The sequence below is a fragment of the Sulfitobacter sp. genome (genome assembly GCF_041552635.1).
Classification (GTDB): domain Bacteria; phylum Pseudomonadota; class Alphaproteobacteria; order Rhodobacterales; family Rhodobacteraceae; genus Sulfitobacter.
On sequence record NZ_JBFEKM010000008.1, the window covers coordinates 1 to 42,959 of the forward strand.

The 42,959-nt window shown below is 57.2% G+C and carries 37 protein-coding genes and 1 tRNA gene; 16 read left to right on the top strand and 22 right to left on the bottom strand.

All coding sequences use genetic code 11. The features are described from left to right. The 4 genes from ABYT07_RS01680 to ABYT07_RS01695 form a co-directional block, all read right to left on the bottom strand. Positions 1-455: hypothetical protein (locus tag ABYT07_RS01680; RefSeq protein WP_372988950.1), on the bottom strand; the 455-nt coding region annotated here is incomplete at its 3' end. Between the two features lie 39 nt (positions 456-494). After that, positions 495-713: a glycosyltransferase family 25 protein gene (locus ABYT07_RS01685; RefSeq protein WP_372988952.1), complete on the bottom strand. Its 219-nt coding sequence runs from the start codon at positions 711-713 to the stop codon at positions 495-497. Then, positions 714-2,921 (bottom strand): FkbM family methyltransferase, encoded by a 2,208-nt coding sequence (locus ABYT07_RS01690; protein WP_372988954.1) that lies wholly within the window; start codon positions 2,919-2,921, stop codon positions 714-716. A gap of 335 nt (positions 2,922-3,256) precedes the next feature. Continuing rightward, positions 3,257-6,496 (bottom strand): Hint domain-containing protein, encoded by a 3,240-nt coding sequence (locus tag ABYT07_RS01695; RefSeq protein WP_372988956.1) that lies wholly within the window; start codon positions 6,494-6,496, stop codon positions 3,257-3,259. Between the two features lie 367 nt (positions 6,497-6,863). Here ABYT07_RS01695 and ABYT07_RS01700 point away from each other — a divergent pair, with 367 nt between their 5' ends. The 4 genes from ABYT07_RS01700 to ABYT07_RS01715 all read left to right on the top strand — a co-directional run bounded on the left by ABYT07_RS01700 (position 6,864) and on the right by ABYT07_RS01715 (position 11,142). Continuing rightward, positions 6,864-7,613, top strand: a complete 750-nt coding sequence (locus ABYT07_RS01700) for an FkbM family methyltransferase (protein WP_372988958.1) — start codon at positions 6,864-6,866, stop codon at positions 7,611-7,613. Between the two features lie 172 nt (positions 7,614-7,785). After that, complete coding sequence (locus ABYT07_RS01705) at positions 7,786-8,439, top strand: protein-L-isoaspartate O-methyltransferase (protein ID WP_372988960.1); 654 nt, start codon at positions 7,786-7,788, stop codon at positions 8,437-8,439. Between the two features lie 62 nt (positions 8,440-8,501). Then, positions 8,502-9,941, top strand: coding sequence for a TolC family outer membrane protein (locus ABYT07_RS01710; RefSeq protein WP_372988962.1), 1,440 nt, complete (start codon positions 8,502-8,504; stop codon positions 9,939-9,941). A gap of 73 nt (positions 9,942-10,014) precedes the next feature. After that, entirely contained in the window at positions 10,015-11,142 is a 1,128-nt protein-coding gene (locus ABYT07_RS01715) for a hypothetical protein (RefSeq protein WP_372988992.1), read from the top strand. A 137-nt stretch (positions 11,143-11,279) separates the two neighbouring features. On the opposite strand, the gene ABYT07_RS01720 is transcribed toward ABYT07_RS01715, so the two are convergent. Next, on the bottom strand, positions 11,280-11,600 hold the full coding sequence (locus ABYT07_RS01720; protein ID WP_008228933.1) for a DUF6280 family protein: 321 nt from the start codon (positions 11,598-11,600) through the stop codon (positions 11,280-11,282). Between the two features lie 217 nt (positions 11,601-11,817). Here ABYT07_RS01720 and efp point away from each other — a divergent pair, with 217 nt between their 5' ends. Beyond that, on the top strand, positions 11,818-12,381 hold the full coding sequence (gene efp / locus ABYT07_RS01725; RefSeq protein ID WP_372988964.1) for an elongation factor P: 564 nt from the start codon (positions 11,818-11,820) through the stop codon (positions 12,379-12,381). Positions 12,382-12,468: 87 nt separating this feature from the next. On the opposite strand, the gene ABYT07_RS01730 is transcribed toward efp, so the two are convergent. The 6 genes from ABYT07_RS01730 to ABYT07_RS01755 all read right to left on the bottom strand — a co-directional run bounded on the left by ABYT07_RS01730 (position 12,469) and on the right by ABYT07_RS01755 (position 19,007). Further along, positions 12,469-13,440, bottom strand: coding sequence for an ABC transporter ATP-binding protein (locus tag ABYT07_RS01730; RefSeq protein ID WP_372988965.1), 972 nt, complete (start codon positions 13,438-13,440; stop codon positions 12,469-12,471). Then, positions 13,437-14,411 carry an ABC transporter ATP-binding protein gene (locus ABYT07_RS01735; protein ID WP_372988966.1) on the bottom strand — a complete coding sequence of 325 codons (975 nt, stop codon included), beginning with the start codon at positions 14,409-14,411 and terminating at the stop codon, positions 13,437-13,439. The genes ABYT07_RS01730 and ABYT07_RS01735 overlap by 4 nt, the downstream gene beginning before the upstream one ends. Continuing rightward, positions 14,408-15,286, bottom strand: a complete 879-nt coding sequence (locus ABYT07_RS01740; protein ID WP_372988967.1) for an ABC transporter permease — start codon at positions 15,284-15,286, stop codon at positions 14,408-14,410. Before ABYT07_RS01740 ends, ABYT07_RS01735 begins: the two co-directional genes overlap by 4 nt. 70 nt (positions 15,287-15,356) lie before the next feature. After that, positions 15,357-16,334 carry an ABC transporter permease gene (locus ABYT07_RS01745; protein WP_372988968.1) on the bottom strand — a complete coding sequence of 326 codons (978 nt, stop codon included), beginning with the start codon at positions 16,332-16,334 and terminating at the stop codon, positions 15,357-15,359. 72 nt (positions 16,335-16,406) lie between these two features. Beyond that, positions 16,407-17,963, bottom strand: coding sequence for an ABC transporter substrate-binding protein (locus ABYT07_RS01750; RefSeq protein ID WP_372988969.1), 1,557 nt, complete (start codon positions 17,961-17,963; stop codon positions 16,407-16,409). Positions 17,964-18,062: 99 nt separating this feature from the next. Further along, positions 18,063-19,007: a LysR family transcriptional regulator gene (locus ABYT07_RS01755; protein ID WP_372988970.1), complete on the bottom strand. Its 945-nt coding sequence runs from the start codon at positions 19,005-19,007 to the stop codon at positions 18,063-18,065. Between the two features lie 98 nt (positions 19,008-19,105). Here ABYT07_RS01755 and ABYT07_RS01760 point away from each other — a divergent pair, with 98 nt between their 5' ends. Beyond that, on the top strand, positions 19,106-20,731 hold the full coding sequence (locus tag ABYT07_RS01760) for an amidohydrolase (protein WP_372988971.1): 1,626 nt from the start codon (positions 19,106-19,108) through the stop codon (positions 20,729-20,731). Continuing rightward, on the top strand, positions 20,728-21,603 hold the full coding sequence (locus ABYT07_RS01765) for a GTP-binding protein (protein ID WP_372988972.1): 876 nt from the start codon (positions 20,728-20,730) through the stop codon (positions 21,601-21,603). Before ABYT07_RS01760 ends, ABYT07_RS01765 begins: the two co-directional genes overlap by 4 nt. A gap of 61 nt (positions 21,604-21,664) precedes the next feature. Here ABYT07_RS01765 and ABYT07_RS01770 read toward each other — a convergent pair whose 3' ends face one another. After that, entirely contained in the window at positions 21,665-22,408 is a 744-nt protein-coding gene (locus ABYT07_RS01770; RefSeq protein ID WP_372988973.1) for a folate-binding protein YgfZ, read from the bottom strand. 66 nt (positions 22,409-22,474) lie between these two features. Here ABYT07_RS01770 and ABYT07_RS01775 point away from each other — a divergent pair, with 66 nt between their 5' ends. Beyond that, positions 22,475-23,149 carry a TIGR04283 family arsenosugar biosynthesis glycosyltransferase gene (locus tag ABYT07_RS01775; protein ID WP_372988974.1) on the top strand — a complete coding sequence of 225 codons (675 nt, stop codon included), beginning with the start codon at positions 22,475-22,477 and terminating at the stop codon, positions 23,147-23,149. 21 nt (positions 23,150-23,170) lie between these two features. Here the strand turns inward: ABYT07_RS01775 and ABYT07_RS01780 are convergent, their stop codons facing one another. Beyond that, on the bottom strand, positions 23,171-25,033 hold the full coding sequence (locus tag ABYT07_RS01780; protein WP_372988975.1) for an ABC transporter ATP-binding protein: 1,863 nt from the start codon (positions 25,031-25,033) through the stop codon (positions 23,171-23,173). Positions 25,034-25,207: 174 nt separating this feature from the next. Between ABYT07_RS01780 and ABYT07_RS01785 the strand changes: the two genes are divergently transcribed. Beyond that, positions 25,208-26,431: an alanine--glyoxylate aminotransferase family protein gene (locus tag ABYT07_RS01785; RefSeq protein ID WP_372988976.1), complete on the top strand. Its 1,224-nt coding sequence runs from the start codon at positions 25,208-25,210 to the stop codon at positions 26,429-26,431. Positions 26,432-26,433: 2 nt separating this feature from the next. On the opposite strand, the gene ABYT07_RS01790 is transcribed toward ABYT07_RS01785, so the two are convergent. After that, the gene (locus ABYT07_RS01790) at positions 26,434-26,616 is read right to left on the bottom strand and encodes a hypothetical protein (protein ID WP_372988977.1); all 183 of its coding nucleotides are present in this window, start codon (positions 26,614-26,616) and stop codon (positions 26,434-26,436) included. 67 nt (positions 26,617-26,683) lie between these two features. Continuing rightward, positions 26,684-27,787: a pyridoxal phosphate-dependent aminotransferase gene (locus ABYT07_RS01795; RefSeq protein ID WP_372988978.1), complete on the bottom strand. Its 1,104-nt coding sequence runs from the start codon at positions 27,785-27,787 to the stop codon at positions 26,684-26,686. A gap of 159 nt (positions 27,788-27,946) precedes the next feature. Here ABYT07_RS01795 and ABYT07_RS01800 point away from each other — a divergent pair, with 159 nt between their 5' ends. Next, positions 27,947-28,738, top strand: a complete 792-nt coding sequence (locus ABYT07_RS01800; RefSeq protein WP_372988979.1) for a crotonase/enoyl-CoA hydratase family protein — start codon at positions 27,947-27,949, stop codon at positions 28,736-28,738. 205 nt (positions 28,739-28,943) lie between these two features. Here the strand turns inward: ABYT07_RS01800 and ABYT07_RS01805 are convergent, their stop codons facing one another. Then, the gene (locus ABYT07_RS01805; RefSeq protein WP_372988980.1) at positions 28,944-32,027 is read right to left on the bottom strand and encodes a valine--tRNA ligase; all 3,084 of its coding nucleotides are present in this window, start codon (positions 32,025-32,027) and stop codon (positions 28,944-28,946) included. Between the two features lie 182 nt (positions 32,028-32,209). On the opposite strand from ABYT07_RS01805, the gene ABYT07_RS01810 reads away from it, so the two are divergent. Further along, positions 32,210-34,507 (top strand): xanthine dehydrogenase family protein molybdopterin-binding subunit, encoded by a 2,298-nt coding sequence (locus tag ABYT07_RS01810; RefSeq protein ID WP_372988981.1) that lies wholly within the window; start codon positions 32,210-32,212, stop codon positions 34,505-34,507. 79 nt (positions 34,508-34,586) lie between these two features. On the opposite strand, the gene ABYT07_RS01815 is transcribed toward ABYT07_RS01810, so the two are convergent. After that, a complete protein-coding gene (locus ABYT07_RS01815) occupies positions 34,587-35,072 on the bottom strand; it encodes a PaaI family thioesterase (RefSeq protein WP_372988982.1) in 486 nt (161 codons plus the stop codon). A 72-nt stretch (positions 35,073-35,144) separates the two neighbouring features. Next, a complete protein-coding gene (gene metF, locus ABYT07_RS01820; RefSeq protein ID WP_372988983.1) occupies positions 35,145-36,011 on the bottom strand; it encodes a methylenetetrahydrofolate reductase [NAD(P)H] in 867 nt (288 codons plus the stop codon). A gap of 96 nt (positions 36,012-36,107) precedes the next feature. Here metF and ABYT07_RS01825 point away from each other — a divergent pair, with 96 nt between their 5' ends. Next, positions 36,108-37,013, top strand: a complete 906-nt coding sequence (locus ABYT07_RS01825) for a LysR family transcriptional regulator (protein WP_372988984.1) — start codon at positions 36,108-36,110, stop codon at positions 37,011-37,013. A 38-nt stretch (positions 37,014-37,051) separates the two neighbouring features. Here the strand turns inward: ABYT07_RS01825 and ABYT07_RS01830 are convergent, their stop codons facing one another. Continuing rightward, positions 37,052-38,092, bottom strand: coding sequence for an NADP-dependent oxidoreductase (locus ABYT07_RS01830; RefSeq protein ID WP_372988985.1), 1,041 nt, complete (start codon positions 38,090-38,092; stop codon positions 37,052-37,054). 165 nt (positions 38,093-38,257) lie between these two features. Between ABYT07_RS01830 and ABYT07_RS01835 the strand changes: the two genes are divergently transcribed. Beyond that, positions 38,258-39,043, top strand: a complete 786-nt coding sequence (locus tag ABYT07_RS01835) for an inositol monophosphatase family protein (RefSeq protein ID WP_372988987.1) — start codon at positions 38,258-38,260, stop codon at positions 39,041-39,043. 131 nt (positions 39,044-39,174) lie between these two features. Here ABYT07_RS01835 and ABYT07_RS01840 read toward each other — a convergent pair whose 3' ends face one another. From ABYT07_RS01840 to ABYT07_RS01850, 3 genes are all read right to left on the bottom strand, one after another. Beyond that, a complete protein-coding gene (locus tag ABYT07_RS01840) occupies positions 39,175-39,849 on the bottom strand; it encodes a type 1 glutamine amidotransferase domain-containing protein (protein ID WP_372988988.1) in 675 nt (224 codons plus the stop codon). Between the two features lie 195 nt (positions 39,850-40,044). Further along, a complete protein-coding gene (locus ABYT07_RS01845) occupies positions 40,045-40,422 on the bottom strand; it encodes a GFA family protein (protein WP_372988989.1) in 378 nt (125 codons plus the stop codon). Continuing rightward, on the bottom strand, positions 40,419-41,162 hold the full coding sequence (locus ABYT07_RS01850; RefSeq protein WP_372988990.1) for a rhomboid family intramembrane serine protease: 744 nt from the start codon (positions 41,160-41,162) through the stop codon (positions 40,419-40,421). Before ABYT07_RS01850 ends, ABYT07_RS01845 begins: the two co-directional genes overlap by 4 nt. A gap of 78 nt (positions 41,163-41,240) precedes the next feature. Between ABYT07_RS01850 and ABYT07_RS01855 the strand changes: the two genes are divergently transcribed. The 3 genes from ABYT07_RS01855 (at position 41,241) to ABYT07_RS01865 (ending at position 42,959) form a co-directional block, all read left to right on the top strand. Then, positions 41,241-41,879: a hypothetical protein gene (locus ABYT07_RS01855; RefSeq protein ID WP_372988991.1), complete on the top strand. Its 639-nt coding sequence runs from the start codon at positions 41,241-41,243 to the stop codon at positions 41,877-41,879. Positions 41,880-42,096: 217 nt separating this feature from the next. Then, positions 42,097-42,552 (top strand): Lrp/AsnC ligand binding domain-containing protein, encoded by a 456-nt coding sequence (locus tag ABYT07_RS01860; RefSeq protein WP_372988993.1) that lies wholly within the window; start codon positions 42,097-42,099, stop codon positions 42,550-42,552. 321 nt (positions 42,553-42,873) lie between these two features. Then, positions 42,874-42,959: transfer RNA gene (locus ABYT07_RS01865), tRNA-Leu, on the top strand.

Consider the following 42,959-nt stretch of genomic DNA (forward strand, 5'->3'; position numbering starts at 1 on the left):
TGCGCCGAAGCTCTTTCAGCAGGCGGTATTTGACCGGGCCGCGGTCCGCAGAAACATTGATCCGTATATCCGAAGTACGTTCGCTTTGCGCAATCTTTTGAGACTGATTGCGTGTATCGTCTTGAATAAACATGCCTTGAACCGCAATGGGGGGCCAGCTGTAAAAGGGTCCAATTATCCCGGGGCGTAAAGATAAAATCGTCCAGATGATCGCAATACTGGCTGGCACGCGCCTCCAGTTTGGCGGCCCCTTCTTTGCTCAAAAGATAGGCAGCAGCGCTCGTGACACATTGATGTATCGCTCTTAACTTTATCCCGTTCGTTTCGATTTCCGGCCCAAACCGGAGAACCTGATTTGCCCCATCCAACTTGATAACATCGAAATCCAGCGCAGCGTCTGACAAACGTTCGAGCGTTTTGCCAAACTCTGCGCTGAGAATGGCATCGTCTTCCATAATGACCCCGAAAGAGGCCGACCCGTCCCGAATTGCCCGTCACCCAATGCGATGACTTTCAAAACTCGCAATCTCTGATACCGAAAGGCTCCATCTTTCCAGCCAGCTTGCGGGTGCATATTCAGCGGGGGGCGTCATGTCGAACGCGTCAACCGCAGAGATACGGGTTACAGTCATCCCTTGGGCGGCAAACTGGTCTTCCATAAAGTGGCGGCGTTCGGAGACTCTGTCGAGATTGATGTAATACATAGGCGGCATTTACGATCTCTTAAGGCCGATGCTTTTTAGAACCTGCCGCATCTTGTATTTTGTCCGGGTTTTGGCGCGCTCGCTCATGTATTCCTCGCCAAGCTCTTCTGCCGTGTGACTGCGGATCATCGGGTCGGATGACCAAGCGGAATAGGGCACCAATTTGCCAATTTCCGGATCAGGCCGAACGGTCAAAGCGGCGTCCTTGTTCAAGGCAGAGGCGAGAAACGAAAATGTCGAATTGGAAATGGCGACAAATTTGCTAAGACGTATCGCGGTGAAATCATAAAAGAATGGATGTTCGACCTGCGCAAGCCCGAGTTGGGATTCCGAAATCAGATTAAACCTATCAAAATCATTTCCCGCAGCGTCCGGATCATCAGAGGCAATGTAGACCTGTAGATTTGGTTCCTGGGCCTGTAGATTCCGCAGCCAGTCCACGTACCAACTGTTGGGGGTTTGAAAGAAAACGCCGGTGCCAAAATCACCACGGCGCAAATGCACAACAGCGACCGGTCCTGGCAGGGCCTCAAATGCGGCCTTCATGGATTTTTCAGCCTCGAGGGAGATACCTTTATGCGCGAATTCAGCTTCGATTTCAGCGCGATAGGGCGCGTAGTATTTCATGTTATATTGAAAATACCCTTGTAGATCAGTGTCTGCCCACGGCTCTGTCGCGTTGACGATGTCGCAATCATCCAGCCCGTATTTCGTTTGTGAAACGCTACGCCCTACCTTTGGAAGTGTTTCGACACCGGGGTGGACGTGGTACATATCGTCCCCTTCCCATGGCAGGTTAGCGAATTCAAACCCATGTTCGGCGGCATATGTCCGCAAGAAAATATATTGAAAAGCCTTGTTGGCAAAGCGGCCCATGGTTCCCAAAGACGAATTCGTGATCATCGGCTTTTTGACGTAAACCGCGTCACCCCAGTCTTTGGCATAAGGGGTTACTGTTTTGATCCTAAGAAATCCGTGTGGTTCCAGAAACGCATCTAAATCGCTGATATGGGGGCAGCCATCATAGAGTTCGTCATAATTAATTTCTGTCTGGATCGCTTCGATGTTTTTTAAGACTTCGGTGGCCCCCCGCAGGGCCATCAGCTCTGCGCCTTGGATGTCCATCGTCAACATATTAATGGACGCAAAATCCAGACCGGTTTCGGCCATAGCCGCATCAAGCGTCAGCGTACGCACCTCGATCTGCTTTTCGACGACAATCTTGGGATACATCTCGGAATGTTTTGCCAAAGGCAAAAGCGAACTGCTTTGGTCCATCGACGTAATATTGAATGTGGCGGTGCCCGGACTGTCCGATGCGGCACCTTCAATCAGGTGAATATCTGCATCCGCTGCTGTTTTTTCGCGCAACGCGCCAGCCAGCTCGGGGTTTGCCTCTACAAAAACAACGGGACTTATCTTGTTGGCGCGATAGGTCGGCAGTTCCTGGCCTTTGTGGGCACCCACATGCAGCACCCCTTTGGGGTGAAGTCCATAGCGCTTCATCTTGTCCAGATAGATTTCGATGTTTTCCTGTTCCCCGACAAACCGTGAACGCAGCCGCTCGTGAACTGCCAGCAGGTTGGTAAAACGGTAATCCTCCATTGCGGGAGTAACGCTGTTGATCTCAGTGAACTTGCGTTTTCCGACCTTGAAAACGGCATAGCCTGATCTGCGAAGATAGGACCACACATTGCCCAGCGTGAAACCGGCATCCTGAAACGTCCCGCCATATTCGAACTGGATATAGTCGATCTGGCCCGCTTTCAGCAGCCGGTTCGCCCCACGAAGCACGTCGTATTCCGCGCCTTCCACATCAATTTTCAGGAAGTTAATCTGGCGTTTTGGGTCCGTCCAATATCCGTCCAGCGCCACAGCGGGAACAACATTTGCGTCAAAACCCGAGGGCAGCAATTCTTCCTCGACGCTGGTGCGTCGGTAGACAGAGCTGAGCCGGTCGTCATCTTGATAGGTGTTGAACACGATCTGCCCATTCGTGTGGGACGCGGCGGAATGGTTGATCGTCGCGCGGTCACCAAGTTGTGCGACGACTTCGGCATAAGATTTTTTCGAGGCTTCAAAAATATGCAGGTCAATATCAGTCGCGTGGCTAAGTACGGCCTTGGACAACAAGCTGTGGTGGGCACCGACATCAAACACAACATCGCCAGACGATATGCATTTTTCAATTATCCGCCGTTCCTCCGGCTGGATCACATCATCCGAATTCTTCCGAAGAATATCTACGAAACCCTATTCACCCATCCCATGTTTTCTTATGTTTATCGTTGTATCATCCGTACAACTTGTCCTCAGTCTGATCCTTAGACAACTTAGCTGAAACTTAGCGCATATTAACTCTTTTAGGCTGTAGCGCGTGACCATTCGTGCTGACAGTTGCCAAAAGTCACGCGCTTTGCATCGTGGCGAAGGGGTAGACCCGACGTTTGTGTGGTGTTTAGGTGGCGGCCCGTATGCATTGGCTTATTCGGCAAAACCTGTGCGGGCTCACAGTTCGCAAAACGGATCAGCGGCTGTGCGGTAAGATCTGTTCAGGACACTCTGAATTCGCGAATGGTGTCGGGCAGGTTTGACCGCCGCAGATAAATCCGCGCGGGGTTGCCGTAAATGCGCGAGACCGACTTTTTGTCGGCCGTTCGGCCCAACTGCGGGAATAGGCTGACCAACTCTTTATACTCGGGCAAAGCCAGCGCTTTTACCGCCTGTGGGCCTGGGAAAAAACTTTCGCTTGGCAGCCCGTTCGAAAAAACCACCTGATGTTGTTCAAACATCAGGTGAAAATAGGTCACTGTGCGGCAGCCTTTCTTGATGCGGACGGCACCGCCGTGCAGTTCAGAAAGATGTTTGGCGCGCACCATTTTTTCGTCCCGGTCCAGCGACAGCAGAATCCCATGCTGGGGCGAGACGACCAAGGGGCTGTGGTTGCCGAAAGCACCTACCTTTATTTCGATCGGTTTGAGATGCGGCATGCGGGTCAATTCGTCGGCGGTCACTCGGCGCATGCCCACCCAGACCAGCGGTTGCTGGCCATTGTCGCGGGTGACAACCATATCGCCGGGGCGCAGCGTTTCAATGGGAACCTCGCCCTTGGGCCTTAGGATCAAGGTGCCCGCCGCAAAACAGACGACGCCGGTATTGTCTGCGGTAAAGCTGTTTGGGCTGGCCCCTTGAAACGTCAGGCTGTCGGTCGAACCAAAGCGGCTGTTGTCCGTATAATCAATCCCGCCGCCATTTTCGGTCGCGTTTGATTGGTTGAGGATACCATCATCGGAATAGTCGGCCCGCAGTTCGCTTACGCTGTCATAGTAGGAGGAAAGGTCGATAAAGTCGTTGTTGGCTATATTGTCATCGCCAAGCGCGCCGGTATTGCCAAAATTAAAATCGGTGATCGTGTCGTGGCCGTCGCCTGTGGCGTAGCCGAAAATATCGTCACCTCCACCGCCGGTCAGCAGGTCATCGCCAGCGCCACCTTCGATTGTGTCGGCACCGCTGCCGCCGATGATACGATCATTCCCCCCGCCACCGGAAAGGGATACACCGCCCGTATCGTTGCCCGCGTCAATCGTATCATCAAAGGTCGACCCCTCGATCCTTTCGATCTCGCTAAAGGACGCGGTGCTGGTGCCATCGGTGAATGTGCCTGCTTCGGCACCTGTGAATGTCACCGATATACCGGTGTTCATGCCTGCAAAGGTAATCTGGTCGCCGATGACTTCGCCGGTTTCGCCGCCCTCGATGGTGTCGCTGCCGAAGGCCCCCCAGACGTTATCAACCGAGAACACATCGTCGCCGCCGTCGCCGAACAAGGCATCGCTGCCTTGATCGGCGTGGATCAGATCATTGCCGTCGCCCCCGAGCGCGATGTCATTACCGGCACCATTCCACAGCGTGTCATCCCCGCCGCCGCCATCAAGTGAGTTGTTGCCCCCTTCACCGTATAATAAATCGTTGCCATCCCCGCCGTACAAGGTGTCGTTGTCATTGCCGCCGTGAAGTTCATCGTTCCCAAGACCGCCATAAAGCGTGTCGTTGCCATCCCCGCCAAAAAGAGTGTCATCCCCGGCGCCGCCATCAACCAGATCGGCCCCGCCATTGGTAGAGATCACGTTATTCGCGCTGTCGCCAGTAACCGTATCGGCCCCATCACCAGTTTCGATGTTTTCAAAGTTCCGGGCATACTGCGTGCCAGAAAGGCCGTCATTGACTTGCCAGTCACCGTTGCCATCGGTGGCTGTCATGTCGATGTTGAAACTGCGCCCGTCCCCAGGATTGAGGACCAGCCAATCGGTGCCTGCACCGCCATCCATATATTCGGTGGCACCGTCAAAATCGGACACAATGACGTAATCCTGACCGGCACCGGCATCTATGCTGTCACTGCCAGTGCCCCCGTCGATGGTATCGTCGCCATCGCCGCCCAAGATCGTGTCGTCCCCTGCGCCCCCGGAAAGAGAGTCGTTCCCGGCGACGTCATTTCCGACATTGGTCGCGTTTGGAGAGTCGAAATAAACATCGGACACGGTGATCAGGTCGTTTGCGGTAACCGGCAGATGAACAATCTCGATCCGGGCGACAGGCCCGGCAATCGACACCGTCGCTGTCCCGGCTTCGCTGCTGGGAGCGAGGTTGGAGCCGTTGCCCGTGACGACGCCACCGCTTTCCGAAAGGGCGCTGCCAAGGGTGTAACTAACCGCGACAGGGTTGTTAGCCGAATCGTACGCCAGAACCTTCACCTGGTTGCCATTGTCGATATCGGACAGGTTGAAAGACACATTCCCGATCTCTTCAGAGAAGGTCAGTGTGCGGGTCATCGCGCTTAAATCTGACGTGCCGGTCATATGGATCGACGAGTTCGGCGACGCATCGTACAGATTGGCGGTGCTGTTGGCATCCGTCGAATAGGTGGTTGCTGACCCCGACTGTGTCGGCGCGGTCAGCGTCATTGTTACGCCGCCTGCCTCGACACCAAGGGGCTGGCCAGCGACATTGTCGCCGTTATCAACCTTGTCATCGGGGATACCGCTGGGGTCCTGAAGGTCGGCCCAGTGAAAGATGTTTGAGGGGTCGACGTCGGTGCCGCCATCCCCAATGATCAGATCATCGCCATCGGCCCCGACGATTGTGTCGTTGCCACCGCCCCCTTCGATCGTGTCATTGCCTGCGCCATCATAAATGACGTCATCACCTGCACCGGCATTGATCACGTCATTGCCGGATCCGGCCTGATCGTCCATGCCGTCAACTGTCGAATTATCTATCGTGTCGTTGCCGTCTGTCCCGTCTACCTGTTCGCCATACTCCAGCGGGACGCGGTTTTCGTGCATAACGGCTGCATTGTTGACCGTCGATGTCAGTTGAATCGACTGGATCGGCTGGGCCTGAAGCGTGTCGGCGTTTGCCTGATCGCCTTCTAGTGGTGGCACGACATAGGTGTTGCCCACCGTGTCCTGAACCACCCCGACATCAACCAGTGCGGTCGATCCGTCGGCATAGGTTATGACTGCGTTATACCATGCAAAACCATCAACAGTCTGCGCGGCACCGCCGTTAATGGCAAATCTGTCGTTGGCGTCCTGGAAATCATAGGCGTCCGGCCTCGAACCCGAGGATGCGCTGACCCGTGAAAACGTTTGTACCCGATCAAAAAGCGGTTCGCCCTGTGTGCCATAAGAGCCAAGGATATCGTCGGCACGCTCGCTCTGGGAATCGGTTTCGTTGACGTCGATGCTGGCCAATTGGCCAAGATAGAAGACTTCGAATGTCGTGGCCATGGGGCAGGTTTCCGGTCAAGCTATTGCACTCGGCTCCCTCGAACCGCAGGCGCGGAGATCCGAGCTTGCAGCGACCTTAATGATGATCGGTTAAGGCTTGCTGAAGGTGGACATCCATTGAACCAAAGGGTGGGACACGCAGGGCTGACAGGGGTGCGAATGTTCAACGTTGCCATCTGAACCCCGATAAATGATCGCCGCGCTTTGTCTGGAACCGATGAAATACCTGCGCATAATTGCTGCATTTTTACCGTGGTAGAATAGTGAAAGGATACCGTGCGGCATTCAAACATTGCGCAAACAGCCGGTGACGTGTCTATTAAACCAAAACAAGACCACCAAAGATAAAGTGGAAAAGAGCAGAGACATGACAAGCACGCAAACAGAGATTGTGGCGACCTATCACGGTATCGAGGTGCCAAATGCCCCGCACCTGGGACAAACGATGATTACCAATATGAACGAAGGCAGCTACGAGCGCCGCGAAGTTCAATCCGCGCTCAACTTTATCAAGAAGGGCGACAGGGTCGTCGAGATTGGGGCAGGGGCCGGTGTTGTTGGCGCGATTGCCGCCAAGAACTGCGCGCCTGCCAAAATCGTGTCCTTCGAGGTAAACCACAAGCTGATCCCATACGTTAAAGCGCTGTATAAGCACAATAAAATACAAAGCAAGATCGAGGTGCGCAACAAAATCGTGCTGTCAGAGCCGACCCCGCCGAAAACCGTTGAGTTCTTTATTGGGGGGGATTTTCTGGGCTCCGGCATGACCATCACCAAAGGTCAGGACCGGGATGAGAAAGTTTCAGTGCCGGTCGCAACCTGGGACGAAATAAGAAAGAAGGTCAAACCGACCGTGCTGCTGATGGATATCGAAGGGGCCGAGCTTGAGTTTTTTCGCCATGCCGACCTAAGCGGCATTAGGGTGATTATCGCCGAATTGCACCGCCATATCTACCATCGTCCGGGCATGCGTGAAATTCGCGACGGGATCGCCGCCAAAGGGTTCGTCGAAGACAGAGACGCGTCGGGCGGCGGTGTTTTCGTTTTCACGGCTGTGACCGAAAAGACCGAGCAGACCGACGAAATAAAGGGAATTGAGGCAGATCAATCGACATAATCTGACCCGGTGCTTTACTTTTGCATCACGCAGGGTTTGGCAACCGCAACCGATTTGCACTAATATGCCGGAATAAACCGCAAATTCGAGTGATCACACGTTCTGACCGTTGCCCGATTGGGAGGGATGTGACATTGCTCGGCGCATATAATTGAACGAAAGAGAATTGCTGATGACCGACTTCGCAGCCCGCAGAACAATGATGGTTGATACACAAGTGCGTCCATCAGATGTGACCAAGTTTCCAATCATCGACGCGATGCTGAAAGTCGCGCGCGAAGATTTTGTCCCTGCCGCACAGCGCGAGGCAGCATATCTGGGCGAAAACCTGAATTTGGGCGACGGGCGCGTTTTGCTTGAGCCGCGCACGCTGGCCAAGATGCTGGACGGGCTGGCGATTGCGAATGACGAACTGGTGCTCGATATCGGGTCTGCGCTTGGCTATTCCTCTGCCGTGATCGCGCATATGGCCGAAGCGGTGGTTGCCGTCGAAGAAGACGAACACATGTCAAAGGAAGCCCAAGAGACGCTGAGCGCCGCTGATATTGATAACGTTATTGTACATCATGGCCTGCTTGCGGACGGGGCACCGCAACACGGTCCCTATGATGTCGTGATTATCGAGGGTGGCGTGGAAAACGTGCCCGATGCGATTATCGACCAGCTCAAGGTGGGGGGGCGGATCGCTTGCCTCTTTATGTCGGGTGCATTGGGTGAAGTGCGTTTGGGCTATAAAAACGATAGCGGCGTAAGCTGGCGGATGGCGTTCAACGCCGGCGCGCCGGTTCTAAAGGGCTTTGCCCGCGAGAAAGCTTTCCAGCTTTAGGTTAAAAAAAGGCACTATGAAATAGTGTGAAGTCGGCAGAAATAATCGACGGGGTGTTTGAGATGACAATGATAAAGACAGCGAGCAGATTGCGCAGCATGGTGGCGGCGTCCTGCATCGGTTTCGCGCTTTTCGCACCCGTAACTGCAACGGCCGAAACGCTTGCTGATGCGCTGGTAGGGGCTTACAATAATTCTGGTCTGCTGGATCAGAACCGGGCGGTATTGCGCGCGGCGGACGAAGACGTGGCCATCGCCAAATCGGCGCTAAAGCCCGTCGTGCGTTGGACGGGCGATCTGACGCAAAGCTACAATCGGTCGATCAGTGGCGGCTCCCTTTTGTCACCTGCGGGGACTCGCACCAGTACCGACCAGCTCAGCACCTCGGTCAATTTGATCGCGTCCTTGTTGGTCTATGATTTCGGCGCGACGAAATTTTCGGTCGAAGCGTCAAAAGAGACTGTTTTGGCCACCCGCGAGACCCTTGTCAGCGTCGAACAGCAGATCTTGTTGCGCGCAGTGGATGCCTACATGGGCGTTATTCAGGCCGAACAGTTTGTTTCCCTGCGCGAAAACAACGTGCGCCTGTTGACGCAGGAACTGCGCGCGGCGCGGGACCGTTTCGAAGTGGGCGAAGTCACCCGCACCGATGTCGCCCTTGCCGAGGCGCAGTTGGCCCAAGCGCGCAGCGGTCTGGCCGGGGCGCAAGGCGATCTGATCAGTGCCAAAGCTTACTACAAAGTCGCCGTTGGCCGCGCGCCCGGCCGGCTTTCCCGGCCGCCCAGCTTGCCGCGGGTGCCTGAAAATATCGCGACAGCCAAGGGGCTTGCCGTGCGCAGCCATCCCGACATCAAGTCGGTTCAGCATCAGGTCGCTGCCGCTGATCTTTTGATCCGCAGCAGTGAGGCCCGGATGGAACCTCAGGTGTCTGTGCAGGGGTCCTTTGGTCTGACCGAGAATTTTGATTCCCAAGCGTCCAACCGTCAGGGCAGCGTCAGTTTGCAAGTGGGTCAAACCTTGTATCAAGGCGGGGCACTGTCTTCGGCGGTTCGGAAAAACCGGGCCCAGCGGGATGCCCAGCGTGGCAATCTGCACGTGGTCGTCAAGGATGTAGAGCGCGCTGTAAGCGACGCTTATGCTGGTCTTGCCTCTGCACGCGCTCAGATACAGGCGTCAGACCGGCAGGTCCGCGCAGCGCTTATCGCGTTTCAGGGCATCCGCGAGGAAGCAGCCTTGGGGGCGCGTACAACCCTTGATGTGCTGGATGCAGAGCAGTCCCTGCTGGATGCGCGATCGTCAAGCGTGACGGCGCAAACCCAGATCTATGTCGCCGCATATTCGGTGCTTCAGGCGACCGGCCAGTTGACTGCCCGCTCGCTAAATCTGCCTGTTCAGATTTACGACCCTGCTGCCTACTATAATCTTGTGAAAGACGGCCCTGCCAAGCTTTCCAAAGAGGGCAAGCAGTTGGACCGTGTGTTGCGCGCATTGCAAAAAGACTGACAATTTTCACGGCCCCATTGTTAGAATCTGATCTGCAAGTTAGACTACCTGTGAGGAATGAGTGGTGAATAATATGTCTGACCCTGTCACAAACGCAGAGGTAGAGGATGTTTTGTCTTCAATTCGCCGGTTGGTGTCCGAAGACAGACGGCCCATAAATCGGGCCAAATCCGAAGCCCAATTCGAAGACAAGTTGGTGCTGACGCCTTCCTTGCGGGTTTCCAATGATGCGCCCTTGGTGGATGCCTATAAGAAGCAAACCCAAGATATCGCGCCCACAGAATGGGACGACCGTGCCATAGGGAACGCGGTTGAAACCAAGGCCGTTGAAGCAAAGGCAGGTGATGATACGCTAGACGATTACGATGATAGCGGACAGTTTGACGGAGATCATTTGGAGTTCAGGGATTCCGACGACCTCTATGCGGGCTTGGACACAGACGCAGATTTTCCTGAATGGCAGGACGCAGCAGATGAAAAGCCGGCAGATGATGCGCATACCAGTGGTGATCTCGAAGCAGTGAATGACACCGATCTGGCGGGTGATGATCTGGGCGGGCCACCCCTCAAGCTGCACACCCCATCCGAAATCGCAGAGTCGAATGATCAAGCCAAAGGGGCTGATTGGCCGACATCCGTTTCGACAGCGTCCCGCAGAAATATCCTGAACCTCGGCGATTCCGAACTGGTCGAAGACGTGCCGCCCACGCCGGATCGGCTGAGCGCCAAGATCGCGGCACTGGAAAGCGCGATCAGCCGGATCCCCGAGAATTGGGAACCCGACGCGCCCGGTGACGACGATTATTCAGGCAGCGAAGGGCCAGCGATGGTCTGGGAAGATGACGTCGAATTGGATGCAAAAGGGGCCCCCTTGGCCCATCTACAAAGTGTGCGATCAGATGAAGACGTGGTCGATGCAACCCCTGATGCGGATCAGGTCGCGGCACAGGGCAATCGTTTTGGGGGCGATGACGATCATTTTGAAGAAGACGACCATTTTGAAGAAGACCAAGGCGAGGCAGATGCCGGGATCGGCCTTGGATCAGAGGAATTTTTGGACGAGGCGATGTTGCGTGATCTGGTCAGCGAAATCGTGCGCTCTGAACTTCAGGGTGTTCTGGGCGAACGGATAACCCGCAATGTCCGCAAACTGGTGCGCCGCGAGATCCACCGTGCATTGACAGCCCAGGAGTTGGAGTAAGGCCAAGGGGGTAACGCCCTTTATTGGTCACGCTGATATTTCCCAGTTCATTCGCTGCATCGAACCAATTCTGAAAACAAAAAACGCGGCCCTTAGGCCGCGCATTTTTACGATAAACGATAATACGACTGTCAGTATTAAGCGGCTTCTGCCTGTTGTGCAGCATTACGACGCTCGGACTCTTCGCGCGACAGCGCAACCGATGTACGGACACCTTTGCCGACAAAATCCATCAAGCCTGTTACAACACGCTCGTTGGGGTCAATTCCGGCGCAGCTCAACACTTCACGGCCGTCACGCGAGCGCGCCCAGCGTGCGATCTGCTCTGGACCGTTGCCATACTTCTTGTCATCGGCGATAGCATCGTCGAGTGCTGCCAGTACCACGGCAGCGAAAAGTTTGCGGGCACGGTTGCCTTGCTCATTGTTAAAGGCAGTGCCATCAACGAAATCTTTCATCTCGTCGTCCTTTCTATTATTGCTCTTGTCATTTAGGCGTGGAGTTCCTTATGACCTAATCATTGTGATTCGGATACACCTTTATTGCATATCACCCATGCATGAGGCGCATGGCTTTTCGCGGTTGCAGCATGACGTCGTTCTATTGCTGTAACGCCCTGAGACAGATATAGGTCCCATAAATTACAGTTCAACTTTTTTGCCATGGTGGACATGCATGCCCAAGATCAACGGAAACGAAATTCGCCCCGGTAACGTGCTGGAACATAACGGTGGTCTTTGGGCTGCCGTAAAGGTCGACCACGTCAAGCCCGGCAAGGGCGGTGCCTTTGCCCAAGTCGAGATGCGCAACCTGCGCAACGGATCAAAACTTAACGAACGCTTCCGCAGCGCCGATAAGGTTGAAAAGGTCCGGCTTGTGCAAAAAGACCAACAATTCCTATACGAAGACGCAGGTATGCTGGTGTTGATGGACACGGAAACCTACGATCAGGTCCAGCTCTCAGCCGAGCTACTGGGCGACCGCCGCCCTTTCCTGCAAGACGGTATGATGGTGGTCGTTGAATATCACGATGACGAGGCCCTGAACGCGTCCTTGCCCCAGAAAGTCACCTGCAAGATCGTCGAGACCGAGCCGGTCGTCAAAGGCCAGACCGCAGCGAACTCCTTCAAGCCCGCGATATTGGACAATGGCGTCAAAGTCATGGTGCCGCCGTTCGTCGGCCCCGACGAAGATATCATCGTCAACACCGACACGATGGAATATTCCGAGCGCGCCTAAGCGCCCAGAGTTGACGTAAAGTCATAGCTTGGATGCAGACCAAAGCCCCGGTTCCTCCGGGGCTTTTTGCTGTCCGCGGTACCGCATTCAGCCCGGAAAGAAGCACGCCACGCGCGAAGTGTCACTTTCTTGCAACGTCGGTCGCTGCTCCGTGCAGACGTGCCTAGATTTTGGGCAACGCGCCGCAAATGCGCATCCTCTTGGCGGATTGATCGGGCTTGGTGGATCACCCTTGATCTGCATCGCACGGGTATAGCCTTGGCTTTTACGCCGCTTCAACGACGGTGCAGCCGCCAGCAATGCCTGTGTGTAGGGGTGACGTGGCGCGTCAAACAATGTGGCGACGGGGGCCTGTTCCACGATCTGTCCCAGATACATCACGGCCACATCATCACAGACATGCCGCACCACCCCCAAGTCATGGCTGATGAACAGATAGCTCAGGCCTAACTCATCTTTCAGCCGTGCCAGCAGGTTCAGGATTTGTGCCTGAATGGCGACGTCCAGCGCCGAAACGGGTTCGTCACAGACGAGCAGTTTGGGATTAGTTGTCAGTGCCCGCGCAATCGAAATACGCTGCCGCTGCCCGCCTGAAAATTGATGGGGAAACAGGCTCAGTTGATCTTCGCGCAGGCCCACCAAAGTAAACAGTTCGCGCACGCGGGCCATGCGTTCTTCCAGTGTCCCGATTTCCATCAGGTCCAGCGGTTCGCGCACAATATCGACGACACGCGCACGCGGGTTGAGCGATGAATAGGGGTCCTGAAAGATCAGCCCGATGTCGCGGCGACGCAGGCGCATACCTTCGGTGTCCAGTTGCAGCAGATCATCGCCGTCAAACAGTACCTGACCGCCTGCGGCGTTGGTCAACCGGATTGCGGCCATCGCTGCTGTTGTCTTGCCTGATCCGCTTTCGCCCACGATCCCCAAGGCGCGACCCTTCTCAAGGGTGAACGACACGGCGCGCACAGCCTCAAGCTGAGGGCGTGCAGCAAACATCGATGGGCGGGGCAGGGCAAAGCGTACCGTCAGGTCACGTACATCCAACAGCGTGCTCATATGCGGCCCTCTTGTACGGCGTGGCAGGCGGCGGGATGGTGGCCATGTGCCGCCAGCTTGGGTTTTTCGGTGCGGCAGCGGTCATTGGCGTGGGCACAGCGCGCCGCAAAGGCGCAGCCTGCGCCCAGCATATGCAGGGGTGGCACGACGCCGGGAATTTCGCGCAGCGCAGTATCCCCCTTGGCAATATTGGGAATGCAGTCAATCAACCCGCGCGCATAGGGATGCTGTGGATGATCCAAAACGTCATCGGCGGTTGCCTCTTCAATCACACGGCCCGCATACATAACGGCGACGCGATCGGCCATCTCGGCAATGGCCCCCATGTCGTGGGTGATCAACACAATCGCCGCACCAAAATCACGCTGAATTTCGTTGAGCAGATCGAAGATTTGCGCCTGCACTGTGACATCCAGCGCGGTGGTCGGTTCATCGGCGATCAGCATTTTGGGCCGGCACGACACCGCCATGGCGATCATCACCCGTTGCCGCATTCCCCCTGACAATTGATGCGGATAGTCGCGCGCCCTAGCGTCCGGCGACGGGATGCCGACCCGGTCTAACAAGGCGACAGCGTCGCGCATGGCCTGATCTGAGCTGACCTTTTGATGCAGCATGATCGCTTCGGCAATTTGCGCGCCTACAGTGAACACGGGGTTAAGCGACGTCATCGGTTCTTGAAAGATCATCGCCGCCTCAGCGCCCCGGATCGCGCGCATCCGCGCAGGCGAGGCGGTGGTAAGCTCTTCACCATTCAACCGGATCGACCCACCCGCAATGCGTCCGGGCGGCGAGGGGATCAACCCCATGACAGACAGCGCAGTGATCGACTTGCCGCAGCCGGATTCGCCGACCACGCCAAGAGTTTCGCCGGCATTCACATGCAAAGACACCGAATCCAGCGCAGTCACCGCACCGTGGCGCGTGTTGAACGTCACATTCAGGTCTTCGATTTCCAGAAGGGCGTTCATCGTTCTCTCAACTTCGGATTAAAGGCATCGTTCAGCCCGTCGCCCACCAGCGATACGGCCAGCACGGTCAGGAAAATCGCAAGGCCGGGAAAAGTCACCGGCCACCACGCATCCAAAAGCTGATCGCGGTTGGCCCCGATCATCAGCCCCCAAGACATTACATTCGGATCACCCAGACCCAGAAATGACAGCCCCGCCTCGAACAGGATCGCAACGCCGATCGTCAATGTCGCTGATACAATCAGTGGCGGTGCGGCGTTGGGCAGGATGACCTTCCAGATGATCCGCTTGTTCTTGGCCCCGATGGCGCGCGCGGCAGTGACATATTCCAGCTCTTTGATCTTCATGAACTCGGCCCGCGTCAGACGCGCGGTCTGCGGCCAGCTGACCACCCCGATGCCAAAGGCTATTGTCCAAAGCGAAGGCGAGAATAGCGTGACCAACACCATTGCGAATAGCAGCGCGGGCAGGACCTGAAAGAACTCGGTGAACCGCATCAACGCCGTATCAACCCATCCACCGTAAAAACCTGCCAACGCGCCCAGCGTGATCCCGATCACCATCGTGATCACGGCGGCAGCAGCCCCCACCGCCATTGTCGGCCCGCCACCTTTCAGCATCCCCGCAACAATATCGCGGCCCAGATAATCGGTGCCCAATGGGAATTCCGGCGTGACCATAGGCGGCTCGTGCGGGGCCCAAACGATATCATACGCATCGCCGCCATAGAAAAACGAGCCATAGAAAGTGATGGCCAAAATCACCAAAAGCAACCCAAGCCCGAAGACGGCAGTACGGTTTCGGCTGTACATACGCCACGCCTCGCGCCACGGGCTCTCGGCGACATAGCGTTCTGTAAGGTTTGGCTCGGTCACACTGCCGCTCCTTCATTTTGCCAGATAAACTCCGGGGGTTTGGGGGCTGGCCCCCAAGTTATCATATGCCTCATCCACGCCCCCTAAGTCTGGGATCAGCCCAACGATAGCTGAGATCGGTCAGAATATTGGCAACCACCACCATCGCAGCGGCAAAGAACAATACACCCAAAACTGTGGGGTAATCCCGCCGCAGGATGGAATCAAAGGCCAACCGCCCCATACCCGGCCAGTTGAAAACAGTCTCGACCAACAAAGCGCCTGAAATCAGGTTGCCAAACTGCAACCCCGCCACGGTCAAGATCGGCAGCGCTGCGTTGCGCAGGGCGTGTTTGAACAAAACCGACTGTTCGGTGGCACCCTTGGCCCGCGCCGTGCGGATATAATCAGAGCCCAGTACATCCATCATCGACGCCCGCGACAGCCGCGCATATTGTGCCAGATAGATGATCGCCAGCGTGAATGCAGGCAGCACCAGATGATGCATCACATCGAGAAACTGCGTCACCAGCCCCGCGTCGCGCAGGCGCACGGATCGCATCCCCTCAACCGGAAAGATCGGAAAGACCGAGGCGAAAAGGATCACCAGCATGATGCCAGTCCAAAACACCGGCACCGCATAGCCGATGGTGGCAAAGATCGACACGAACCCCGACAGCGGTCCGCTTGGCTTGCGCGCAGCAATCACGCCCAGGAAAACGCCAATCACAATCGACAGGACTTGCGCCGTCAACACCAGCAGGATCGTCGGCCCGATCCGGGCCGAAATCAGCGTGGCAACCGGTTGATTGAAAAAGAAACTCTCGCCCAGATTTCCCTGGGCGACATTCGACAGATAAATCCAAAGCTGCGTCAGCAGTGGTTTGTCCAACCCGTAATCCGCACGGATCGCTGCCAGCATCTCTGCGTCAATGCCCCCCATTTCACCTGCAATCACCATCGCAGGGTCGCCCGGTGCCAGACGGATCAACAGGAAATTCAGGATCACCACGCCCAGCATCAGCAAAAGCCCGTATGCAATGCGGCGGAGAAAGAAAGAGGCTGTCATTGAAGGATATGCACTTTCGCTGGCTGTCTCGGTGCCTTTGGGGCTGCGTGTGCAGCCCCAAAGGGTCTGATATCACTCAGTGATTTCGACCATATCCATCGGGTGCATGGTGCCCCAGATGCCTTTGGGCGGGTTCGACAACTTGGCGGAATAGGCGCTGTGATAAGGCGTCGCGTTGATCCAATAGATCGGCAGATCCTGTGCAACGATTTGCTGGAATTCAGCGTAAAGCGCCTTGCGTTTATCCATGTCCAACTCGACTGCGGCGGCATTCAACAACTCGTCTACTTTGGGGTTGGCATAGGATTGCGTATTCGACCAGATTACACCCTTGACGATGTTATCGCTGAGATAGGTGCGGTGTACCCCGATCACCGGATCACCCCAGTTGAAGACAACGTCCATCGACAGTTCAAAATCATGGCCGCCAACACGCCCCGCCCAAGTTGGAAAGTCGGGTGCCGCCCGCACGGTCACATCAATGCCGATCTTTTTCAGCTGCGATTTCATGTATTCTGCAACCGATTGCTGCTGCTCTTTCGGGCCGGGGATATAGTCGATGGTCAATTCCATGCCGTCGCCGAAACCAGCGTCGGCCATCAGCGCGTTGGCTTTGTCTAAATCCACATCATAGGCTTCGATGCTTGGGTCAAAGAATGGCGAACTTTCGATGATCGGGCCACGCTGCGGGGTCGACACACCGCGGTGTAGCGCCTTGGTGATAAAGTCGCGGTCGATGGCATAGCCAATCGCCTGACGCACGCGCACATCGCTAAGTTTGGGGGATTCCGTATTGAACGCCAGCCAGTTGATCGGACCCACGGCAGCATAACCTTCGGCGGTAACCTCAAGCCCGTCCACTTTGCTAAGACGGTTGATTTCCTGCGCCCCGGCCATGAAAGGATAGATGTCGGCCTCACCGTTCTCCATCGCGATCAGCAGGGCAGAGGGGTCTTTGATAATGCGGATGATGATCTCGTCCAGCTTGGGACGGCCCTCGATAAAGAAATTAGGGTTCTTTTTCAGAACGATGGCTTCGCCGGCGGTGAATTCTTCCAGCATGAACGGGCCAGACCCGACAGGCGCGGAATTGGCCGGATGGCTTTTGATGTCTTGCCCGTCGCCGTAGATGTGTTTGGGCAGGATCGGTGCCAGCGCGGGTGACATGGCCAGCAGCAAGGCAGGGTGCGGTTGGCTTAGCTTGATCACGGCGGTCAGCGGGTCAGGTGTTTCGATCGCTTCGACGGGGGCGAACATGGATTTGAAAGGATGGTTTTGCTTGATGGTCATGATCGAAAAAGCCACGTCTTCCGAGGTGACAGGCTTGCCATCATGGAACGTCGCGTTGTCGACAAGATGCAGCGTGACGCTTAGGCCGTCCTCGGACACCTCCCAGCTTTTCGCCAGATAGGGCTGCGGTTCCCAATTTTCGTCATAACGCATCGGCGATGCAAAGATTTGCGTCGATGGGACAGCGGTTGCAATCCCAGACTGTACTGCGCCGTTCAGGTGGCGCGGGACTTGGCTGGAAGCGATGACAAGCGTGCCGCCTTCGGCAAAAACGGGTGCAACGTTTAGGGCAGCTGTGGCAATGGCAGCGGCCCCGATAAAGCGGGCAAAAATGGACATGTTTGGTTTCCCCTTGGTCGAATTATATTTCTTATATCCAAAATGCTAACCACCAAGATTACTACAGAAAACAGTGTTTAATGTGCTGACTAATTGCATTTAATGTTTGTTTGGGGGCAAATTAGGCCGCAATTCCAAGGCGTTAAATTGTCCCTCCCGGACCAGATCATCTGAAATCCGCAAGACCGCTTGCAGCACTGTGGATTTTTCATTGCTCGCAGAATAGGCAAGTCCAAAGTTCGGCTCCTCCAGATCGCCAAGCAGGGGGCGGGCGACATAGCCCGACAGGTGTTCGTTTTCGATACGGCTGTTGATGTTCATCAACGTATATCCGAGGCCTGCCGCGACCATGGCACGCAAGACGGACGATGACTTTGATGTATGGACAACCTTGGGCCGTAGCCCCTGACTGGTAAACAGCCGGTTAAAATAGCTTTGGGATGCGGGCAAATCCAGCATCAGCATCGGCAGGTCGGCCAGATCATGTAGGGTAAGGTTTTGCCGGGTGGCCAAGGGCCAGTCAGACGGGATCAACACAAAGGGCCGCGCGAAAAACAAGGACCGGAACGGCTGGTCTTGCGGCAAGGCAACCCCGTAGGTCAGCGCCATGTCAACACCACCTTCCTTGAGCAGATTGGCGATTTCCTGCATGTCACCTTCTTTCAGGTCAATCCGGATCGAGGGGTAGAGCGCCGCAATCCGTTTCAGTATCGGCGGCAGAACATAGGGGGCAGTGGGTTCGAAACACGCGACACGCAAGGTGCCGGTCGGACTGCCTTGCAGGCTCATCAACTCGCTTTCAAAATGCCGGCAATTCTCCAGAAACGCGACCACACGCCGCCCGACCTCAAGGCCGGTATCCGTGGGCACGATGCCTTTGGCGGGGATGCGGCGGAAAAGGGCGGTGCCGATATTGCCTTCCATCAAATCGATCGCTGCCGTGATCGAGGATTGCGAGATGTTCATTTCCTCGGCCGCCCGCGCGATGGACCCATAGCGCAGTGCCGCATCGAAATACCGCAATTGTTTAAAGGTAAAGCGCATCGGTCATTCCCCTAAATTTATGGGCTTTGCACGACAGTAAATCTATTTTTCCGCTGAACCAAGCTGCGATAGCGTTTGAAGGGAACATAGGGGGCATCATGTCGGATATCGTTGTTTTTTCAGCAAAAAAGATCATCACAATGGACATCAACCGGATGGAAGCAACCCATGTTGCCGTCCGTGCCGGAGAGATATTGGCCGTGGGCGACGCGACCTGCGCCGATCAATGGGGCGCGGTAACCCATGACGACAGCCTGAAAGACGCGGTGCTGATGCCCGGTTTCATCGAAGGCCACGCGCATATGATGGCTGGCGCAATGTGGGAATACGCCTATGCCGGTTTTCACGACCGGATCGACCCTGATGGCAAGATGTGGCCGGGTCTGACCGATATTGATGCGGTGATCGCGGGGCTGTCAGACTATGCCGACACGCTGGACGACGGCGCGCCGCTAGTCGGTTGGGGATTCGATCCGATCTTTCTGACGTCCGAACGGCTAAGCAAAAAGCATCTGGACCAGATCAGCAGCACGCGCCCTATTGCGATCATGTTTTCGAATTTCCATCTGATGTGCGTGAACTCGGCAGCGCTTGATCTGGCCGGATTTGACCAGACCACGAATGCCGAAGGGGTGATCAAAGGCGCAGACGGCATGCCAACGGGCGAATTGCAGGAAATGGCCGCGATGTTCCCGGTTATGCGGCGGCTGGGGATCGATTTTCGTGGCCTCAGCCAAAAAGAAGCGTCCATTCGCGCCTATGCGGACGTGTCGCGCCGCGCGGGCGTAACCACGGTGACTGATTTGTACTCCCAGATGGAGGAAGACGACGTGACCACCATGTTGCGGGTCACGGGGGCCGATGATTTCCCCTTGCGTGTGGTACCTGCTTTGGGCGCGATGGACGGGCCCAAAGCCATTGCCGACAAGGCGCAGGCGCTGGCCAGACGCAGCACAGACAAGCTGCGGCTGGGCGCAGTCAAGTTGATGACAGACGGGTCTATCCAAGGGTGGACGGCACGGGTCAAAAGCCCCGGATATGTTGGCGGCCAACCCAATGGCATCTGGAACACCCCGCCCGAAACGATCTTTGCGTTGGTCGATGAATTGCACGGCCGGGGCATCCAGATGCACATCCATGTCAACGGGGACGAGGCGGCAGAGGTATCGCTCAACGCAATCGAGGAGGCGCTGCGCAAGCACCCATGGACAGGCCACCGCCACGTTTTGCAGCACTGCCAGATGATGGGCCGCGATCTGTTCACCCGCGCGGCGGATATGGGCGTGTGCTGCAACGTTTTTGCGAACCACATCTATTACTTCGGGGATCAGCACGCTGCTTTGACCATCGGAAATGACCGTGCTGAACGCATGGACGGGTCGCGCAGCGCGATTGACGCTGGGGTAAATATTGCGATCCATTCTGACGCGCCCGTGACGCCGATGGCACCGTTGTTTACCGCGTGGTGCGCCGTGAACCGGCAAACGATGTCGGGCCGCACCTTGGGCGCTGCACAGTGCATCGACGTGGAAGAGGCGCTGTTCGCGATCACCATGGGGGCCGCCTATACGTTAAAGCTTGATAGCGAGATTGGCAGCATCGAGGCTGGGAAACGAGCAGATTTTGCCGTGCTAGGCGATGACCCGATGGCGGTTGAGCCTTTGGCGCTGAAAGATGTGCCGATCTTGGGGACCGTATTTGGGGGCCACGTGCATCTGCTATGAGGGACCGTCTGCCACTGACGGTCATCTCGGGCTATCTGGGGGCTGGGAAAACCACGCTGATCAACCGGATATTGGCCGAAGATCACGGGCTAAAGCTGCTGGTGATGGTCAATGATTTCGGTGCGATCAACATTGATGCGGACCTGTTGGCATCGGCTGATGACGACACACTGACCCTGACCAATGGCTGTGTGTGCTGCACCATGGGGGCTGATCTGTTTTTGGCCATCGGCGATGTGCTTGACCGCGACATGCGCCCCGATCATCTGCTGATCGAAGCCTCGGGCGTGGCAGACCCCGCCCGGATCGCGCAAGTCGCACAAGCCGAGCCGGACTTGGTCTATGGCGGGATCGTGACGGTTGTAGATGGCCAAAGCTATGAGGGTTTATCACAAGACGCACAGATCGGCGCGCAGGTTGCAGGGCAAGTGAGTGCGGCTGATTTGGTGCTGATCAGCAAGCTGGATACACCCGATCTGGCACTGCAGTTGCGACTTGGGGTGCAGGCTCGGGCGGCAGTTCTGGATCTGACTGAAGTGGACGCTTTCGCACCGCTTTTGTTCGGGTCTATTGGCAAAGACTTGCCAAAGATCAAGGCAACCAGTCATGCCCCCTATCTGGGTTGGAGCGCGCAAAGCGATCTGGCGCTAGGCTATGACGTGTTGAAAGCCCGTCTGGATGAACGCCCCGAAGGGTTGTTTCGCTTTAAGGGCTTTGTCGGGCATGATGAAAACAGCAGCTGGGAAGTACAATGCGTTGGCCCATCGGTGAACATCAAGCCGCTGAAACAGTCCCGCCAAACCAAGGTTGTTGGGATCGGGTTGCGCAGCCAGATCAATGCGGATCAGATTGATGACTGGTGGCATGTCTGAGGCAGGGCGCGGAATTTTCGGAAATTCCGTATCAAAATTTTCGAAAATTTTGTTTCCAACGTCAGCCGTCGGAATGTATGATTACCGTAGCTTCGCCTGACTGCATGGCCTGTTTTGCGCGGTCAAACCTGAGATAGGCCAGCGCCCGGGACCCCGATTGGGTAAAAACAGTGCCAGCAGGTTTGCCGTCGGCGGTGATTTCTGCCCCCACGGACGCGGGCGCGCTGATTGTGACCTGCGCCAAGCCTTTGCGCAACTCGGTCTTGTGTTTCATCCGCGCGGTGACTTCTTGCCCGACATAGCAGCCTTTGCGAAAGTCCACACCGTTCAGCCGTTCAAACCCCATCTCAAGGATAAAGCTGTCCGGTGTCAGTTCGATACCATTCTCGGGGATCGCATGGGCGACCCGCAGCGCATCCCAGTCTGTTGTGTCGTCGCTTTGCGGCACATCGCGGTACGCGCGCCAGCCCATTTCGGGCGAACGGGGGTCGCTATAGCCATCCTCGGGCACATCGCCCAGACCGCGATGCAGATACAGGGCCGTTGCCTCGATCTGCACGTCAGCGCGCAACCGGTACATGTTAAGACGTTGAACCAACCCATCGGCAAACGGTTCGGCCACATCCAACAGCACGCCATCGCCCACGGCCTTCAAAAAGAAATCCACCATGAATTTGCCCTGAGGCGTCAGGATAGCAGCATAGATCGGCCCCTGATCCAGCTTGCGCACATCATTTGTAATCAAACCCTGCAGAAAATCCGAAGTATCTGCGCCTGTCAGCTTCAGGATGCGGCGATCAGTCATAACGCTTGTCCTTTTAATCGTTAACATGACATATAGCATCCCATAGCCAAGCCGAAAGGGGCAACCATGCGTGCGCCCATATCTGTGATCATACCGACGTTGAACGCCGAAGCCGACCTGACCCATTGCCTGACCGCATTGATGGAGGGATTGGATGCCGGACTGATCCGTGAACTCATTATTTCCGATGGCGGATCCGAGGATGCTACGGCAGCTTTGGCAGATGCGTGGGGGGCCGATATCGTGACGGGCCCAGCGTCGCGCGGCGGGCAGTTAAGGCGCGGATGCGCCAAGGCGTCGGCAGATTGGCTGCTGGTTTTGCATGCTGATACCACGCTTGAAGCAGGCTGGACGGGTCCAGTGATTGCCCACCTTAAAGGGCAAAAAGCGGGCTGGTTTCATCTTCGCTTTGACAGTGACGGTTTTGCGGCAGGCTTTGTTGCGGGCTGGGCCAATTGGCGCAGCCGTTTCGGGCTGCCTTATGGCGATCAAGGGCTGCTGTTGCCGCGCGCGCTGTATCAATCCGTTGGCGGTTATCCCGATCTGCCGTTGATGGAGGATGTGTCCCTTGCGCGCGCGCTCAAGGGGCGGCTTGCCGCGATTCCTGCGAACGCTGTCACCTCGGCTGATAAATATCGGCGGGCTGGTTGGCTGCGCCGGGGTGGGCGCAACCTTTGGACGTTGATCCGCTATTTCGCAGGTGTGGCCCCCGCAAAGCTGGCGGCTGACTACGTCAAGTAACAGCTTTCGCCGTTGTTGCCCCTAGGCCTGCCCGAATAGTCGCTGGCCGACCCTTTGCAAAATATTGGGACGGCTTGGTTTTAAACCTTTTTCCCGAACACGCAGATCACGGGCATGGCGGCTGTCAAAAACGGTTTTGCCATCCTCGAACTGCAGGCGGTAAAGATCGGCATAGATACCACCGCGCGACAGCAATTCGTCATGAGTGCCCTCATCCATCACACGGCCGCGGTCCATCACAATGATCTTGTCAGCCCCGCGAATGGTGGCCAGACGGTGCGCGATCACAATGGTCGTGCGGCCCTTTGACAAGCGGTCCAAGGCTTGTTGCACGACCTTTTCGGATTGGGCATCCAGCGCGCTAGTCGCCTCGTCCAGCAGCAAGATCGGCGTGTTGCGCAGCAAGGCGCGCGCAATCACGACGCGTTGGCGTTGCCCGCCTGACAGGGCCGAACCGCGCGGACCGACCGGGGTTTCAAGCCCGTGTTCCAGATTGGGCAGGAAATCGGCCACATGGGCGGCCTCGAGAACCGATTGTAATTCGGCGTCGCTGACGTCTTCGCGGCCCAGCACGATGTTCTGGCGCAGGGTTTCGTCAAACAGCAATGCCTCTTGTGAAACGACTGAAAACAGGCCGCGCAGTTCTGGAATGTCCATTTCCGTGATGGCCACGCCGCCTATTGTAATCGCCCCTTCCTGTGGGTCAATCAACCGGGTCAACAGATTAAAAATGGTGGACTTTCCTGCACCCGACGCGCCGACCAGCGCGGTGGTTTGGCCCGCCATCGCGCTCATGTTCAGATCATCCAGAACCTTTGCATCCCCATAAGAAAGACTGACACCTTTCAGATTGATATTGGGTAGGCCGGTTGGCACCGGCGTCGGATTTGCGGGTGATTTAAGGTTAACGGGCTCATCCATCAGCTCTTTGATACGCTCAAGTGCGGCTGCTGCAGTCTGCCACAGGCCGCTGATCGCACCCAAGCGGCGCAACGGGTTAAAGGTAAAGCCCATCGCGGTGAAGAAGGTCATGAACTGGCCGATGGTCTTGTCGCCCGAAATAATCTCGGACCCGCCGTACAGGATCACAGCCATAAAACCGATGCCTGACATGATGTCGATCATCCCCGGAATGGCCGAATTGCCAAAGGCGGCGCGCACTTCGGTGCGAATGTAAGTCTTTGTGATGTCTCGGTATTGCTTGGCCTGATAGCGTTCCAGCGCGTTCAGTTTGATCTGGACGATGCCGTGAAACACCTCGTCTAGCCGCGTCGACAGATTGGCACCGATGTCGCGCGCCTCGCGGGACCGCTGGCGCACAAACCGTTGGGCTAGGGCCGCTGGCATCACCATCAAAGGCACACCGATACAGGCCAGCAGAGCCCAAACCGGATCGATCGAAATCGCAACCCCCAACAGCACAATCAGCCCCATCAAATCACGGCCCGTGCCGGTGATCACCGCCTGCCAGACGGCACCGATGGCATTCACATCTGATTGCACCCGTTGGATCAGGAAACCGGGCGGATGGTTCTGGTGAAACGCGCCGTCCTGGATCATCATCCGGTCCAGCAGATCAATCCGCATATCCGCCGCTGATTTCAATGAAATGCGGGTCAAAAGCACCTTTTGCGTGATCCCGGCCACAGCCCGCAGCACAAAGATCCCGACCAGCACCAGCCCGACGACCAACAATGCGCTTTCCTGACCTGCGACAAACACCTGATCGAACATCGGCTGCATCAACTTGGCCAGCGCGCCCATGGACGCACCCTCGATTGACATGAAAAGGATGGCAACAGCCAACAGTCCCATGTGTTTTTTCAAGTAGTCCTTCCAAAGCCATTTCAGCAATTCTTTAGAACTATAGGTCACTTCAGTCATACCGGGGGCCACGTTCCTTTGGGCAAATGCCCTTTCGGTTTACGCACGGCGGCCGCCTAGGGCAAGCGCGCCGCGATTGTTTGTCTGGCTGACCGTCGCGTCAATCGCGATTGACGCCGCGCCGCGCGCGCGTAAGTTGGCCCGCAACACAGTCCCAGAAAGGCCCCGCTTTTTATGTCTACTCCCCCCAAGTCATCGCCTGTAAATCTGTCACACGGGCGGGGCTATCTTGCGATACCGGGCCCGTCTGTCATGCCCGAAGCGGTTTTGAATGCGATGCACCGTCCGGCTCCGAACATCTATTCGGGCGCGTTGGTGGATATGATGCCGCCCCTGATGCAGGGGTTGCGCGATATTGCGCGCACGCAGCATCATGTGGCGATGTATATCGGCAACGGTCACGCGGCGTGGGAAGCATCGCTGAGCAATGTGATCGCGCCCGGTGACAAGGTGCTGGTGCCCGCAACGGGCCGCTTTGGTCATGGCTGGGGTGACACGGCGACCGGGCTGGGGGCCGATGTCGAGGTGATGGATTTCGGCAAGCAGTCCGCGATGGATCTGGACCAGATCGCCGACCGGCTCGAGGCCGACACTGCCCATGAAATCAAGGCTGTACTGGCGGTGCATGTCGATACTTCGACGTCTGTGCGCAATGATATTGCGGGCGTGCGCGCGGCGTTGGATGCGGTCGATCATCCGGCGTTGTTGATGGCCGATTGCATTGCGTCTTTCGGTTGTGACATCTTCGAGATGGACCGCTGGGGCGTCGATGTCATGGTCACCGGGTGCCAAAAGGGTCTGATGGTGCCGCCCGGTGTCAGCTTTGTGTTTTTCAACGACCGCGCCGCCGAAGTGCGGGCCAAGATGACGCGGGTCAGCCGTTTTTGGGATTGGACTCCGCGCGCCAATCCACAAGAGTTCTACCAATATCACTGCGGCACAGCGCCCACGCACCATATCTATGGCCTACAGGTGGCAGTCGACATGATCAAAACCGAAGGGGTTGAGGCCGTTTGGGCGCGCCACGCGACCCTTGCGCGTGCGGTCTGGGCTGCTTGCGAGGCGTGGGGCACCGAAGGCACGCTTGCGATGAATATCGCTGATCCGGCGCTGCGCAGCCATGCAGTCACCGCGCTGCGGCTTGAGGCCCCTCAGGCCACGCAATTGCGTGAATGGGTACAAGAAAACATCGGTCTGACGCTGGGCATCGGCCTTGGCATGGCCCCTCCGGGGAGTGCGGAAAGCCATGGGTTTTTCCGTCTGGGGCATATGGGTCATGTGAACGGACAGATGATCATGGGTCTGCTTGGCGGGATAGAGGCCGGCATGTCAGCCTTGGGGATCAAGCGCGGGCCGGGGGCATTGGACGCAGCGGCCAAGGTGATTGGCGGTTCCTGACCCTAATCCAGACGCTGTGCGATCCAGTTGATCAATAGATTTACAGCCCAACCGCACAGCGCCACAGCCAGCAGCCCCCAGACGACCCAAATCACCATGAAAAGCCAAAAGATATTCACGCCGAACATCACGATGCAGGCGTGGGTAAAATTCGGTGCAGAGGGGCGGTCGTGATCTTCGCGCATCGGGGGCTCTTGCTTGGGCTTCTCCGAACTATAACGCGAAATTTAAATCAACGTGAAAATAATCGCGTTACCTGTTTTTTGCGTCGGCCAATGCCATCGGCAGCGCTGCCGCAAAGGCATCCAGATTGTCGGGTGTGCCGCAACTGACGCGGATGCACCGGTTTTGCGGTGCTGCAAACGGCATGCGCACAAAGATGCCCCGTGCCACCAGCCCGTCCAGCACGGCCTTGGCAAAATCACCGTCACGTCCGCAATCAATCGCCACAAAATTCGCCGCCGAAGGCAGAGGCACCAAGCCGTTATCGTGCGCAATCTGGCCGATACGGTCCCGTGCGGCAGCAATCTGCGCCTGCACATGGGCCAGCCAACCTGCGTCTTGCAAGGCGGCCAACGCCCCGGCTTGGGCGGCGCGGTTCATGCCGAAATGGTTGCGGACCTTGCCAAAAGCAGTGATCAGATCAGGCGCTGCAATGGCATAGCCGACCCGCGCACCTGCCAGCCCATGGGCCTTGGAAAACGTCCGCATGCGGATCAGGCGGGGGTCATCGGCGCTTAGATCAGGGGCGGTGCCCTTAGGCGCGCAATCGATATAGGCTTCGTCCAAAACCAGCAGGCAGCCTTTTGGCAACTGCGCCATCGCCGTGATCAAATCTGCACCGCTGTGCCAACTGCCCATCGGGTTGTCGGGATTGGCAAGATAAACCAGCTTTGCGTCCACCTCGGCCGCCTTGGCAAACAATGCCTGCGGGTCCTCGTGATCGCCGCTGTAGGGGACCTTGTGCAGCACCCCGCCAAACCCTGCCACATGGTAGTTGAATGTAGGATAGGCACCGTCCGAGGTGACGACAGCATCTCCTTGCGCGACCATCAACCGAACAAGATAGCAAAGCAGCCCATCAATGCCTTCACCCACGATGATATGGGCCGGCGTGATGCCATGATGCGCGGCAAGGGCTGCGCGCAAATCAAAGCTTTCTGGGTCGCCGTACATCCATTGCTCTGCCGCGCACATCGCCTCAGTGGCGCGGGGCGAGGGGCCAAAGACGTTTTCATTTGCGCCCAGCCGTGCCTCAAAGGGGCGGGACGCGGCGCGTTCCTGCGTCTCGGGGCCGACAAAGGGCACGGTCGAGGGCAAAGATTGTGCAAGCGGGGTCAGGCGGGCATGTGTCATCTGTCTGACGTAGCGCAACGGTTGGGACGAGGGCAAGTATTGAAAACACACGGCGCATGGTTAACCGATCACCATCCGTGGCTGAGCGGGTGCCGTAGCGTTTTCCTATGCAGCGCCGTACATAAAGGTCCAGATGGTACAAACCAACCGGAGGATAAGATGGCCCGCCTGTCAATTACATACGAAAATCACATCGCTCACGTACGCCTGACCCGAGCTGACAAAATGAATGCTGTGGATCAGGAAATGATCGACGCCGTGATCGCCGCAGGCAACGAGGTGGCAGCGTCAAATGCCCGCGCAGTCGTGCTTTCAGGCGAAGGCAAAGCCTTTTGCGCAGGCATCGACATCAGCGCGATGGGGGCGCTGGCTGGCGGCAATCCGGCAGACCGCATGATGCCCCGCACCCACGGGGATGGCACCACCAACCAGTGGCAAGAGGTCGCCATGGTCTGGACCCGCGTTGGTGTGCCAGTGATCGCGGCACTGCATGGCAAGGTCTACGGGGCAGGTCTGCAACTCGCCCTTGGTGCGGACATTCGCATTGCCGCCCCGGGGACCGAGATGGCTGTGATGGAAATGAAATGGGGCATTGTTCCCGATATGGGCGGGATGGTGCTGCTGCCTAAGCTTGTGCGCGGGGATGTGCTGCGCTTGCTGACCTATACGGCGAAACCCGTTGACGCGGCCCAAGCCGAACGATGGGGGCTGGTGACGCAGGTTGCAGAAGATCCGCTGGCGGCCGCAATGGAGCTGGCCAGCACGATCGCAGGCAAAAGCCCAAGCGCCATAAAGGCCGCCAAGCGTCTTACTGCATTCGCCGAGATTTCCGAAGAGAATGACGTGTTGCTCGAAGAATCCCGCGAGCAGGCTGAACTGCTAGGCCGCCCCCATCAGATGGAAGTCATCGCCGCCGAATTCGGAAAACGCCCCGCCGTTTTTAACGATTAATAGAGTCGGCCCCGCCTGCGAAGGCAGACGGGGCTTTCCAAATGGACGATCTTCGCTTCCCAGCTAGGACCGCTAAATCAGGATCACAAGTTTCGGTTTCCAAATGGTAAAAAATCCTCGCCGAAGGCATAAAATCTCTTTTGGTGGTCCAGAAGAACTAAATGCCTTCGGCGAGGATGAAAATCCATTTGGAATAGACCGTTGTTTACCCCAACTCTGCCAATCGACCCAACGCGGCCTGAAGTTGATCTGCTTCTTCTTGCCGTGCATCCAGATTGCCCTGCGCTTCAGCGACGACTTCTGGCGGGGCGGAGGCGGCGAATTTAGGATTGTTGAGGCGTCCTTTGAGGCCACCGATCTCTTTGCCCAATTTATCCAGTGACTTTTGCAGACGGGCTTTTTCGGCGTCGATGTCGATCAGGCCAGCCAGTGGCAGACCAAAGGTTGCGCCCGGTGTGCCAATGGATACGGTGCCCTTGGGGAAATCTGCTATTTTCTCAAGGCTATCAACACGCGCGAGGCGTTTGATCATGGCCTCGTTGCCATCCCAAGCGGCTTGGGCAGCGCCATCCATCGCGGTGCAAAGCATTGGCACTTTTAGGCCCGCAGGCACATGCATCTGGGCGCGGGCAGAGCGGATGGATTCAATCAGGCCAATGACCCAGTTCAATTCGCGATCAGCATCGGCGTCCAGCATATCAGCCACGCGATAGGTAGGCCAATCCGCGTGGATGAGCATTTTCGCACGCGTGCCTGTGGTTTGCCAAAGCTCTTCGGTGATGAAGGGCATGATCGGGTGCATCAGGACAAGACATTGATCCAGAACCCATTTTAGGGTCTGGCGTGTCTCGGTCGCCTCGGGGGCATCGTCTTGCAGCAGGGGTTTGGACAGCTCAACATACCAGTCGCAGACCTTGCCCCAGACAAAGGCATATATCGCGTTTGCAGCATCGTTAAAGCGGTAGTGTTCGAGTGCAGCGTCGACTTCCTCGCGGACGCGGGCGGTTTCGCCGATGATCCATTTGTTGAGGGTGTGGCTGACTTGAGTGTGGCTGGTGTAGTTCACCGCTGGCACGCCGTCGTCGAACACGCCATTCATCTCTGCAAAGCGGTGTGCATTCCAGATTTTGGTGCCGAAATTGCGGTACCCTGCGATGCGCGCGGTGTCGAGTTTCAGCGCACCGCCCAAAGATGCCATCGCCGCATTGGTAAAGCGCAGGGCATCGGCACCGTATTCGTCAATGATTTCCAGCGGGTCGATAACGTTGCCGACGGATTTCGACATCTTCTTGCCTTTGGCATCGCGGACGAGGCCATGGAGGTAGACGGTGTCGAAGGGGATTTGTTTCACCACGTCGAGCTGCATCATCATCATGCGGGCGACCCAGAAGAACAGGATATCCTGACCCGTGATGAGATCCGAAGTGGGGAAGTATTTTTTAAGCTCTGGCGTTTCCTCGGGCCAGCCAAGGGTGCCAATCGGCCACAGGCCAGAGGAGAACCACGTGTCCAGCACGTCAGGATCGCGCCAAAGCTGGATGGGCTGACCGTGGTCGTCAAATTTGCCTGCGATGGACTGTTCGGGCGATTGTGCTTCGTCAGCGACAAGATAGCCGTGCGCGCCGCTGGGCTGATAATAATCGACCGCCAAGGCTAGTGCTTCGTCAAGGGTCGCCGCGCAGAAGTGGACAGGGTTTTTGATGTCCCATTCATCCGAAACGGTTCCGTCTTCGTTTTTTGTGTGGGTAACGCTTGGCCCGTACCACACCGGAATCTGATGCCCCCACCACAGCTGGCGCGAGATGCACCAGGGTTCGATGTTGTCGAGCCAGTTGTAATACACTTTTTCGCCCGATTCAGGCATGATTTTGACGTCGCCATTGCGCACGGCATCCAGCGCGGGGCCGACGATTTGGTCGGTGTCTACGAACCACTGGTCCGTCAGCATCGGTTCAATCACGACCTTCGAGCGGTCGCCGAAGGGCTGCATGATGGGTTTGTTTTCGACATAGGGGATCAGGGCGGGCTCTTCGGTTTCGCCTTCGGAAGGTGGGTTATCATCCACCCTACGGGGGTTTTCGATCATCACGGCCAGACCCTCGGCGGTGATGTCTGCGATAACTTTTTTGCGGGCGTCAAAGCGGTCAAGGCCACGGTAGTCTTCGGGGACAAGGTTCATCGCGGCGATCATCGCCTCGTCGAATTCTAGCGCGCCGTTCGCGATCTGTTGGGCAATCGCGGCTTCCTCGGCATAGGGTCTGCCATCGGCGCGCATCGCGGCCTTGGTGTCCATCAGGTTGTACATCGGGATGCCGCCGCGCTTGGCGACCTGGTAGTCGTTAAAATCATGCGCGCCAGTGATTTTCACCGCACCCGAGCCGAAATCCTTGTCGGGATATTCGTCAGTGATGATCGGGATCAGGCGGCGGGATTCCTTGGGGCCAACGGGAATTTCGCACAGTTTCCCGATGATAGGTGCATAGCGTTCATCCGACGGGTGTACGGCAACGGCACCATCGCCCAGCATGGTCTCAGGGCGGGTGGTGGCGATTGAGATATAGTCGCGGGTCTCACGCAGGGTCTCGTTGCCGTCTTCGTCTTTTTCGATGTATTCATAGGTGGCCCCACCCGCGAGCGGATATTTGAAGTGCCACATGTGACCGGGAACCTCGATGTTTTCCACTTCGAGGTCAGAGATCGCCGTTTCAAACCGGGGGTCCCAGTTGACCAGACGTTTGCCGCGATAGATTTTCCCGCTTTGGTACATCTGCACAAAGACTTTGATGACGGCGTCATGGAAATTCGGGGAATTCTCGTGCCCGACGCGGGTGTCACCGGGCGCGCCGGACATCGTAAAGGCATTTCGCGACCAGTCGCAGGACGACCCAAGCCGCTTGAGCTGACCGACGATGGTGTCAGCGGTGCTTTCTTTGTAGGCCCAAGCATGTTTCAGGAATTCATCGCGCGTCAGGTCGGTGCGTTTGATGCCGGTTTCGGCCAGCTTGTTTTCGACGGCCAATTGCAGGGCGATGCCTGCGTGGTCCTGCCCCGGTTGCCACAGGGTGTCAAAGCCGCGCATGCGGTGCCAGCGCACCAGAATGTCCTGCAGGGTGTTGTTGAATGCGTGACCAACGTGCAGCGATCCGTTGACGTTGGGCGGCGGGATCATGACACAATAGGTCTCGTCGCGGCTGGCGTTGGCCCCCGCTTTGAAGGCCCCTGAGGCCTCCCATGCGGCATAGAGGCGGGCTTCGGCTTGGGCGGCGTCAAAATTCTTGTCGAGTGCCATGATCAGCGTCCTTCTTTAAACTTGACGATGATCTAGCGGAGCATGGCGCAAAGGGGAAGGCTGGCGTGCTGAAAACTTGGCCTTAATGCGGTGCCGGGTTTTGCACCGGGTGTCTGGACATCGCGGGTATGCAAGCTAATGTCAGCCGAAATATATGATGAATTTCCAAAGGATGCGCGCAGATGGATAAGTTCGGGAAAAGCCAGCCGGTAAAACGAGTCGAAGATGTGCGGTTTTTGACCGGCGAAGGGCGCTATGTCGACGACATCTCACCGGATCAGGCGCTGCATGCGTATTTCTTTCGCTCGCCGGTGGCGCATGGTGTGATTGCGTCGCTTGACGTGGCAGACGCGCGCGAGGCCGAAGGCGTTCATGCGGTGCTGACCATCGATGATCTTGAGGCCGCGGGGATGGATATTTCCATGGTTGGTGCGGTTTTGAAAAACCGTGATGGCACCGAAGGGGCCAAGCCGCTGCGCCCGATGCTGGCCAAGGGCAAGGTGCGTTTTGTCGGGGAACCGGTCGCAGTTATCATCGCCGATACAATGGAACAGGCGCGCGATGCCGCCGAGTTGATCATGCTGGATGTGGATGAGGTCCCCGCCCATATGGGACTGGTTCGGGGCGGCGAAGCATTGCACGCCGAGGCACCGGACAACCTCGCGTTTGACTGGGGCTTGGGCGACGAGGACGCAACGCAAAAGGCGTTTGATACGGCGGCCAAGACGGTCTCGCTGGATGTGGGGGACAACCGGATCATCGTGAATTCGCTTGAGCCGCGCGGATGCTATGCGGAATGGGAAAACGGTAAGCTGCACGTGTCCAACAACGGACAGGGGGTCTGGAACCACAAGGATAACCTCAAGCGGGTGTTCGGCTTGGATGACGAACATGTGCGGGTCACCAACCCAGATACCGGCGGCGGTTTCGGGATGAAGGGGATGACCTACCCCGAGTATTTCTCGGTCGCGCAAGCGGCGCGTGTTGCGGGCCGCCCGGTGCGCTGGATGTCGGATCGTACCGAAGCAATGCTGAGCGACAATGGCGGGCGCGATCTGACGTCGCTGGCCGAATTTGCATTTGACGAAAACAACAAGATCACCGCGTATCGTGTCAGCAGCAAATGTAATCTTGGGGCCTATAACAGTCAGTTTGGACAGCCTATTCAGGCGACCCTGTTCAGCCGTGTTTTGATGGGCGTTTACGACGTGCAGACAACATGGTTGCAGGTGGAAGGATACTATACCAACACCGTGCAGGTTGACGCCTATCGTGGTGCGGGTCGCCCCGAAGCGATTTACGTGCTTGAGCGTTTGATGGACCGCGCCGCGCGCGAACTTGGAATTGACCCATGGGATCTGCGGCGCATCAATTTTATCAAACCAGAACAGTTTCCCTATATGTCCGCCACGGGCGAAAACTATGATGTTGGTGAATTCGACCGCTTGCTGACGCGCGCTGCTCATGAGGCGGACCGTGCGGGGTTTGAGGCCCGCAAGGCGGCGGATGCCAAAAATGGCCTGCTGCGCGGTCAGGGGCTGTGCTATTATATCGAGAGCATTTTGGGCGATCCATCCGAGGGGGCCAAGGTCGAGTTCAACGAAGATGGTACCGTGTTTATCTATGTGGGCACCCAGTCAAACGGGCAGGGGCACGAGACGGTCTATGCACAGTTCCTGTCTGACCAGACTGGCATTCCTGCCGATCTGATCCATGTGATCCAAGGCGATAGTGATTTAATCAAGCAAGGTGGCGGCACCGGCGGCTCGCGGTCGGTCACAACCCAAAGCACCGCGACATTGGCGACTGTCGCCAAGATGACCGACGCCTTCACCGCGTTTCTTTCTGATGAGATGGGCGTGCCTGCGTCCCAGATCAGTTTTGACGACGAACGGTTCCGCGCGGACGGGTCGAATATGACGCCGACAATGTTGGAGGTCGCCGACCTGGCCCGTGAAAAGGGGCGCGATGATCTGCTGGTTCATCACGAGCGCGCGACGTTGCCGGGGCGTAGCTATCCCAACGGCGCGCATGTTTCTGAGGTTGTGATTGACCCTGAGACCGGCGTCGTGACCGTGGACCGCTACACGGTGGTGGACGATTTTGGGAACCTTATCAACCCGATGCTGGCCGAAGGCCAGGTGCATGGTGGTGTTGTACAGGGGATTGGTCAGGCCATTCAGGAGCATGTCGTCTATGATGAGGATGGTCAGCTTTTGACGGCATCCTTTATGGACTATGCCATGCCGCGCGCGGTGGACGTTCCGTTTATCACGTTCAATTCCGAGCCTGTGCCCTCGACCGCCAATTTGATGGGCATGAAAGGATGCGGGGAGGCGGGGACGGTCGGCGCTTTGGCTGCGATTTCCAATGCGGTGCAAGATGCGTTGTGGGATCAGGGCGTGCGTCAGGCAGACATGCCTTTCACACCGCACAAGGTTTGGCAGTTGCTGAATGCGCAAGCGATGGCTGCCGAATAGGCTTGCTGAGGGGAAGAGGGGGCGCTGCCCCCGCCCTGACGGGCACCCCCGGGATATTTAAGAGCCAGAGAAGATGGGGTTATTTTATGATTTGCATGATGATGCAGGTTGTAGAGCCTGTGGCATAGAGCTTGCCGTCTTTGATGCCGCGGATTTCACCGTTGGCGACACCGGTTGAGCGGCCAACGTGGTTGGTGGTACCGATGCATTCGATTTCCATACCCAGAGGGATGCTGCGCAGGATGTTGATTTTATATTCCAGCGTTGTGTAAATCGAACCACGGGGGACCTTGGTTTGTACCGCGCAGGCCATCGCGGAATCGAGCAACGTGCCGTACCAGCCGCCATGCACCGTGCCCAAGGGGTTGGTTACGTTGAATTCAGGGGCCCCGCGAAAGACCGCGCGCCCGTCAGAGACCTCGTAAAGCTTGTAGCCCATGGTTTGGCCGATGGGCGGGCCGGGGTTGGTGCCGTCCAGAATTTTCTGCATGAACTCAAGGCCTGAAAGCTTGAGCGCTTCGGCTTGGGGGAGCAGATCTTGAGGGGAATTGGCGACACGTGGCATAAAAAATCTCCGGCAATTGCGTGCCGGAGAAGCTTGTTGAATTGCGCCCCGAAGGGCAAGCGGTGATCGGTTTTACGCCACGTCCGCGAGGGCTGTTTGTGCTGTGACGCCCAAGGCGCGGCAGACGCTGCGGGTCAGTTCGGGGCGGTTGAGCGTGTAGAAATGCAGGTTCTCGACTCCCTCATCGACCAGTTTGCTGCACATTTCGGTGCACAGCGCGGTGGACAGCAGGTCGTGCCGGTCATCGCGGATCGCTGTTTCAAAGGCGTCATCGAGCCATGTGGGAACCGATGTGCCACAGCGCGTTGCAAAGCCGCGCGCAGATTTCCAGTTGGTGATCGGCATAATGCCCGGCGTGATGGTTTTGGTGATCCCCGCCGCCGCGCAATCATCGCGGAACCGAAGGAAGGTGTCTGCGTCAAAAAAGAACTGGGTCATTGCTTCGTCAGCGCCGGCATCGAACTTGCGCTTGAGCCATTCGATGTTTTGCGCCTGATCAGGGCTTTCGGGGTGTGGTTCGGGGTAGGCCCCGATGCGCAGAGTGAATTTGCCAGTGGCAGCCAAGGCTTCGATCAGTTCGACGCTGTTTGCAAAGCCTTCGGGGTGAGGGGTGAATACCTTGGCCCCGTTTTCTGGATCGCCGCGCAGGGCGACGATATCGGTCACGCCGATTTCGGCAAAACTGTTGGCGACCTCAAGGGTTTCGGCCTTGCTGGCCCCGACGCAGGTCAGGTGTGCGGCAACGGGCAGACCCGAGGTGCGGCGCAGCACATGCGCAGAATCATGGGTCAGATCGCGGGTTGTGCCGCCAGCGCCATAGGTGACCGAGAAAAAGCGCGGTGCCAGAGGCGCGAGCGCCTGCGCCGTGTCCCAAAGGCGGAAAGACGCATCAACGGATTTGGGCGGGAACACTTCGAAGGAAACGGCGGGGCTGGTCATTTTTTAAGGTCCTATTCTGGCTTTCAACTCTTGTCGCACAGTTATAGTTGTGAAACAAACTCATAACTTTCATCTTCAACATGAGGAACGCCTCATATGCATATTGAGTTCCGTCACCTGCGTACTATTCAGGCGATTCACGAAGCAGGCGGGTTGGCACGCGCCGCCGAGCAGATGAACATCACGCAATCGGCCCTGTCGCATCAGGTTAAGGGGCTTGAGGATCAGGCGGGCGTCGAGCTGTTTGTGCGCCGGTCCAAGCCGCTGAAATTGTCGCCCGCGGGGTTGCGGTTGCTCAAGCTGGCGCAGCAGGTGTTGCCGCAGCTAGAGGCCGCGCAGGCTGAATTCATGGGGTTGCGCGCGGGCAGCACCGGGCGGATGCACATCGCTATTGAATGCCATGCGTGTTTTGAGTGGCTGTTCCCGGTGCTTGAGCAGTTCCGCAAGTCATGGCCGGATGTGGATGTTGATATTCGCCCCGGTCTGGCCTTTGACGCGTTGCCCGCGTTGTTGCGCGAAGAGGTGGATTTGGTGGTCTCATCGGACCCAGAAGAATTGCCGGGCGTCGAGTTTGTCGAGCTGTTTGACTATCAGGCGGTGTTTGTTGCGGCCAGCAGCCACCCGTTGGCCAAGAAGAATTTCATCGAGGCCAAGGATTTCAGGACCGAGACGTTGATCACCTATCCGGTGGAGCGGACGCGGCTGGATGTGTTCAGCCAGTTGCTGATCCCGGCCAAGGTCGAGCCGTTGGCGATCCGGCAGGTGGAACTGACGGCGGTGATCTTGTTGTTGGTGGCATCCAACCGCGGGGTGGCGGTGCTGCCCGACTGGGTGGTGCGCGAGGTCAAATACAGCAATGATTATGTCACGCGCCCCCTGACCGAAAACGGCATCACGCGCAGGTTATATGCGGCGGTGCGACAGGATGATCTGGGCAAGCCGTATATGGATGAACTGCTAAAGCTGGCGGGCCAAGAGGCGCGCAAGCTTCAACAGAGCTGAGTGTAGGGCGGGGGTCATCCCCGCCCAACGCTGGTTAGTTAGACAACCTTGACGATGGCCTTGCCGTTGTTGCCGCCGGTCAGCAGGTCCATGAACGCTTTGGGGGCGTTTTCCAGACCTTCGGTGATGTCTTCTTGGACGGCGACAGACCCGTCGGCGACTTTGGGTGCGACTTCTTTCAGGAAGTTGGGGAAGTTGGCCCAGTGGTTCGAGATAATGAAACCGTTCACGCTGAGGAAATTCACCAGAATCGTACGCCACAGTTTGGGGGCTGTCAGGGTTTCTTGTGCCGCGTTCGCACCAAGCCCACCGGCGTTGTACCATGCGATCATGCCGCAGATCGGGATACGGCCAAAGGGGTTCATCAACGGGATCACTGCCTCAAGCACCTTGCCGCCGACGTTTTCGAAATAGATGTCGATGCCTTTGGGGCAGGCTTCTTTCAACGCGGCGCTCAGGGATTTGGCATCGGCATAGGCGCGGTGATCAAGGCATTCGTCAAAGCCGAAATGTTCCTTGGCTGTGGCGCATTTGTCTGCACCACCCGCGATGCCGACCACGCGCAACCCGTGCGCCTTGGCGATCTGACCGACCATGGACCCGACCGGACCTGTGGCGGCGGCAACGACCAGCGTTTCGCCTGCTTTCGGGCGGCCATATTCCATCAGACCTTGCCAGCCGGTAAAGCCGGGCATGCCCAAAACACCCAGCGATGTGGTGATCGGTGCCTGAGCGGGGTCAACCTTGCGCAGCATCTTGGCGGGCTGCACGCCATGGGTGGCCCAGCCGAACATGCCGAATGCGAAATCGCCCGGTTTGAAATCGGGGCTGTTTGACGCGATCACTTCGCCGACGGAACCGCCCTCCATGGTGCCGCCGATCGGCACGGGGGCAGCATAGGATTTCGCATCGTCCATGCGACCGCGCATATAGGGGTCAAGCGACATGTAATGCACGCGCACCAGCACTTCGCCGTCGCCCGGCGTTGGCACGGGCGATTCCTCAAGACGGAAATTATCTGCTGTGGGTGCGCCATCTGGGCGCGATGCCAGAACGATGTGCTTCATTGTATCGGTCATGTAGTGTCCTCCGGTTTATTTATGATTTATTGCGGTCACCGTATCTGGATCGCGGTCACACGCAAGGCAGGCACGCACACCACGTTGCGTCAGGTTTGGGCAGCCCCTTGGCAATCTGGGTTTGTGCGCTTAAAGGGAGGGCTGATCCAATGAGAGGCCCGAAAAATGGTTGGCAGTGCAAATCTAAATATCATGATCAAGGCCGCGCGGCGCGCAGGCCGCGGGCTGGTCAAGGATTTCCGTGAAGTAGAGAACCTTCAGGTATCCATGAAAGGTGCAGGCGACTTTGTCAGCCGCGCTGATCTTCAGGCCGAAAAGACCATCAAAGAAGAACTGATGGGCGCGCGTCCCACCTATGGCTGGCTGGCCGAAGAAGGTGGCGGCGAAGAGGGCCAGGACCCAACACGCCGCTGGATCGTGGACCCGCTCGACGGGACGACGAACTTTCTGCACGGTTTGCCCCACTGGGCGATCTCGATTGCGCTTGAACACAAAGGCCAGATTGTCGCCGGTGTGGTGTTTGACCCCGCCAAGGACGAGATGTTCTTTGCCGAAAAGGGCGCAGGCGCGTGGATGAATGATATGCGTTTGCGTGTGTCTGGCCGTCACCGGATGATCGAATCGATTTTTGCCACTGGCTTGCCGTTTGCCGGTCGTGGCGATTTGCCCGACACATTGCGCGACCTTGGCCGTATTTTGCCGGTGTGCGCCGGTGTGCGCCGTTGGGGATCTGCCGCGCTTGATTTGGCCTATGTGGCCGCAGGGCGCTATGACGGCTATTGGGAACGCCGTTTGAATTCATGGGATTTGGCGGCAGGCATGCTGATCGTGCGCGAAGCAGGCGGCATGGTCGAACCGCTAAACCCAGAAGGCGACATCTTGCAGGACGGCGAAATCGTTTGCGCGAACGAGGCGCTGTTTTCGGGATTTGCTAAAATCGCCCGCGGTTAAGAAATTCAGCTGCTCTGATAAAGGTAGTGAAACAAAAAACGGTCTGTCTTCATGACAGGCCGTTTTTGTTTGTGCTGGTGCCGGATTTCAGCAGGCCATGCAGCGCGCTGTAAATCCGGCACCGCCACGGATTATAGCAGCGCCAGCAGTTTTTTCGCGGCTTCTTCTGACGATGCGGGGTTCTGCCCGGTTACCAGTTTGCCATCCACCACAACGAAAGATGCCCAATCGTCGCCCTTTTGGTAGTCGCCGCCATTCGCCTTCAACATGTCTTCGACCAAGAAGGGGACGACGTCGGTCAGGCCAACGCCTTCTTCTTCGGTGTTGGTAAAGCCGGTAACTGTTTTACCCGAAACGACGGATTTGCCATCGGCACCTTTAGGATGCTTGAACACGGCAGGGGCGTGGCACACGGCACCTAGGGGTCGGTCGCTGGCCATGAACGTTTCGATCAACGCCTTGCTGTCGCCGTCTTCGGCCAAGTCCCAAAGGGGGCCATGACCACCGGGATAAAAGACCGCGTCATACCCGTCGGCAGAAATGGTCGACAGCACGGCTGTGTTTGCCAATTCCTTTTGCGACGCATCATCTGCTTTAAACCGTTTCGTTGCATCGGTTTGCGCATCATCTGCGTCGCTTGACGGGTCAAGCGGCGGTTGTCCGCCCTTGGGGGAGGCCAACGTGATATCTGCACCCGCATCTTTGAAGACATAATAGGGTGCTGCGAACTCTTCGAGCCAGAACCCGGTCTTGTTGCCGGTATCACCTAGTTTGTCGTGCGACGTCAGAACCATCAATATTTTCATCTCGGATTATCCTTTTATTCAATTCAGAGGATCGCGCAGCCCGTCAACATTCGTGCGACAGGCATCACGTTCTGATAAGCAAACGGTTTCGGCAGACCGCTGTTCCATGTCGCCGGTCGTTTTATCGCAATAATTGGCCTGCCGTTGCGTCACTTTGCTGCGGAGGTGGGTGGGCAAGCCCGATCCTCTGGGCAATTACCGATCTGACGGATGGTTCACACCATCGGTATAGGGGAGGGGTTCCATCGTCCAAGGTTCGGCCCCGTCGATGCAACCCAGATTGATGCCGCATTGGGTCGGGTCCGCGCGGCGCTGGTGGTGGGTGTAGATGCCGCACGTCTTGCAGAAATAATGTTTCGCCACGCCCGTACCCCACGTGTAAAGCGTCAGATTGTCCACGCCTTGCAGCACTTTGACCGAACTGGCGATGGCAGTCACAGCGGCCGCCCCGCGTCTGCGGCAAAAGCTGCAGGTGCAGCGACTGGCGGACATCAGACCGGTTGGCAATGTCGCCTCAAGTACAACCGCACCACAATGGCAGCTTGCGCGATGGGTTTCGGGTTGGCGTTTCATTTGCGTTTCACCTTTGGGATGCGGCTGCGGACGGTGGGATAATTTGCCTCTGGATGGGGCGGGTGCCCTTGAGTGAGGTTCCAGAACCTTGGTCCACCCAAGCGCAGCCAGACCGGGATTGTCAGCACCATCCCCACAAAAAAACCGCCCGCATGCGCCCAATAGGCCACGCCGCCAACAGATGGGTCCGCGCCCACGCCGCCAATGAATTGCATGCCCAGCCACAGTGCCAACATGATCCACGCGGGGATCGGAATGATCCGGAAAAACACGATAAAGATGATCAGAATATCGACCTTGGCCTTGGGGTACAGCAGAAGGTATCCCCCCATGACGCCGGCAATCGCGCCGGATGCCCCCACCATGGGAACAGGGGAATTTGGTGCCGACAGGACATGTGCCCCCGCAGACAGCAGCCCACAGGCAATGTAGAACACCAGATAGCCAACATGCCCCATTTCGTCTTCGATATTGTCGCCAAAGATGTATAAAAACAGCATGTTGCCAGCCAGATGCATCCAGCCGCCGTGCAGAAACATCGAGGTAAAGATGCCTGTATATCCCTGTCCATCGGTCACAAGGGCGGGGATCAGGGCCCAGTCGAAAAAGAAGGCATTGATCGCGCGGTCATTATCCATCACGCCAACATAGCTTAGGAAAACCGCTATATTCATGGCCATCAGCATGTAGGTCACATAGGGCGTACGCCCTGACGGGTTATGATCGCGAATGGGAAACATATCCGTGACCCTTAGCCATCCGTCCGGTAGGGTCAAGAGGACCCGCGCGTGCGGGGCGGAACGTCAGAAGGTGCCAAGATGAAGATCACATGTCTGCATACAGCGCAGGTCCACGTGGATCGCTTTGCCGGTCTGTTTGCCGCCCAAGGCTGGGACGGCGCGCTGGATCATATCGTGCGCCCGGATTTGCTGGCACGCGCGCAGGCAGACGGGCTTGACGCTGTGACCGGCGATCTGGAGGTGGAGCTGACGGGGGCCGTGGACGCAGATGTGGTTCTGTGCACCTGTTCGACCTTGGGGCCGTTGATCGACCGGTTTGACCGCATGGATGTGCTGCGCATCGACAGGCCCGCGATGTCGGCAGCCGCGGCATACCCTAGCGTTCTGATCGCGCTGTGTCTGGAAAGCACCCGCAGCCCCAGTCTGGCGCTGTTCGAGGCGTGCGCCAAGGACACCGGCGCGCAGGCGCGTGTGGTGATCTGTTCCGATGCGTGGCCGCATTTCGAGGCAGGCGACATGAACGCGTTTTACCGCAGTATTGCGCAATCGGTTGGTACGGTTGTGCTGGCCGCACCGCAGACTGGCTGCATTGTGCTGGCGCAAGCGTCGATGCAAGGGGCTGCGATGCTTTTGTCTGATATGGGCGTTCCCGTTCTGACAACGCCTGTTTTGGCGGTGCAGCACGCGATCAAGACCGCCCGACAAGCGAATCGCTAGGCCCCAAGGCGGCGGCCCCTGTTCCATCAGAATTGGCCGCACAGCTGCTGGTTTGTCCGTCAATGACTACTCAAGAAACGCATGCCAAAGCGCGCGCCCGACGAAAGATAGAACTGGCATATTGGACAGGTTGCGGCGATAAGTTCTAACCAGATCTATGCTGCTGGGGAACGTGTTCTTTTGCTGGGTGTTTCGCGTGATAAATGATGATGTAAAGATGGACCGGTTTGATGCGACGATTTTATCGGTTCTGGCCGAAGACGGGCGTATCAGTATTACCGATCTGGCAAAGCGGATCGGGCTGTCAAAATCACCGACCCAGGCCCGCCTGAAACGACTCGAAGAGGCGGGCGTCATCCTGGGGTATCGTGCCTTGCTGGATCCGGTTCGATTGGGTCTGGATCATGTGGCATTTGTCGAAGTTCGCCTGAGCGACACACGCGAATCTGCTTTGATGGCGTTTAATGCAGCCGTAATCGAAGTGCCCGAAATCGAGCAGGCCCATATGATTGCAGGAAATTTTGACTATCTGCTTAAGGTGCGTACGCGTGATATGGAAGCGTATCGCAAGTTTCTGGGCGAAACGATCACAGCACTGCCCTTTGTCTCGAACACCTCGACCTATGTGGTGATGGAGGCGGTCAAAGAAATCATGCTTGCAGATATCACCTGACCGTACCGGCGGCCTGATTCCGCGCCCGACAGATATAGAAAATACCCGTGTGAATGGGGGAGGCGCATGCCGTTCTCGTTGGGCTGGCAGGCAGTGAAAGCCCCACAGATTTTTCGGGTCTAAGACAAGGCGGCACACCGCGGCTGCGCGGGCGACACAGCTTGTCCGCTCCAGTCCGCCCGAGAAGCCCTTTTGAAGCAGGTCCAAGGCGTGCGATGATGGTCCGCGGCTTATTTTTTCTGCCAAGGTCCGCATTGGACGGGCCCTCCACGGCATCTCACCATTTACACCGCCGCCGGTCCGGGTATTGTGCGGCGCAATGCGGGCGTGATGGAATGGTAGACATACCAGACTTAAAATCTGTTGGGCGTATGCCCGTGGGGGTTCGAGTCCCCCCGCCCGCACCA

Bases quoted from the DNA above. Each gene is read 5' to 3' on its own strand.
- ABYT07_RS01685 (WP_372988952.1), bottom strand. From the start codon at position 713: ATGCCGCCTATGTATTACATCAATCTCGACAGAGTCTCCGAACGCCGC.
- ABYT07_RS01695 (WP_372988956.1), bottom strand. From the start codon at position 6,496: ATGGCCACGACATTCGAAGTCTTCTATCTTGGCCAATTGGCCAGCATC.
- ABYT07_RS01700 (WP_372988958.1), top strand. From the start codon at position 6,864: ATGACAAGCACGCAAACAGAGATTGTGGCGACCTATCACGGTATCGAG.
- ABYT07_RS01705 (WP_372988960.1), top strand. From the start codon at position 7,786: ATGACCGACTTCGCAGCCCGCAGAACAATGATGGTTGATACACAAGTG.
- ABYT07_RS01710 (WP_372988962.1), top strand. From the start codon at position 8,502: ATGACAATGATAAAGACAGCGAGCAGATTGCGCAGCATGGTGGCGGCG.
- ABYT07_RS01715 (WP_372988992.1), top strand. From the start codon at position 10,015: ATGTCTGACCCTGTCACAAACGCAGAGGTAGAGGATGTTTTGTCTTCA.
- ABYT07_RS01720 (WP_008228933.1), bottom strand. From the start codon at position 11,600: ATGAAAGATTTCGTTGATGGCACTGCCTTTAACAATGAGCAAGGCAAC.
- efp (WP_372988964.1), top strand. From the start codon at position 11,818: ATGCCCAAGATCAACGGAAACGAAATTCGCCCCGGTAACGTGCTGGAA.
- ABYT07_RS01730 (WP_372988965.1), bottom strand. From the start codon at position 13,440: ATGAGCACGCTGTTGGATGTACGTGACCTGACGGTACGCTTTGCCCTG.
- ABYT07_RS01735 (WP_372988966.1), bottom strand. From the start codon at position 14,411: ATGAACGCCCTTCTGGAAATCGAAGACCTGAATGTGACGTTCAACACG.
- ABYT07_RS01745 (WP_372988968.1), bottom strand. From the start codon at position 16,334: ATGACAGCCTCTTTCTTTCTCCGCCGCATTGCATACGGGCTTTTGCTG.
- ABYT07_RS01750 (WP_372988969.1), bottom strand. From the start codon at position 17,963: ATGTCCATTTTTGCCCGCTTTATCGGGGCCGCTGCCATTGCCACAGCT.
- ABYT07_RS01755 (WP_372988970.1), bottom strand. From the start codon at position 19,007: ATGCGCTTTACCTTTAAACAATTGCGGTATTTCGATGCGGCACTGCGC.
- ABYT07_RS01760 (WP_372988971.1), top strand. From the start codon at position 19,106: ATGTCGGATATCGTTGTTTTTTCAGCAAAAAAGATCATCACAATGGAC.
- ABYT07_RS01765 (WP_372988972.1), top strand. From the start codon at position 20,728: ATGAGGGACCGTCTGCCACTGACGGTCATCTCGGGCTATCTGGGGGCT.
- ABYT07_RS01770 (WP_372988973.1), bottom strand. From the start codon at position 22,408: ATGACTGATCGCCGCATCCTGAAGCTGACAGGCGCAGATACTTCGGAT.
- ABYT07_RS01775 (WP_372988974.1), top strand. From the start codon at position 22,475: ATGCGTGCGCCCATATCTGTGATCATACCGACGTTGAACGCCGAAGCC.
- ABYT07_RS01780 (WP_372988975.1), bottom strand. From the start codon at position 25,033: ATGACTGAAGTGACCTATAGTTCTAAAGAATTGCTGAAATGGCTTTGG.
- ABYT07_RS01785 (WP_372988976.1), top strand. From the start codon at position 25,208: ATGTCTACTCCCCCCAAGTCATCGCCTGTAAATCTGTCACACGGGCGG.
- ABYT07_RS01790 (WP_372988977.1), bottom strand. From the start codon at position 26,616: ATGCGCGAAGATCACGACCGCCCCTCTGCACCGAATTTTACCCACGCC.
- ABYT07_RS01795 (WP_372988978.1), bottom strand. From the start codon at position 27,787: ATGACACATGCCCGCCTGACCCCGCTTGCACAATCTTTGCCCTCGACC.
- ABYT07_RS01800 (WP_372988979.1), top strand. From the start codon at position 27,947: ATGGCCCGCCTGTCAATTACATACGAAAATCACATCGCTCACGTACGC.
- ABYT07_RS01805 (WP_372988980.1), bottom strand. From the start codon at position 32,027: ATGGCACTCGACAAGAATTTTGACGCCGCCCAAGCCGAAGCCCGCCTC.
- ABYT07_RS01810 (WP_372988981.1), top strand. From the start codon at position 32,210: ATGGATAAGTTCGGGAAAAGCCAGCCGGTAAAACGAGTCGAAGATGTG.
- ABYT07_RS01815 (WP_372988982.1), bottom strand. From the start codon at position 35,072: ATGCCACGTGTCGCCAATTCCCCTCAAGATCTGCTCCCCCAAGCCGAA.
- metF (WP_372988983.1), bottom strand. From the start codon at position 36,011: ATGACCAGCCCCGCCGTTTCCTTCGAAGTGTTCCCGCCCAAATCCGTT.
- ABYT07_RS01825 (WP_372988984.1), top strand. From the start codon at position 36,108: ATGCATATTGAGTTCCGTCACCTGCGTACTATTCAGGCGATTCACGAA.
- ABYT07_RS01830 (WP_372988985.1), bottom strand. From the start codon at position 38,092: ATGACCGATACAATGAAGCACATCGTTCTGGCATCGCGCCCAGATGGC.
- ABYT07_RS01835 (WP_372988987.1), top strand. From the start codon at position 38,258: ATGGTTGGCAGTGCAAATCTAAATATCATGATCAAGGCCGCGCGGCGC.
- ABYT07_RS01840 (WP_372988988.1), bottom strand. From the start codon at position 39,849: ATGAAAATATTGATGGTTCTGACGTCGCACGACAAACTAGGTGATACC.
- ABYT07_RS01845 (WP_372988989.1), bottom strand. From the start codon at position 40,422: ATGAAACGCCAACCCGAAACCCATCGCGCAAGCTGCCATTGTGGTGCG.
- ABYT07_RS01850 (WP_372988990.1), bottom strand. From the start codon at position 41,162: ATGTTTCCCATTCGCGATCATAACCCGTCAGGGCGTACGCCCTATGTG.
- ABYT07_RS01855 (WP_372988991.1), top strand. From the start codon at position 41,241: ATGAAGATCACATGTCTGCATACAGCGCAGGTCCACGTGGATCGCTTT.
- ABYT07_RS01860 (WP_372988993.1), top strand. From the start codon at position 42,097: ATGGACCGGTTTGATGCGACGATTTTATCGGTTCTGGCCGAAGACGGG.